Source organism: Bradyrhizobium campsiandrae (assembly GCF_014529705.1).
GTDB lineage: Bacteria > Pseudomonadota > Alphaproteobacteria > Rhizobiales > Xanthobacteraceae > Bradyrhizobium > Bradyrhizobium campsiandrae.
In genome coordinates this window covers 1-57,072 of the sequence record NZ_JAANIH010000007.1, presented here as the reverse complement: position 1 = coordinate 57,072, position 57,072 = coordinate 1, and the positions used below count along the sequence as shown (strand labels likewise).

General features: G+C 64.5%; 51 protein-coding genes (1 of these 51 only partly in view). 27 read left to right on the top strand and 24 right to left on the bottom strand.

What is annotated here, in order from left to right; all coding sequences use genetic code 11:
- From G8O24_RS07040 to G8O24_RS07020, 5 genes are all read right to left on the bottom strand, one after another.
- Positions 1–177, bottom strand: partial view of a bifunctional alpha/beta hydrolase/OsmC family protein gene (locus G8O24_RS07040; RefSeq protein WP_188097795.1) — the beginning only. 1,047 nt of this gene lie to the left of the window's left edge; only the first 177 of its 1,224 coding nucleotides appear in the window; its start codon is at positions 175–177; its stop codon lies off the left edge, out of view.
- Between the two features lie 25 nt (positions 178–202).
- On the bottom strand, positions 203–862 hold the full coding sequence (locus G8O24_RS07035) for a sulfite oxidase-like oxidoreductase (RefSeq protein WP_188097793.1): 660 nt from the start codon (positions 860–862) through the stop codon (positions 203–205).
- 18 nt (positions 863–880) lie between these two features.
- Positions 881–2,203 carry an MFS transporter gene (locus G8O24_RS07030; RefSeq protein ID WP_188097791.1) on the bottom strand — a complete coding sequence of 441 codons (1,323 nt, stop codon included), beginning with the start codon at positions 2,201–2,203 and terminating at the stop codon, positions 881–883.
- Positions 2,204–2,233: 30 nt separating this feature from the next.
- The gene (locus tag G8O24_RS07025) at positions 2,234–3,454 is read right to left on the bottom strand and encodes a cytochrome P450 (RefSeq protein ID WP_188097789.1); all 1,221 of its coding nucleotides are present in this window, start codon (positions 3,452–3,454) and stop codon (positions 2,234–2,236) included.
- Positions 3,455–3,529: 75 nt separating this feature from the next.
- Positions 3,530–3,739: a ferredoxin gene (locus tag G8O24_RS07020; RefSeq protein WP_148774408.1), complete on the bottom strand. Its 210-nt coding sequence runs from the start codon at positions 3,737–3,739 to the stop codon at positions 3,530–3,532.
- Between the two features lie 155 nt (positions 3,740–3,894).
- Between G8O24_RS07020 and G8O24_RS07015 the strand changes: the two genes are divergently transcribed.
- Complete coding sequence (locus G8O24_RS07015; RefSeq protein WP_188097787.1) at positions 3,895–4,542, top strand: TetR/AcrR family transcriptional regulator; 648 nt, start codon at positions 3,895–3,897, stop codon at positions 4,540–4,542.
- On the opposite strand, the gene G8O24_RS07010 is transcribed toward G8O24_RS07015, so the two are convergent.
- The 4 genes from G8O24_RS07010 to G8O24_RS06995 form a co-directional block, all read right to left on the bottom strand.
- Positions 4,539–5,189, bottom strand: a complete 651-nt coding sequence (locus G8O24_RS07010) for an aspartate/glutamate racemase family protein (RefSeq protein ID WP_188097786.1) — start codon at positions 5,187–5,189, stop codon at positions 4,539–4,541. The genes G8O24_RS07015 and G8O24_RS07010 overlap by 4 nt on opposite strands.
- A gap of 146 nt (positions 5,190–5,335) precedes the next feature.
- Positions 5,336–6,349, bottom strand: a complete 1,014-nt coding sequence (locus G8O24_RS07005; RefSeq protein WP_188097783.1) for an amino acid ABC transporter substrate-binding protein — start codon at positions 6,347–6,349, stop codon at positions 5,336–5,338.
- Positions 6,350–6,361: 12 nt separating this feature from the next.
- Positions 6,362–7,711: an aspartate aminotransferase family protein gene (locus tag G8O24_RS07000; protein ID WP_188097781.1), complete on the bottom strand. Its 1,350-nt coding sequence runs from the start codon at positions 7,709–7,711 to the stop codon at positions 6,362–6,364.
- Between the two features lie 3 nt (positions 7,712–7,714).
- Positions 7,715–8,587 (bottom strand): MurR/RpiR family transcriptional regulator, encoded by an 873-nt coding sequence (locus tag G8O24_RS06995; protein ID WP_188097779.1) that lies wholly within the window; start codon positions 8,585–8,587, stop codon positions 7,715–7,717.
- 87 nt (positions 8,588–8,674) lie between these two features.
- On the opposite strand from G8O24_RS06995, the gene G8O24_RS06990 reads away from it, so the two are divergent.
- On the top strand, positions 8,675–9,868 hold the full coding sequence (locus tag G8O24_RS06990; RefSeq protein WP_188097777.1) for an amino acid ABC transporter permease: 1,194 nt from the start codon (positions 8,675–8,677) through the stop codon (positions 9,866–9,868).
- The gene (locus G8O24_RS06985; RefSeq protein WP_188097775.1) at positions 9,865–10,974 is read left to right on the top strand and encodes an amino acid ABC transporter permease; all 1,110 of its coding nucleotides are present in this window, start codon (positions 9,865–9,867) and stop codon (positions 10,972–10,974) included. Before G8O24_RS06990 ends, G8O24_RS06985 begins: the two co-directional genes overlap by 4 nt.
- Positions 10,975–11,357: 383 nt before the next feature.
- On the opposite strand, the gene G8O24_RS06980 is transcribed toward G8O24_RS06985, so the two are convergent.
- Both G8O24_RS06980 and G8O24_RS06975 read right to left on the bottom strand, forming a co-directional pair.
- Complete coding sequence (locus G8O24_RS06980) at positions 11,358–12,776, bottom strand: amidase (RefSeq protein ID WP_188097773.1); 1,419 nt, start codon at positions 12,774–12,776, stop codon at positions 11,358–11,360.
- 117 nt (positions 12,777–12,893) lie between these two features.
- Positions 12,894–13,670 carry an SDR family oxidoreductase gene (locus G8O24_RS06975; RefSeq protein ID WP_188097770.1) on the bottom strand — a complete coding sequence of 259 codons (777 nt, stop codon included), beginning with the start codon at positions 13,668–13,670 and terminating at the stop codon, positions 12,894–12,896.
- A gap of 155 nt (positions 13,671–13,825) precedes the next feature.
- Between G8O24_RS06975 and G8O24_RS06970 the strand changes: the two genes are divergently transcribed.
- Complete coding sequence (locus G8O24_RS06970; protein WP_188097768.1) at positions 13,826–14,899, top strand: tartrate dehydrogenase; 1,074 nt, start codon at positions 13,826–13,828, stop codon at positions 14,897–14,899.
- A gap of 181 nt (positions 14,900–15,080) precedes the next feature.
- Here the strand turns inward: G8O24_RS06970 and G8O24_RS06965 are convergent, their stop codons facing one another.
- The 4 genes from G8O24_RS06965 to G8O24_RS06950 are packed head-to-tail and all read right to left on the bottom strand — an operon-like array spanning position 15,081 to position 19,290.
- The gene (locus G8O24_RS06965) at positions 15,081–16,154 is read right to left on the bottom strand and encodes a malate/lactate/ureidoglycolate dehydrogenase (protein WP_188097766.1); all 1,074 of its coding nucleotides are present in this window, start codon (positions 16,152–16,154) and stop codon (positions 15,081–15,083) included.
- An 11-nt stretch (positions 16,155–16,165) separates the two neighbouring features.
- A complete protein-coding gene (locus G8O24_RS06960) occupies positions 16,166–17,077 on the bottom strand; it encodes an NAD(P)-dependent oxidoreductase (protein WP_188097764.1) in 912 nt (303 codons plus the stop codon).
- 12 nt (positions 17,078–17,089) lie between these two features.
- Positions 17,090–18,340 carry a Zn-dependent hydrolase gene (locus tag G8O24_RS06955; RefSeq protein WP_188097762.1) on the bottom strand — a complete coding sequence of 417 codons (1,251 nt, stop codon included), beginning with the start codon at positions 18,338–18,340 and terminating at the stop codon, positions 17,090–17,092.
- 32 nt (positions 18,341–18,372) lie between these two features.
- Positions 18,373–19,290, bottom strand: a complete 918-nt coding sequence (locus tag G8O24_RS06950) for a LysR family transcriptional regulator (RefSeq protein ID WP_188097760.1) — start codon at positions 19,288–19,290, stop codon at positions 18,373–18,375.
- A 119-nt stretch (positions 19,291–19,409) separates the two neighbouring features.
- On the opposite strand from G8O24_RS06950, the gene G8O24_RS06945 reads away from it, so the two are divergent.
- The 6 genes from G8O24_RS06945 (at position 19,410) to G8O24_RS06920 (ending at position 25,088) form a co-directional block, all read left to right on the top strand.
- Positions 19,410–20,225: a putative hydro-lyase gene (locus G8O24_RS06945; RefSeq protein WP_188097759.1), complete on the top strand. Its 816-nt coding sequence runs from the start codon at positions 19,410–19,412 to the stop codon at positions 20,223–20,225.
- 90 nt (positions 20,226–20,315) lie between these two features.
- Entirely contained in the window at positions 20,316–21,560 is a 1,245-nt protein-coding gene (locus G8O24_RS06940; protein ID WP_188097757.1) for an ABC transporter substrate-binding protein, read from the top strand.
- 226 nt (positions 21,561–21,786) lie between these two features.
- Positions 21,787–22,665 (top strand): branched-chain amino acid ABC transporter permease, encoded by an 879-nt coding sequence (locus G8O24_RS06935; protein WP_188097755.1) that lies wholly within the window; start codon positions 21,787–21,789, stop codon positions 22,663–22,665.
- Positions 22,665–23,672 (top strand): branched-chain amino acid ABC transporter permease, encoded by a 1,008-nt coding sequence (locus G8O24_RS06930; protein WP_188097753.1) that lies wholly within the window; start codon positions 22,665–22,667, stop codon positions 23,670–23,672. Before G8O24_RS06935 ends, G8O24_RS06930 begins: the two co-directional genes overlap by 1 nt.
- On the top strand, positions 23,669–24,400 hold the full coding sequence (locus G8O24_RS06925; RefSeq protein WP_188097751.1) for an ABC transporter ATP-binding protein: 732 nt from the start codon (positions 23,669–23,671) through the stop codon (positions 24,398–24,400). The genes G8O24_RS06930 and G8O24_RS06925 overlap by 4 nt, the downstream gene beginning before the upstream one ends.
- A complete protein-coding gene (locus G8O24_RS06920; RefSeq protein WP_188097748.1) occupies positions 24,384–25,088 on the top strand; it encodes an ABC transporter ATP-binding protein in 705 nt (234 codons plus the stop codon). The genes G8O24_RS06925 and G8O24_RS06920 overlap by 17 nt, the downstream gene beginning before the upstream one ends.
- Before the next feature lie 164 nt (positions 25,089–25,252).
- Here the strand turns inward: G8O24_RS06920 and otnC are convergent, their stop codons facing one another.
- Positions 25,253–25,936: a 3-oxo-tetronate 4-phosphate decarboxylase gene (otnC, locus tag G8O24_RS06915; protein ID WP_188097746.1), complete on the bottom strand. Its 684-nt coding sequence runs from the start codon at positions 25,934–25,936 to the stop codon at positions 25,253–25,255.
- Between the two features lie 117 nt (positions 25,937–26,053).
- Here otnC and ltnD point away from each other — a divergent pair, with 117 nt between their 5' ends.
- The 7 genes from ltnD to G8O24_RS06880 all read left to right on the top strand — a co-directional run bounded on the left by ltnD (position 26,054) and on the right by G8O24_RS06880 (position 37,394).
- A complete protein-coding gene (gene ltnD, locus G8O24_RS06910) occupies positions 26,054–26,971 on the top strand; it encodes an L-threonate dehydrogenase (protein WP_188097744.1) in 918 nt (305 codons plus the stop codon).
- A 13-nt stretch (positions 26,972–26,984) separates the two neighbouring features.
- Positions 26,985–27,767: a 2-oxo-tetronate isomerase gene (otnI, locus tag G8O24_RS06905; protein WP_188097742.1), complete on the top strand. Its 783-nt coding sequence runs from the start codon at positions 26,985–26,987 to the stop codon at positions 27,765–27,767.
- The gene (gene otnK, locus G8O24_RS06900; RefSeq protein WP_188097740.1) at positions 27,764–29,041 is read left to right on the top strand and encodes a 3-oxo-tetronate kinase; all 1,278 of its coding nucleotides are present in this window, start codon (positions 27,764–27,766) and stop codon (positions 29,039–29,041) included. Before otnI ends, otnK begins: the two co-directional genes overlap by 4 nt.
- Before the next feature lie 162 nt (positions 29,042–29,203).
- The gene (locus G8O24_RS06895; RefSeq protein WP_188097738.1) at positions 29,204–30,895 is read left to right on the top strand and encodes a methyl-accepting chemotaxis protein; all 1,692 of its coding nucleotides are present in this window, start codon (positions 29,204–29,206) and stop codon (positions 30,893–30,895) included.
- Between the two features lie 237 nt (positions 30,896–31,132).
- Positions 31,133–32,827: a methyl-accepting chemotaxis protein gene (locus G8O24_RS06890; RefSeq protein WP_188097736.1), complete on the top strand. Its 1,695-nt coding sequence runs from the start codon at positions 31,133–31,135 to the stop codon at positions 32,825–32,827.
- A gap of 204 nt (positions 32,828–33,031) precedes the next feature.
- Positions 33,032–36,211, top strand: a complete 3,180-nt coding sequence (locus tag G8O24_RS06885) for an efflux RND transporter permease subunit (RefSeq protein ID WP_188097734.1) — start codon at positions 33,032–33,034, stop codon at positions 36,209–36,211.
- A complete protein-coding gene (locus G8O24_RS06880) occupies positions 36,198–37,394 on the top strand; it encodes an efflux RND transporter periplasmic adaptor subunit (protein WP_188097732.1) in 1,197 nt (398 codons plus the stop codon). The genes G8O24_RS06885 and G8O24_RS06880 overlap by 14 nt, the downstream gene beginning before the upstream one ends.
- A gap of 130 nt (positions 37,395–37,524) precedes the next feature.
- Here G8O24_RS06880 and G8O24_RS06875 read toward each other — a convergent pair whose 3' ends face one another.
- The gene (locus G8O24_RS06875) at positions 37,525–39,033 is read right to left on the bottom strand and encodes an acetyl-CoA acetyltransferase (RefSeq protein WP_188097730.1); all 1,509 of its coding nucleotides are present in this window, start codon (positions 39,031–39,033) and stop codon (positions 37,525–37,527) included.
- Between the two features lie 171 nt (positions 39,034–39,204).
- Entirely contained in the window at positions 39,205–40,338 is a 1,134-nt protein-coding gene (locus tag G8O24_RS06870) for a nitronate monooxygenase (RefSeq protein WP_188097728.1), read from the bottom strand.
- Between the two features lie 247 nt (positions 40,339–40,585).
- Between G8O24_RS06870 and yghU the strand changes: the two genes are divergently transcribed.
- Positions 40,586–41,461 carry a glutathione-dependent disulfide-bond oxidoreductase gene (gene yghU, locus G8O24_RS06865; protein ID WP_188097726.1) on the top strand — a complete coding sequence of 292 codons (876 nt, stop codon included), beginning with the start codon at positions 40,586–40,588 and terminating at the stop codon, positions 41,459–41,461.
- A 157-nt stretch (positions 41,462–41,618) separates the two neighbouring features.
- Here yghU and G8O24_RS06860 read toward each other — a convergent pair whose 3' ends face one another.
- From G8O24_RS06860 to G8O24_RS06850, 3 genes are all read right to left on the bottom strand, one after another.
- Positions 41,619–42,896 (bottom strand): acyl-CoA dehydrogenase family protein, encoded by a 1,278-nt coding sequence (locus G8O24_RS06860; RefSeq protein WP_188097724.1) that lies wholly within the window; start codon positions 42,894–42,896, stop codon positions 41,619–41,621.
- A gap of 288 nt (positions 42,897–43,184) precedes the next feature.
- Positions 43,185–43,565 carry a VOC family protein gene (locus tag G8O24_RS06855; protein ID WP_188097722.1) on the bottom strand — a complete coding sequence of 127 codons (381 nt, stop codon included), beginning with the start codon at positions 43,563–43,565 and terminating at the stop codon, positions 43,185–43,187.
- 35 nt (positions 43,566–43,600) lie between these two features.
- On the bottom strand, positions 43,601–44,380 hold the full coding sequence (locus G8O24_RS06850; protein WP_188097720.1) for an SDR family NAD(P)-dependent oxidoreductase: 780 nt from the start codon (positions 44,378–44,380) through the stop codon (positions 43,601–43,603).
- Between the two features lie 165 nt (positions 44,381–44,545).
- On the opposite strand from G8O24_RS06850, the gene G8O24_RS06845 reads away from it, so the two are divergent.
- Genes G8O24_RS06845 through G8O24_RS06835 form a run of 3 tightly spaced genes read left to right on the top strand, consistent with a single transcriptional unit; the run spans position 44,546 to position 46,697 of the window.
- A complete protein-coding gene (locus G8O24_RS06845; RefSeq protein ID WP_188097717.1) occupies positions 44,546–45,334 on the top strand; it encodes an enoyl-CoA hydratase/isomerase in 789 nt (262 codons plus the stop codon).
- Complete coding sequence (locus G8O24_RS06840; protein ID WP_188097715.1) at positions 45,331–46,317, top strand: phosphotransferase family protein; 987 nt, start codon at positions 45,331–45,333, stop codon at positions 46,315–46,317. The genes G8O24_RS06845 and G8O24_RS06840 overlap by 4 nt, the downstream gene beginning before the upstream one ends.
- 2 nt (positions 46,318–46,319) lie before the next feature.
- Positions 46,320–46,697 carry a DUF6285 domain-containing protein gene (locus G8O24_RS06835; RefSeq protein ID WP_188097713.1) on the top strand — a complete coding sequence of 126 codons (378 nt, stop codon included), beginning with the start codon at positions 46,320–46,322 and terminating at the stop codon, positions 46,695–46,697.
- Positions 46,698–46,810: 113 nt separating this feature from the next.
- On the opposite strand, the gene G8O24_RS06830 is transcribed toward G8O24_RS06835, so the two are convergent.
- Positions 46,811–47,590, bottom strand: a complete 780-nt coding sequence (locus G8O24_RS06830; RefSeq protein WP_188097711.1) for an enoyl-CoA hydratase-related protein — start codon at positions 47,588–47,590, stop codon at positions 46,811–46,813.
- Between the two features lie 203 nt (positions 47,591–47,793).
- Between G8O24_RS06830 and G8O24_RS06825 the strand changes: the two genes are divergently transcribed.
- Positions 47,794–49,068, top strand: a complete 1,275-nt coding sequence (locus tag G8O24_RS06825) for an acyl-CoA dehydrogenase family protein (protein WP_188097710.1) — start codon at positions 47,794–47,796, stop codon at positions 49,066–49,068.
- A gap of 165 nt (positions 49,069–49,233) precedes the next feature.
- Here G8O24_RS06825 and G8O24_RS06820 read toward each other — a convergent pair whose 3' ends face one another.
- Entirely contained in the window at positions 49,234–50,811 is a 1,578-nt protein-coding gene (locus tag G8O24_RS06820; protein ID WP_188097708.1) for a fatty acid--CoA ligase, read from the bottom strand.
- A 262-nt stretch (positions 50,812–51,073) separates the two neighbouring features.
- Entirely contained in the window at positions 51,074–51,946 is an 873-nt protein-coding gene (locus G8O24_RS06815) for an SDR family oxidoreductase (RefSeq protein ID WP_188097707.1), read from the bottom strand.
- Positions 51,947–52,050: 104 nt separating this feature from the next.
- Between G8O24_RS06815 and G8O24_RS06810 the strand changes: the two genes are divergently transcribed.
- The 5 genes from G8O24_RS06810 to G8O24_RS06790 all read left to right on the top strand — a co-directional run.
- Entirely contained in the window at positions 52,051–52,860 is an 810-nt protein-coding gene (locus G8O24_RS06810) for a crotonase/enoyl-CoA hydratase family protein (protein ID WP_188097706.1), read from the top strand.
- Between the two features lie 137 nt (positions 52,861–52,997).
- Complete coding sequence (locus G8O24_RS06805; protein ID WP_188097704.1) at positions 52,998–54,542, top strand: acyl-CoA synthetase; 1,545 nt, start codon at positions 52,998–53,000, stop codon at positions 54,540–54,542.
- Between the two features lie 95 nt (positions 54,543–54,637).
- Positions 54,638–55,723, top strand: coding sequence for a rhomboid family intramembrane serine protease (locus tag G8O24_RS06800; protein WP_188097703.1), 1,086 nt, complete (start codon positions 54,638–54,640; stop codon positions 55,721–55,723).
- 48 nt (positions 55,724–55,771) lie between these two features.
- On the top strand, positions 55,772–56,176 hold the full coding sequence (locus tag G8O24_RS06795; protein ID WP_188097702.1) for a YccF domain-containing protein: 405 nt from the start codon (positions 55,772–55,774) through the stop codon (positions 56,174–56,176).
- Between the two features lie 133 nt (positions 56,177–56,309).
- A partial coding sequence (locus G8O24_RS06790) for a phosphoenolpyruvate carboxylase (protein ID WP_188097700.1) occupies positions 56,310–57,072 on the top strand: 763 nt, incomplete at its 3' end.

Below are 57,072 nucleotides of genomic sequence, written 5' to 3'. Positions count from 1 at the left end.
CGCGATGCCCTTGGCGGCCAGCGCGACCGAGATGCGCTTGGCGGCCAGCGTGTCCTTGCCGCAGGTGAAACAGTGCGCCAACAGCGCGTAGGCCGCAGGCTCGCCGTCCGGCAACTCGATCGCGGCGGCGAGCTGATGACCGCCTTCGCCGCTGAATTGAAAGCGTTCCGTCGGCATGGGCTTTCCCCCGTTCTGGCTGATCCTAGTCGTCCGAGTAGCGCTGCTCTTTCCAGGGATCGCCGCGGTTATGATAGCCGCGAACTTCCCAGAAACCCGGCGCGTCCTCGCTCACGAATTCGACGGCCTGGAGCCATTTGGCGCTCTTCCAGAAATACAGGTGCGGTACGACCAGCCGCACCGGGCCGCCGTGCTCCTCGGTCAGTGGCTGACCCGACCAGCTATGGGCGAGCAGGGCGTCCTCGGCGGCAAAGTCTTCCAGCGCGAGGTTGGTGGTGTAGCCGTCATAGGAGTGCAGCACGACGAAACGCGCATCGTCGCGCGGCTGGCAGGCCGCGAGCAGCTCGCGCGTTGCGAGCCCTTCCCATTCATTGTCGTAACGCGACCAGGTCGTCACGCAATGGATATCGGAGATGAATTTGTCCTGCTTCTGCGCGGCGAACTCTGCAAACGTCCAGAACACCGGCTTCTCGATGGCGCCGTAGACGTCCAGCCGCCAACGCTCGCGCGACACTGGTGGCAATACGCCGAGATCGAGCACGGGCCAGTCCTTGGTGAGATGCTGGCCGGGCGGCAGACGCTGGTCGTCCGGACGCGCGATCTTGCCGGTGAGAAAACGGCCCTCGCGGGCCCATTTCTCCTTGGTCCGTGTCAGCTTGCTGTCGGATGGTGTTTCGTCGGCCATGATCTCCTCGCAACTGGACTACTCGTGGCGATGCATTGCGGAAGCGTGCTTGGTGTCGCGCATGGTGGAATAGATGATCAGCGACAGGCAGATGATTCCGGCGAGATAATAATAGAACCAGTTCTCGTGCCCGATGGACTTGAAATAGAGCGCGATGGCCGGCGCGGTGCCGCCGAAGATCGAGACGGTGATGGCGTAGGGCAGGCCGACGCCGAGTGCGCGGACATTGGTCGGGAACAGCTCGGCCTTCACCACCGCGTTGATCGACGTATAGCCGGCGACGAACAGCCAGGCGCAGCAGATTAGAACGAAGGCCATGAACGGCGACGTGGTTTCCTTCAGCGTCATCAGCAGCGGCACGGTTGCGAGCGTGCCGGCGACGCCGAAGAAAATCAATAGCGGCTTGCGGCCGATCTTGTCGGAAATCGCGCCGTAGATCGGCTGCAGGATGGTTGCGAAGATGAGCGTGCCGAAGATCACGAAGGTGGTCTGATCCTCGGTCAGGCCCACCGAGAGCTTGACGAAGGTCTGCATGTAGGTGGTGAAGGTGTAGAAAGCCGCTGTGCCGCCCGCCGTGAGGCCGACCACCAGCAGCAGTTCGCGCGGATAGCGTAGGAGATTGGTGATCGAGCCTGATGGCTTCACCACCTTCTTGGCTTCCTCGAATGCTTCTGTCTCGTGCAGATTGCGCCGCATCACCGCCGCAAAGATCGCGAGCGCCGCGCCGATCGCGAACGGAATCCGCCAGCCCCAGGCCTTGAGCTCGTCGGGCGTCAGGAAGACCTTCTGCAGGAGCAGCAGCACGATGATCGCGGTGAGCTGGCCGCCGATCAGCGTGACATACTGGAAGCTGGAATAGAAGCCGCGATGCCTGGGATCGGCGACCTCGCTCAGGTAAGTCGCGCTGGCGCCGTATTCGCCACCCAGGCTCAGGCCCTCGATCACGCGGGCGAGCGCGAGGATCACCGGCGCGGCAAAGCCGATCGTGGCATAGGTCGGCGTCAGCGCGATGATCAGCGAGCCGAAGCACATGAACACGACCGACAGCGTCAGCGAGATGCGGCGGCCGAAATGGTCCGCGAGATAACCGAAGAACCAGCCGCCGAGGGGGCGCATCAGAAAGGTCGCGGCGAACACCACGGCGGCGTTCAACTGCTGCACCACAGGGTCGTTGCCGGGGAAAAAGGCGGGCGCGAAATAGAGGGCGAAGGCCGTATAGGCGTAGAAATCGTACCACTCGACGAGGTTGCCGACGGAGCCGATGAAGATTGCCTTGATCCGCCGCTCGGCGTCGGCGATGTCGAAGTGCTCGGAGGCCGGTCGGGTTGCTTGCTCTGTCACGTCCGGCCTCTCCTTGGGTCTTGGAAAGGCCTACATCGCCTTTCCAAGCAGAAATGGCAACTGGCGGGGGCCTCTCACCGTACCCTGCGACCAGGTCACGGTGCCTGCCGGATCGAGCCGGAAGTCTGGAATTCGCTTCAGCCATTCCTCCAGCGCAACCTGCATTTCCATCCGCGCCAGGTTGGAACCGACGCAGCGGTGGATGCCGAGGCCGAAGGCGGCATGCCGGTTCTCGCGGCGATCGATCACGACCTTGTCAGCGTCCGGAAACATCTTCGGGTCCCGATTGGCGGCCGGGAAGGACAACAGCACCATGTTCCCCGCTTTGACCGGGCAGCCCGAGACCGTGGTCTCCTTGACCACTTCGCGCGCCATCGTCACCGGCGAATAGGCGCGGAGCAACTCCTCCACGGCGGTCGGCATCAATTCGGGTTCGGCGATCAGGCGTTCGCGGTCGGCCGGGGTCCGGGCGAGATGCCAGAGCGAGGAACCGATCGCGCTCCAGGTGGTGTCGATGCCGGCGATCAGAAGCAGACGCAGCGAGCCCAGGACATGCGACTCCTCCAGCGGCTGTCCTTCCTTGTCCTTGGCATTCATCAGATAGGAAATGAGGTCGCCGGTCGGCTTCGACCGGCGCGCCTCGATATGGCCCATGAAATAGGCGCTCATCTCCTGCACGGCTTGGAGCACCTTGCTCTCGTCCTTGATGCCGAGCTCCAGGATCATGTGGATCCAGTTGATGAAGAGATCGCTGTCGCTCTCGGGAATGCCGAGCATGTGCGCGATCGCTTGAACCGGGATGTATTTGCTGTAGCGCGCAGCGGCGTCGACCTTGCCGTCGGCGATGAAGCCATCGATCAGCTCGTTGCAGATCGCGCGCATCCGCGGCTCCAGCTTCTTCATCGCATCAGGCGTGAAGGGCGGCAGCAGCAACTGCTTGGCCGGCTTGTGCACCGGCGGATCGGAGGTGATTGGAGGGGCCGCGTTCCTGGCGATCTCGGGCCGGACGTCGCGCACGATGATGCGGCGCGACGAAAAATGCTCGGTGTCGTTGGCGATCTCGCGCACCGCTTCATAGGTCGTCGGCATGTAGCAGCCGAGAAATCGGTCGGTATGGACGACCGGGCTCGCGGCGCGCAGTTCATCCCAGATCGGAAACGGATCTTCCGTCCATTGCGGATCGGTGTGGTCGAAATCGTTGACCCAGTCGCTCACGGGCGGATGGGCGGCAGGCTGGCTGACGTCGGACATGGCAGGAAAATCCCTTGAATATCCTTGGGTCTCGTTTTCGCTGAAGGCACGTAGGGCATGCGAGGCAGAGACGCGCTACTCCTCGATCACGTCGATCGCGATTTCCGGGCAATTGGATTTGGCAAGCCAGGCCTTGTCTTCGAGGCCCGGCGGAACCGTGCCGTCGCCGGCCTCGTGAGCGTTGCCGTATTCGTCGAGCTCGAACAGTTCCGGTGCCAGGGCCTTGCAGCGCGCGTGGCCTTGGCATTTGTCGGGATCGACGTGAACTCTCAATCGCTCTGCCATGGCAGCTTCCTCGGTCGTATGCGCGGGCCGGAAAGGCGGCACGCGTCCCCACATGAATTTTATCCGCAGCATTCGCCGCGAGCTTTAAGTTATAGCCTATTACATTCGCGGCGGGCTTCCCCTGTCAAGCGCAAACTTATAGGCTCGGTGGTAACATGCGCTCACAACTCGCTCGCAAGCCCGAGAACACGTACCACCATGGCGATCTTCGCGACGCCCTGGTCAAGGCCGCGTTGCGCGAGGCGGAGCAGGGCGGGGCCGAGGCGATCAGCATCAAGGCGCTGGCCAAGCAGCTCGGCGTCTCTCAGCCGGCGCCCTACCGCCATTTCGCCGACCGCGAGGCGTTGCTGGCCGCGGTGACGGCGGAGGCATTTCGGCAGTTCACCGTCATGCTGCGGGAGGCGATGGCGAAACCGTCGAAGCAATCGAAATTGTCGCGGCTGGCGCAGGCGACGCTCGATTTCGGACTGCGGCGCAACGGCATCTATCGCCTGATGTTTGCGTCCCGCACCGTCTCCTGTGCGGCCAAGGGCAGCGAACTGCACGAGGCCACGCGCGAGACGTTCGATCTCGTGATCGAGGCGCTGGAAGCGCCTGCGGTCGGTTATTTGCGCGAGCGGCAGGCGCTCAAGATCTGGGCCGCGCTGCACGGCGTCGTGATGCTGGCCGAGCAGGGTCTTCTCACCGGCGAGGCGGCGCACGCGACGCGCGAGGAGTTGGTCGAGGACTTTGTGAGCGAAACGAAGGCCGCGCTCGCCGTTGCGATCAAGGACGCTCAGCGTCGCAAGAGGGCAGGCGCTTAAGCCTTGGCTTTCAGCAGCCTCATCAGCTTCTCGACCGCACTGTCCGGCGTGGTGACGACGGGCCGCCCGGTGGCTGCCGCGACCAGCGGCGCGGTCGAGGCGATGCTGAACTGGGCCAGGGCAACGACGTCGCAATCGCGCAGATCTTTCGACGCTTCGACGATCAGCCGGTCATGCGTGGTGCGGTCGCCGCGGTCGAGTGCCGCCAGCGCGCCCTCGGCAAGTTTCGGCACGATCTGAACGGAGGCCGGAAACTCCGGTGGCATCGAGACCAGCGTCGGAGGAAATGTCGAGAGCAGGCCGATACGCTTGCCCATCGTCACCGCCCGCTCGATCATGGCCTCGTTGGGCTTCAGCACCGGCATCGGCACATGTGCCCGCGCGACGGCCTCGATGCAGGGGCCGAAGGCCGAGCAGGTGAACAGGATCGCGGTCGCTCCAGTTGCGGCCGCATAATCGCCGAGCGCGAGGAAGCGATCGGTCATGGCATCGTTGAGCGCGCCGTCGCGCGCCAGATCCGCCGACAGGCTGTCGTCGAGCAGGTTCATCAGCCGCGCCTGCGGCCACGCCGTCGCGAACGCTGCCTCGATCGGGGCGATGGAATGCTTGAGGGCGTGGATCAGGGCGATGCGAGGAGATGTCGTCATTGAAATGTGGTTACTCGGGCCTGGTGCCCCGGACGCAGCGCAATGCGAAGTATTGCGCTGCAGAGCCGGGGCCCATTGTAGCTGCTGGGTCCCGGCTCTGCGCAGCGGCGTTGCACGCCGCAGCGCGTCCGGGACATGAGAGCTGTTTACTTGAACGGCACCGCGTACATCAAGCCGCCCTTGCTCCAGAGGCCGTTGAGGCCACGCTCGAGCTTGAGCGGGCTCGCCTTGCCGACATTGCGCTCGTAGATCTCGCCGTAATTGCCGGTGGCCTTGATTGCGGTGACCAGCCATTTGTTGTCGAGGCCGAGCCGCGAGCCGAGATCGCCGGAGGCGCCCAGAAGGCGCTGGATCGCGGGCGTCTGCGACTTCGTCATTTCGTCGACATTGGCCTGGGTCACGCCGAGCTCTTCGGCTTCGACCAGGCCGTAGTGCAACCAGGTGATGATGTCGCTCCAGACCTCATCGCCGTTGCGGGTGAAGGGCCCGAGCGGCTCCTTGCTGATGGTCTGCGGCAGCACGACGTAGTCGGCCGGGTTGGGCGCTGCGGTCGTGACGGCACCGGCGAGCGCCGAGGCGTCCTGTGTCATGGCGTCGCAGCGGCCGCCGAAGAAGGTCTGGTACATGGTGTCGACGCGATCGAACACCAGCGGCTTCCAGTCGATGCCATTGGCACGGCCGTAATCGCCGAGCGTCACTTCGTGGGTGGTGCCCTGCGCGACGCAGACGGTCGCGCCCTTGAGGTCCCCGATGTCCTTGACGCCGAGATCCTTCTTCACGACAAAGCCCTGGCCGTCGTAGAAATTGATCGGACCCTGGCGCAGGCCGAGCGTTACGCCGCGCAAGTAGGTTTGCGTCGAGTTGCGGTAAAGCACGTCGATCTCGCCGGATTGCAACGCGGTGAAGCGGTTCTGCGCGGTCAGCGAAACATAGCGCACCTTGCTGGGATCACCCAACACGCCGGCTGCAAGCGCACGACAGTAATCGACGTCGAGGCCCTTGTAGTTGCCCTGCGAGTCCGGCGCCGAGAAACCGGCAAAGCCGGCGCTGACGCCGCAGACCAGCGTGCCGCGGCTCTTCACCGTGTCGAGCGTCGCCGCTTGGGCGACCGTCGCCGATGCCGCGAGCACGCTCGCCGCGATAATCACTTTCCTCATCATGCACCTCTCCCCTCAGTGATTGACACTACGCAACACGTTGTCGACGGCTCCGCCGAGCTTGTCGACGATCTGATCGATCTCATCAGCGGACGCGATATAGGGCGGCGCCAGCAGCACATGGTCGCCGCGGACGCCGTCCACGGTGCCGCCGCCGGGGTAGCAGCCGAGGCCATTGGCGAACGCTTCCGCCTTGATCTTGTGGTGCAGCTTGAGCGCCGGATCGAACGGGGTGCGGGTGGCGCGATCGGCGACGAGCTCGATGGCCCAGAACAGGCCGCGTCCCCTGATATCACCGACATGGCGGTGATTGCCGAAGCGCTCGGTGAGCCGCTGCTCGAGCTGCCTGCCGCGCTGCTTCACTTGCTCGAGCAGATTGCCCTCGCGGATCACGTCCTGCACCGCGAGCGCCGCCGCGCAGGCGAGGGGATGCGCGAGATAAGTGTGGCCGTGCTGGAACGCGCCCGAGCCGGAACGGATGGTGTCGATGATCTTGCCGCTCGCGAGCATGGCCCCGATCGGCTGATAGCCGCCGCCGAGCCCCTTGGCGATGGCCTGGATGTCAGGCGCGATGCCTTCCTGTTCCCAGGCATGCGTCGTGCCGGTCCGGCCCATGCCGCACATGACCTCGTCGAGGATGAGAAGGGCGCCGTGCCGGTCGCAGATCTCGCGTACGGCCCTGAAGTAGCCGTCCGGCGCAGTCACCGCGCCGGCCGTTGCGCCAACCACGGGTTCGGCCAGGAACGCGGCGACAGTGTCGGGCCCGAGGCGCTGAAACTCGGCTTCGAGCTCGGCCGCCAGGCGCGCCACGAATTGCGCGTCGGATTCACCATCGTGCTTCTCGTGATAGGCGAAGGCCGGCGTCACATGGCTGAATGCGGTCGAGAGTAACGGCGCATAGGGGGCGCGGCGCCAGGCATTGCCGCCGGCAGCGAGGGCGCCGAGCGTGTTGCCGTGATAGCTCTGACGTCGCGCGATGAAATGCTGCCGCTGCGGCTCGCCGCGCTCGATGAAGTACTGCCGCGCAAGCTTGATGCTGGCCTCGATCGCCTCCGATCCGCCGCTGACGAAATAGGCGTAGGCAAGGCCGCCCGGCTCGTGCCCGACCAGCGTCTCCGCGAGCGCCTCGGCCGGTTCGGACGAGAAGAAGGCGGTGTGGGCATAGGCCAGCGTCGAGGCTTGTTTGGCGATCGCCGCGATGACGCGGGGATGCTGATGGCCGAGGCAGGACACCGCGGCGCCGCCGGACGCGTCGATCACGCGCCGCCCGTCCTCGGCGATGAGATAGACGCCTTCGCCGCCGATCGCCTTTGGCGGTGTCTCACGCAGCGAGCGATGCAGCACGCGGCTGGTGCGGGGGCTCATGGGCTAACCTTTCTCTGCAACGTAGGTGGAGGCGGCGGCGAGCCGCGCCTCGGTCTCTTCCAGGCGCTTCTTTGCGGCCGTGCCGCCGAGCGAGAACGTCACCGCGGCCAGCGATTGCGCGATCGCCAGCGCGCCGGTGAGGCTCGGAAAGAAGCCGGGCGAGGAGGCCGCTTCGAACAGCAGGACATGGTCTGCGCCCTCGGCCATGGGCGCGGCAATACTGTCCGCAACGGCGATCAGCGTGGCGCCGGCGCCATAGGCGGCCTGCGCCACGCGGACGCTGGCATTGGTATAGGGCATGAAGCCGATGACGATGACGGCTTCGCCGGGGCGGAAAGCCCCGAGATCGAGATCTTCCGGGCCGGACACGCCGACAAGCTGAACCTGTTCGGGACGGAATAGCCGCAGCTCATAGTTCAGGAGTTCCGCGACGCTGCGGCAGCTGCGATAACCCGCAATCCAGATCCGTTTGGCGTCGTGCAGGGCGCGTGCCGCGTCCGCGATCGCGTGGGCGGAAATGCGCGGCAGGCCGGCGGCCTCGGCTTCGAGCTTGTCGGTGATGAGTGCGACATCGGCATTCGGACCTTCGCGGCGGCTCCTGGCGCGGCCGGAGAAGGGGGATGCCGGCGATGGCCGCCGTGCCTCGGTCAGCGCGGCACGCAAGGCGTCCCAGCCGGAATAGCCGATCGCTTTCGCAAGGCGCGTGAATGCGGCGGGATCGGCGCCAGCTTCGGCGGCGAGATCGCGCATGGAGCGGGTGGTGGCGTCGTAATCATTGGCCGCAACGAAACGTCCGACCTCCTGCAAGCGCAGGGGAAGCGATGGCAACGCAATGCGGAGTTCGCTCAAGGGCGAGGATTTCGCTGACACGACCATGAAACATTTGTTGCACGAATCAGAATTCGGTGCAACAATTGATGCGCGCCGCCGGAAATCGCTGTCGTCGGGAAGGGTTTTTGCGCTGTGACCTCAGATCATCCCAGGCCGCCGCCGCGCCGCAGCTCGTTCGGCGCGCTCGGCCCGAATGAGTTGAAGGGCCTGTTCTGGCAGGTGCTGGTGGTCGGCATTGCGCTCGCCGTCATCGTCTTTCTCTGGTCCAACACCGTCACCAACCTCTCCGCCCGCCGCATCGCCACCGGCTTTGCCTTTCTCGGCCGCGAGGCCGGCATGCCGATTGCCGACAGCCTGCTCGCGTATCATCCGAGAAACAGCTACCTCTGGGCCTTCGTCGTCGGCATCGCCAACACCCTGCGCGTCGCGGTGATCGGCATCGTGCTTGCGACCATTCTGGGGACGTTGATCGGCATCTCCAGGCTGTCGGCGAACTGGCTGTTGTCGCGGCTCGCCGCGCTCTATGTCGAAGTCCTGCGTGACATCCCGCTGCTGCTGCAACTGCTGTTCTGGTACGTGCTGATGCAGGGGCTGCCGGCCGCGCGCGCGGCGTGGCGGCCGGTCGAGGGCGTGTTCCTCTCCAATCGCGGCCTGATCCTGCCGGCGATCCCGTTCGGGCCGCCGCAACTCTCGGTGCTCGGCACGGCCGTGCTGGGCTGCGCGGCGTCCTATGCCATTCGGCGATGGCTGGTCGCGCAGCAGATGCGGGACGGCAAGCCGCGAGCGGCGTGGCCCTTTGCGCTCGGGCTCGTTGTCGTGCTGCCGGTCGTCGTGTCACTGCTGCTCGGCGCGTCCTGGACGATCGAATGGCCGCAACTGCGCGGCTTCAACTTCGTCGGCGGGCTGACGCTCGCGCCGGAATATTTTGCGCTGCTGATTGCGCTCGTCTCCTATACTTCGGCCTTCATCGCCGAGATCGTGCGCAGCGGCATCCAGTCAGTGCCGCGCGGGCAGTGGGATGCCGCCAGCGCGCTCGGCCTGCGCCGCAGCTTCATGCTGCGGCAGATCATCCTACCGCAGGCGTTACGCGTGATCGTGCCGCCGATGACGAGCCAATACCTGAATCTGACCAAGAACTCCTCGCTCGCGGTGGCGATCGGCTACCAGGACTTGGTCTCTGTCGCCAACACCACGCTGAACCAGACCGGGCAGGCGATCGAGGTGATCTCGCTGATCATGGCGGTCTTCCTCACCATCAGCCTTTCCATCAGCCTCTTCATGAACTGGTACAATGCGCGCATCGCGCTGGCGGAGCGCCGAGCATGACTGTTATCGCCGACATGCCGGACCTGCCGCGCGCCGCCCGGCGCCCGCAGATCGGCAATCCGGCATTGCGCTGGCTTCGCACCAATCTGTTCTCGTCGATTCCCAATTGCATTCTGACGGCTGCGCTGCTTGCCGTGCTGGCAAAAGGTGTGATCAGCTTCGTGCAGTGGGGGATCGCCAATGCGGTCTGGCTGACGCCGGCGGGCGATTCCAGTGCCTGCAAGGCGGTGCGCGGCGTAGGCGCCTGCTGGGCCATCATTCCGGAGAAGTACCGCTTCATCCTGTTCGGGACCTATCCGTTCGACGAGCAATGGCGGCCTGCGCTGTCCGTCCTGCTCTTCATCACGCTGTTCTATCTCTCCACCCGCCGCGCATTTTGGCGGCGCGAACTCGCCTTCCTTTGGATCGGCGTACTCGCGCTGATCAGCGTGCTGATGTGGGGCGGCGTGTTCGGGCTGTCCTTCGTCTCGCAGGACCGCTGGGGTGGCCTGCCGGTGACGCTGATCCTGGCAACGTTCGGATTGGCATTCGGCTTCCCGCTCGGCATCCTCGTCGCGCTTGGCCGGCGCTCAAAACTGCCGGCGATCCGCCTGCTCTCCGTGCTCTATGTCGAGTTGATCCGCGGCGTGCCGCTGGTGAGCCTGCTGTTCATGGCGAGCGTGATGTTCCCGCTGTTCATGCCCAGCGGATTCAACATCGACAAACTGTTGCGGGCGCAGATCGCGATCATTCTGTTTGCGGGCGCCTATCTTGCCGAGGTGATCCGCGGCGGTCTGCAGGCCGTGCCGCGCGGGCAGTATGAGGCTGCCGATGCGCTGGGGCTGTCCTACTGGCGCAAGCACCGCCTCGTCGTCCTGCCGCAGGCGATCCGCCACGTCATCCCGCCGCTGGTGAACACCTTCATCGCGTTCTTCAAGGACACCAGCCTCGTGCTGATCATCGGCATCTTCGACCTGCTGACGACCGCCAAGACCGCGATCATCGATCCGGCCTGGCAGCAGTTTTCGGTCGAGGTCTATATCTTCGTTGCCGCGATCTACTTTGTGTTTTGCTTCGCGATGTCGCGTTACAGTCGTAGCCTGGAGGCGCATACGGCCTCGAGGTGACCTTCGATCACGAAATGCTTATGCCGCACTTCTAGCGCGTGTCCGGATTTTGACTGGGAATCCCACGTTGCGAAGCCCACCTGCATATTGCTGGTGGCACTCAATAAGAGGCACGTCACATCATGATCAAGTCTGTTCTCATCGCGTCGGCGATGCTGGTCGCACTTTGCTCCGCGGCATCTGCCCAGGATGCCATGAATTACCGGCACGCCGCTTCCGCGGGTGCGATGCAGCTATCGGAAACGCATCGGAACTCTTTCGCCTTTGCTCCGATGGAGGAGGCCGGCGCGCATCAATATCACGGCGGACCGAAAGCGAACGACTAGGACCTGACCCGCGCACGGCGGGGGGCGGGCAAGTCCCCGCCGGTGCGGCCTGCTGCCTTACGCCTTCACCCTGGGATCGATCGGTGTGTTGCCGCGCAGACCCAGAATATCCTCCAGCACCTTGGCGCCGGCGATCACCTGCGCGTCGGCGCGCGGCGCGCCGACGACCTGCACGCCGACCGGCAGGCCTGAGGCGGTGAAGCCGCAGGGCAGCGACAGCGACGGGCAGCAGGCCAGCGTGATGGCGTAGACGATGCCGAGCCATTCGACGTAGTTCTCGAACCTCTTGCCGGCGCATTCGGCGACATAGCGGTGCTCGATCGGGAACGGCGGGACGATCGTGGTCGGTGTCAGCAACAGATCATAGGTCTTGAAGAACGCGATCGCGCGCGCGGTCATGCCGACGCGCTGGGCTTCGGCGCGGGCGAGCTGATCGACCGTCAGTTTGAGGCCCTCTTCGATGTTCCAGATCACCTCGGGCTTGAGCAGGTCGCGCTTGGTGCGCAGCAGATTGGCCTTGGTGATCGCGAAGTCGAAGGCGCGCAGCACATGGAAACATTCATGCGCCTCGCGCCAGTCCGGATGCGCTTCTTCGACAATGACGCCGGCCTCCGCAAAACGCTCGGCGGCCTTGCGGGTGATCGCCTTGACCTCGGGATCAATGGGGGTGATGCCGAGATCCGGCGAATAGGCGATGCGCTTCGGCTTCCTGCCGGACTGGGCCGCTGACAGGAAAGAGACTGTCGGCGCCGGTAGCGACAGCGGATCGTCGGCGTAGTCGCCGCTCATGGCGTCGAGCAGCAGCGCGAGGTCCTCGACATTGCGGGCCATCGGCCCGACCACGCCGAGATTGCGATCGATGCCCGACTTGGGGGTATGGGCGACGCGGCCGATGCTTGGGCGCATGCCGACGACGCCGCAGAAGGCCGCGGGGCTGCGCAAGGAGCCGCCCATGTCGGAGCCCTGCGCGAGCCAGGCCATGCCGGTGGCCAGCGCGACAGCGGCGCCGCCGGAGGAGCCGGCCGCCGACTTGGATGTATCCCAGGGATTGAGCGTCGCGCCGAACACTTCGTTGAAGGTGTTGGCGCCGGCGCCGAATTCCGGCGTGTTGGACTTGGCGTAGACGACCGCGCCATTGGCCTCGAGGTTCTCGACCATGAGGTCGGACGTCGCTGGAATGTTATCCTTGAAGATCGGAGAGCCCTGGGTATTCAGCACGCCCGCGACATCGGTGAGGTCCTTGATCGGCACCGGCAGGCCGGCGAGCAGCCCGCGCGCGCCGGCCGGCTTCCGCATCAGCGCCTTCGCGTGCGTCCGCGCGCGATCGAAGCACAGCGTCGGCAGCGCATTGACCTTGCCGTCGACCTCCTTGACGCGCTTCTCCACCACATCCAGCAGCTCGAGCGGAGAGACGTCGCCGGAGCGCAAGATGTCGACGACGGTGCAGGCGGTTTCGCGGATCAGGTCTTGAGACAATTATTTTACTCCTGTGCGTCTTGATTCGTCATTGCGAGCGCAGCGAAGCAATCCGGACTGCTACCCGCGGCTGCATTCCTGGATTGTTTCGCTGCGCTCGCAAAGACGTTGAGAGAACTAACCCCACCCGGCGCTGATGCCGCCGTCCACCGTATAGATCACGCCGGACGTATAGCCGGCACGATCCGACGCCAGGAATGCCATGAGGTCGCCGATCTCGCGCGCATGCGCGGGACGGCCGAGCGGCAGGCCTTTCTGGAATTCCTTGTAGCGGTTCTCGTCGCCGAACTGGTGCTTGGCCCGCGTCTTCAGCAGCGTGACGTGACGGTCGGTGCCGACGGGGCCGGGATTGATGCCGACCACGCGGATGTTGTCGGCGAGACTTTTTCCCCCGAGCGCGCGGGTGAAGGCCATCAACGCGGCATTGCCGGCGCTGCCGCAGATGTAATTGGCGTCGAACTTCTCGCCGGCAGCCCCGATGTCGTTGACGATGACGCCGCCGCCTTTGGCCTTCATCTGCGCGTAGATCTGCCGCGTCAGGTTGATATAGCCGAACACCTTCAAGTCCCACGCGTGCCGCCAAGCCGCTTCGTCGATCTTGTCGATGGAGCCGCCGGGGATGTCACCGGCATTGTTGACGAGCACGTCGATGTCGGCGGCTTCCCTGGCGAGCCGGGCCAGGTCCTCGGGCTTGCGCAAATCCACGACGCTTGTCGCTGCGTCGATCTGGTGCGCCGAACGCAGGCGATCGGCCAGCGCCTTGAGCTGGTCGCCGCTGCGGGCGGCGAGCAGGAGATGCGCGCCTTCCTCGGCGAATGCTTCGGCAGCGGCTGCGCCGATGCCCTTGGACGCGCCCGTGATCAGGACACGCTTGCCACGCAGATGCAGATCCATGGGAGTTACTCGCAGGATGGGGACAGGATGAAATCAGTAGGCGCTCGGTCGCGCCATGGTCAACATTGCAGTGCAGCGTTGCACTGCCGCTGACTTTGGTCCATTGCAATGCGATCGAAAGGCGGCGACTGCCGGACCAACCAAGGACGTTCTCGATGAGCAAGAAACAATACCGGATCGCGGTCATCCCCGGCGATGGCATCGGCAAGGAGGTCATGCCGGAGGGCCAGCGTGTTTTGGAGGCAGCCGCCAAGAAGCACGGCGTGTCGCTGCATTTCGATCATTTCGACTTCTCGTCCTGGGACTATTACGAGAAGCACGGCCAGATGATGCCCGATGACTGGAAGGACAAGATCGGCAAGCACGATGCGATCTATTTCGGCGCGGTCGGCTGGCCGGCGAAAATTCCGGATCACGTCTCGCTGTGGGGCTCGCTGATCAAGTTCCGCCGCGAGTTCGACCAGTATGTCAATCTCCGCCCGGTTCGGCTGATGCCCGGCGTGCCGTCGCCGCTGGCGGGCCGCAAGCCCGGCGACATCGACTTCTGGGTGGTGCGCGAGAACACCGAAGGTGAATATTCCTCGGTCGGCGGCCGTATGTTCCCGGACACCGATCGCGAATTCGTGACGCAGCAGACGGTGATGACCCGCACCGGCGTCGACCGCATTCTGAAGTTCGCTTTCGAGCTCGCGCAGTCGCGGCCGAAGAAGCATCTGACCTCGGCGACGAAGTCGAACGGCATCTCCATCACCATGCCCTATTGGGACGAGCGCGTGGAGGCGATGGCCAAGACATTCCCGGGCGTGAGGTGGGACAAGTACCACATCGACATTCTCACCGCGAACTTCGTGCTGCATCCCGATTGGTTCGACGTCGTGGTCGGCTCGAATCTGTTCGGCGACATCCTCTCCGATCTCGGCCCGGCCTGCACCGGCACCATCGGCATCGCGCCGTCGGGCAACATCAACCCCGAAGGCAATTTCCCGTCGGTGTTCGAGCCGGTGCACGGCTCGGCGCCCGATATCGCGGGGCAGGGCATCGCCAACCCGATCGGCATGATCTGGTCGGGCGCGATGATGCTCGAACATCTCGGCGAGAAGGACGCCGGCCAGTCGATCGTCGAGGCGATCGAGCGCACGCTCGCCGAGCGTACGCTGCGGACGAAGGATCTTGGTGGCAACGCCGACACCACGGCTTGTGGCAAGGCCGTTGCGGATATGGTGGATTGAGGCGAGGGGACACTGCGTAGGGTGGGTTAGCCCTGCGGCCGCGCGAAGCGTGGTCCGCTGGGCGTAACCCACCTCTTCTGTTTCCGCGGATACGAACAGTGGTGGGTTACGCCGCGCAGATGCGCTTCGCGCATCCGCACGACTAACCCACCCTACTATTGAACATAAGGTTCGGTCGCAGCTACCCCGCGATCTTCTCGATCGCCGCCGGATCCAGCCCGAACTTCTTGCCGGCCTCCAGGATTTCCTGCCAGGTGGTCGGATCGACCGGAATGCCCTCGGCCAGGCGCTTCTTCTTGGTCTCACGCTCGGGCTCGCCGGCGATCTTGACCTTGTCGACGCCGGGCGCGGGCGGCGAGCTGGTGTGCCAGGCGACGAAACTTTCGACTTCGCGCGCGAGATTCTCGCCGGTGCCGAGCTTGTCCGGATCGATGACGATCGAAAGCATGCCGTTGAGGACGTTGTACTTGCCGTCGGACGGGCCCTTGACCACCTGCCCGCCGGAGAGTGCGCCGCCGAGAATTTCGCAGACGAGCGCCAGGCCCGAACCCTTGTGCTCGCCGAACGGCAGGATGGCGCCGTAGGGCGGGATCACGGTGTAGCGCGGGTTGACCGTTGGATTGCCTTCATTGTCGATGATGGTGCCGGGCTCGAGCTCGACGCCCTTGTTGTGGGCGACGCGGGTCTTGCCTTGCGCGATCCTGCTGGTGGCGAAGTCGAGCACGATCGGCTCCTTGCCCCGGCGCGGGATGCCGACGCAGAACGGATTGGTGCCGTGACGCGCATCGCTGCCGCCCCAGGGCGCCACGATCGGACGCGAGATCACGTTGACGAAGTGGATCGAGACCAGCCCGTGGCCGATGCACTGCTCGGCCCAGTGGCCGATGCGGCCGATGTGATGCGCGTTGGACAGGCCGACGAGACATACGCCGTTCTGCTTGGCGCGCTCCGCCGCCAGCTCCATCGCTTCATGGCCGATCACCTGGCCGTAGCCGGTGAGGCCGTCGAGGGTGAGCAGGGGGCCGGTGTCGAGCACGGTCTTGACGTGCGCGTTCACGGCGAGGCCGCCGTTGACGACGCTTTGGACATAGCGCGGGATCATGCCGACGCCGTGGGAGTCATGCCCCCTAAGATTGGCCTCGACGAGATTGGTTGAGACGAGCTCGGCTTCGCGGTCCGAGGAGCCGCCGGCCTTGACGATGGCGCGGACGGCGTTGGTGAGCGGTTCTGCCTTGATGGTGCGATAGTCGGCCATTGTTCTTGCTCTTATCCTTTCACGATCCGGCGGCAATGAACCCATGCCGCTTCAATCAGGTTCTCGCTGGCCTCCGGCGTGCGGAAGGCCGAGTGCGCCGACAGCGTCACGTTCGGGATCGTGGTCAGCGGATGGTCCGCCGGCAACGGCTCGATGTTGAAGACATCCAGGCCGGCATGACGAATGTGACCCGACTTCAACGCGTCGATCATCGCCTGCTCGTCGACGATGGCGCCGCGGGCGGTGTTGATGAAGACGACACCCGGCTTCATCTTCGCGATCATCTCGCGCGTGATCATGCCGCGCGTTTCGTCGTTGAGCAGCAGGTGCAACGATACGACGTCGCTCCGTGCCAGCAGCGTATCGAGATCGGTGAATTCGACGCCCGGATGGCTCTTCGGCGAGCGGTTCCAGGCGATCACCTTCATGCCGCTGCCGGATGCGATGCGCGCGACCTCGGCGGCGATGCCGCCGAAGCCGATCAAGCCGAGCGTCTTGCCGGTGAGCTGCATGCCGTCCTCGCGCAGCCAGTTTCCGGCGCGCATCTCGCGATCCATCATCGCGATGACGCGGGCCGAGGCCCACATCAGCGCGATCGCGGATTCCGCCACCGCGGTGTCGCCATAGCCCTTGATCAGATGCACGGAGATGCCGAGCTCGGCCAGTTCCTCCGGATTCATGTAGCTGCGTGCGCCGGTGCCGAGGAATACGACATGCTTCAGGCCCGTGCACTTCTTCGCGACCTCGGTCGGAAGCGCCGTGTGGTCCACGATCGCGATCTCGGCGCCATCGAGAATTTCAGGATATTGCTCAGGCTTGATGTCCGGATCCCGGTGGATCCGCACCTTGGGATCACCAGGCTTTTCCAGCCGCTCCATGATGACGGCGAGCGCCTCGTTGGCGTCGACGAAAACTCCACGCATGTCTGTCTCCGATCAGGATGCCACGCCGGCGATCGCCAGTACGGTGTGCATCAGCACGTTGGTGCCCGCAGCGCAGTCGCCCTGCGTGGCATCTTCCAGCTCGTTATGGCTGATGCCGTCCTTGCAGGGCACGAACACCATCGCCGCCGGCATGATCGTGTTGAGGTTGCAGGCGTCGTGACCGGCGCCGGAGGTGATGCGGCGAGACGAATAGCCGAGCGTCTTCGCGGCGTTCTCAACCGCCGCGATCAGCTTGGGATCGAAATGCGTCGGCGGCTTGCGCCAGACCAGATCGATCTTTACGTCGACCTTGCGGCGAGCGGCGATCTCGGCAATCGCGGTGCGCAGATCGCGATCGAGCGCATCCATGACCGCGCCGTCGGCGCTGCGGCAGTCCATGGTGAAGGCGATCTCGCCGGGAATGACGTTGCGCGAGGGATTTGCGATCACCGCCTCACCGATGGTGCCGACGGCGTTCGGCCCGTGCTTTTTGGCAATCGCCTCCATCGCGAGAACGATCTCGGAGAGCGTTGCGAGCGCATCCCGCCGCAGCGGCATCGGGGTCGATCCTGCATGGCTCTCGAAGCCGGAAATCTTGCCGTCGTACCACAGCACGCCCTGGCCGGAATCGACCACACCGATGGTCTTGCCTTCGGCTTCCAGAATCGGACCCTGCTCGATGTGCAGCTCGACGAAGCAGCCGAGCTTCTGGAAGCCGACCGGCTTGTCGCCGCGATAACCGATGCTGTCGAGCGCCTGGCCGACGGTCGTGCCGTCGATATCCTTGCGCGAGAGGATGTCGTCAGTGGTGAAATCGCCGACATAGGCGGCGGAGGCCATCATCGCCGGCGCGAAGCGCGAGCCCTCTTCATTGGTCCAGTTGACGATGCAGATCGGCGCTTCGGTCTCGATGCCGGCGTCGTTTAGCGTACGGATCACTTCGAGTGCGCCGAGCGTGCCCAGAATGCCGTCATACTTGCCGCCGGTCGGCTGGGTGTCGAGATGCGAGCCGATGCCGACGGGCAGCTTCGACATGTCGCGGCCCTTGCGCAGGCCGAACTGCGAGCCGAGCGCATCGACATGGACTTCGAGGCCGGCGTTCTCACAGGCTTTTCGGAACCAGTCGCGGACCTGCTTGTCTTCGCTGCTCAGCGTCAGCCGCCGCACACCGCCCTTGGCCGTCCCGCCGAATTGCGCGGTCTCGTGGATGGAGCCCCACAGGCGGGCGGAATCGATTTGCAGGTTGGTCGCGGCTCGGCTCATGCGTTCTGTCTCTCATCTTGTCCGGCGCTTTTTCAATGACGCGCCAGCGCGGGCGCGTCAACCGCGAGGCTGCTCTGCGCAATCTGACATGCAAGCTCGGCGACGCGCTCGACCGCGATCACGTCAGGCGAGGCGAGCCAGCTTGCCGTGAATGTCAGCGGTGCGATCTCCAGATCGGTGTCGAGCAATTGCAGCCGGCCGTCGGCGAGTTCGTTCTCGACGATGGCGTCAGGAATGACGGCGATGCCGAGCCCTTCCACCGCCATGTGAATCACGGTCGCAAGCGATGCGGAGGCATGCAAGCGAATCGGCGGCAGATCCGGCCGATCGAACACCTCGCGCACGACCTCATAGGGCCTGGTCTTGCGCGGGAAGGTGATGATCGGAAACCGCGCGAGATCGGCAGGCGTCACCGGCCCATGACCGAGCCCGAGCGATGGGCTCGCCAGAAAGCCGATCGGATAGTCGGCGAGCGTGCGGTTGTGCACGCCCGAGGCCGACAAGGGTCCGACCACGAAAGCAAGTTCGATCTCCTGTGCGAGCAGTCGCGCGGTGAGGTTCGGCGTGATGTCGACCTCGATCTCCAGCGACAGGTTCGGATAGATCTCGTTGACGCTCTTCACCAGCCGCGGCAGCCAGGTGTGCACGATGGTTTCGGCGACACCGAGCCGCATCACGCCGCGCATCGCCGAGCGATCGCCGATCTCGGCCATCATCGCGGCGCGCAGGCCGATCAGCTTCTCGGCATAGACCATCATCTGCCGTCCGCTCGGGGTCGGCGAGGCCACGCGATGATCGCGGTTCAGCAGTTTGACGCCCATCTCGCGCTCGAGCTGGGCGATGCGCTGGGAGATCGCCGGCTGGGTCGTATTGAGTCGTGCCGCGGCGCCGCGGAAGCTGCCGAGCTTCACAACCCAAAGGAAGGTTTCGATCGACCTGAAGTCCAGCATTGGAAGGATTTTCCTGCTCGATAAATTAAATTTATCGATATCGATTAGAAAGGAAGATTAGACTTTATAGCACGCTTGGTGTTGGCTGTCTTTGTCGAGTTTATAGGCAGGTCGATCGCATGACTGTTTTGGTGGCAGCGCAGCAAACTGAAACACCCGACACGCTCGCGAGCCGCCAGGCGCGGCTGGCTTATCGCGGGGGCCAAGTTGGCTCTACCGCCGGGGTGGCCCCCGGCTACGTCCAGGGCAATCTGGCGATTCTGCCGGCGGAATACGCCAGCGCCTTTCACCGCTTCTGCCAACTCAATCCGAAACCGTGTCCGATCATCGGCATGTCCGATGTCGGTAGCCCGCACATCCCGGCGCTCGGCGCCGATCTCGACATCCGCACCGACGTGCCGCGCTACCGCGTCTGGCGCGACGGCGAAGTCGTCGACGAGCCGACCGACGTGACGAGCCACTGGCGTGACGATCTGGTGACCTTCGTGCTCGGTTGCTCTTTCTCGTTCGAGGAGGCGCTGCTCGAGGAGGGCATGCCGATCCGCCACATCGAGCAGAACGTGCGCGTGCCGATGTACCGCACCAACATTGCCTGCGGCGCATCTGGGCCGTTCGCCGGACCGATGGTGGTCTCGATGCGCCCGTTCAAGCCGGCGGACGCGATTCGCGCCGTGCAAATCACCTCGCGGTATCCCGCCGTGCACGGTGCGCCCGTGCATCTCGGCCATCCTCATCTGATCGGCATCAAGGACATCGCCAAGCCGGACTATGGCGACCCCGTGCCTGTCGCGGATGACGAGATCCCGGTATTCTGGGCCTGCGGCGTGACGCCGCAATCTGTCATCAACGCTGCCAAGGTCCCGTTCGCAATTACCCATTCGCCGGGCTTGATGTTGGTCACCGATCTGAAGAACAGGAATATGGCCGTGATTTAGTGGGCAGCATTTGCTGCTTCTTCAGGCTTTACGCTCTTCGTCAATCGCTTCATTCGATACGCGCAAAATTTAGCAATAGGGGACTCTGCCATGACGATCTCTCGCCGCGATGTTCTGCTCGGCGCCACCGCCACCGCCGCGCTGGTGCCGCTCGCAGCGCGCGCCCAGACTTCCGAAGTCGTGATCGGCGTGATCTACCCGTTCTCCGGCGGCAGCGCACAGCAGGGCGTCGATGCGCAGAAGGCCTACGAGACCGCGCTCGAAGTCATCAACAAGGACACCGATTTCGATCTCCCGCTGGCCAAGGGCGAGGGCCTGCCGGGCCTCGGCGGCGCCAAGGTGCGTCTCGTCTTCGCCGACCACCAGGCCGATCCGCAGAAGGGGCGTGCCGAAGCCGAGCGCCTGATCACGCAGGAGAAGGTCTCCGCCATCATCGGCACCTATCAGAGCGCGGTGGCCGTCACCGTCAGCCAGATCTGCGAACGCTACCAGATCCCGTTCGTCTCGGCCGACAACTCCTCGCCGAGCCTGCATCGCCGTGGCCTCAAATATTACTTCCGCGCCGCCCCGCATGACGAAATGTACTCGGCCGCCATGTTCGACTTCTTCGACGCCCTGAAGAAGAAGGGCACCAAGATCGAGACGCTGGCGCTGTTCCACGAGGACACCATCTTCGGCACCGACTCCGGCAACGCCCAGGCCAAGATCGCCGGCGAGCGCGGTTACAAGATCGTCTCCGACATCAAGTACCGCGCCAACTCGCCCTCGCTCTCGGCCGAGGTGCAGCAGCTCAAGACCGCCAATGCCGACGTGCTGATGCCCTCGAGCTACACCACCGACGGTATTCTGCTGGTCAAGACCATGGCCGAGCTCGGCTACAAGCCGAACGCGATCGTGGCGCAGGACGCCGGTTTCTCCGAGAAGGCGCTCTATGATGCGGTCGGCGACAAGCTCGAAGGCGTGATCTCCCGCGGCACCTTCTCGCTCGACCTTGCGCAGAAGCGGCCGATGGTCGGCAAGATCAACGAGATGTTCAAGGCGCGCTCGGGCAAGGATTTCAACGACCTCACCTCGCGCCAGTTCATGGGCCTGATCATCCTCGCCGACGCCATCAGCCGGGCCAAGTCGACCGACGGCGAGAAGATCCGCGACGCGCTGGCCGCGACCGACATCCCGGGCGAGCAGACCATCATGCCTTGGAAGCGCGTGAAGTTCGACGAGATGGGCCAGAACAACGACGCCGACCCGGTACTGCTGCAATATGTCGGCGGCAAGTTCGTCACCATCTTCCCGCCGCAGGCCGCGATCGCCGAGGCGATCTGGCCGATGAAGTAAGCTACAGCCACCGCCGTCATCCCCGCGCAACCGCGAAGCGGTTGTCGCTGGAGGTACGAGCCTTGCGATGCCCAACATCGCAAGGTGAAGCCTCGAAGGATGGGTCGGCGGTGCGCTTGCGGCCATCCTTCGAGGCGCGCAAGAACGCGGTGACGGCGGTAATCGTGAAGGTTCGTGCGCTCGCAATGACGGAGCGAGAGACGATGTTTCGGACGGGGGACGGACTTTGACAGCCCAAGCCATTATCCAGAGTCTCGCGAGCGGCCTGCTCATGGGCCTGCTCTACGGACTGATCGCGGTCGGCCTCGCGCTGATCTTCGGCCTGATGGACGTCACGAACTTCGCCCACGGCGAGTTCCTGATGATCGCGATGTACCTGTCCTTCTTCCTGTTCGCGTTCTTCGCGATCGATCCCCTGCTGTCGGCACCGCTGGTCGCGGCGGCGATGTTCGTGTTCGGAGCGGTGGTCTACCTTTTGATTGTCCGCTTCGCCATGCGGGCCAAGACCAATGCCGGCATGGTGCAGATCTTCACCACCTTTGGCCTCGCCATCGTCATGCGCGGGCTGGCGCAGTTCTTCTTCACGCCGGACTATCGCAGCATTCCGCAGTCCTGGCTCGGCGGCAAGACCATCTCGTTTGCCGGCATCTTCCTGCCGGAGCCGCAGCTGGTCGGAGCGCTGGTCTCGATCGCGGCCTTTGCCGGTCTCTATTTCTTCATCCACCGCACTGATTTCGGCCGCGCGCTGGAAGCCACCCGTGAAGATCCCGGCGCCGTCGCGCTGGTCGGCATCGACAAGAACCGCGTGTTCGCGTTCGGTTGGGGGCTTGGCGCCGGGCTGGTCGGTCTCGCCGGCGCGATCATGGCGGTGTTCTTCTACATCTATCCTGATGTCGGCGCGTCCTTTGCACTGATCGCCTATGTCACCGTGGCGCTCGGCGGCTTCGGCAGCGTGTTCGGCGCCTTCGCCGGCGGCATCATCGTCGGCCTGGTCGAGGCGGTGACTGCCCTGATGCTGCCGCCCTCGCTGAAGTCGGTCGGCATCTATGCGGTGTACCTGCTCGTCGTCTTCATTCGGCCGCGTGGCCTGTTCGGGTCGATGTGATGGACAAGAATTTTGCCGCGCGGCGCCGCCGCGATCTCATTGTCGCCGGGGCGCTCGCAACCCTGGCCGCGCTTGCGCCGCTCTTCGTCAAGGACGTCTACGTCCAGAACATCCTGATCCTGACGTTGATGTATGCGGCGCTGTCGCAGAGCTGGAACATTCTTTCCGGCTATTGCGGGCAGATCTCGCTGGGGCATGCGCTCTATTTCGGGATCGGCGCCTACACCACCGAGCTTTTGTTCACGAAGTTCGGCGTGCTGCCCTGGTTCGGCATGCTCGCCGGCGGCGGCATCGCGGCGCTGATCGCGATGGGGCTCGGCTATCCGTTCTTCCGCCTGCGCGGCCATTACTTCGTGATCGCGACCATCGTCATCGCCGAGATCGGATTGCTGCTGTTCCAGAACTGGGAATGGGCGGGGGCTGCCATGGGAATCACCATTCCTGTCCGCGGCGACAGCTGGCTGAAATTCCAGTTTCTGCGCAGCAAGCTGCCGTATTTCTATTTCGCGCTGGGGCTGTGCTGCCTCGCCTGGTTCGTCACCTGGTGGCTGGAAGACTCCAAATGGGGGTTCTGGTGGCGCGCGGTGAAGGACAATCCGGAAGCGGCCGAGAGCCTCGGCGTCGTCGTGTTCAATTCCAAGATGGGCGCGGCCGCGGTCTCTGCGTTCCTCGTTGCCGTCGGCGGCGCCTTCTATGCGCAGTTCCTCGCTTATATCGACCCCGAAAGCGTCATGGGTTTCCAGTTCTCGCTGCTGATGGCGCTGCCGGCCGTGCTTGGCGGCATCGGCACCCTCTGGGGGCCGGTGTTGGGCGCGGCCATCCTGATCCCGATGACCGAACTCACGCGTTCCTATATCGGTGGCTCCGGACGCGGCGTCGACCTCATCGTCTACGGCGCGCTGATCGTGGCGATCTCATTGGCTCTGCCGCAGGGGTTGGTGAGCCTGTTCTCCCGCGCGAAAGCCAAGAACCAGGTCAAGAACCAGGTCAAGGGAGCCACGCGATGACCGCGCTGCTTGAAACCCGCGGCGTGTGGCAGCGCTTCGGCGGCCTCGTTGCCAACAGCGACGTTTCGATCTCGGTCGGCCGTGGCGAGATCGTCGGTCTGATCGGTCCGAACGGCGCCGGCAAATCGACGCTGTTCAATCTGATCGCCGGCGTCCTGCCGCCGACGCAAGGATCCATCTGGTTCGACGGCGAGGATGTCACCAATCTGCCGGCGGCCGAGCGCTGCCAGCGCGGGGTGGGGCGCACCTTCCAGGTCGTCAAGAGCTTCGAGACGATGACTGTGATCGACAACGTCATCGTCGGCGCCCTCGTGCGCAATACGGTGATGCGCGAGGCCCGCGGCAAGGCGCATGAGGTGCTCGAGTTCACCGGCCTTGCCGCGCGCGCCGACGTGCTCGCCAGCGACCTCGTGCCGGCCGAGAAGCGACGCCTCGAAGTGGCGCGTGCGCTTGCGACCGAACCAAAACTGCTGCTGCTCGACGAAGTCCTCACCGGCCTGACGCCGACCGAAGCGCAGACCGGCGTGGCGCTGGTGCGGAAGGTCCGTGATGCCGGCATCACCGTGCTGATGGTCGAGCACGTCATGGAGATCGTGATGCCGCTGGTCGATCGCGCCATCGTGCTCGACCTCGGCAAGGTGCTGGTCGAGGGCAAGCCTGCCGACGTCGTCCGCGATCCCAAGGTGATCAAGGCATATCTGGGAGATCGTCATGCTGTCGGTGCATGAAATCACCACCGCCTATCAGGGCCTCGTCGCGATCTCCGCGGTCAGCGTCGAAGTCACCAAGGGCGAGATCGTCTGCGTTGCCGGTGCCAACGGTGCCGGCAAGTCGACGCTGCTGAAGTCGATCGCCGGCGCCGAGCGGCCGCGCTCGGGCACCGTGACCTTCGATGGCAAGCGGCTCAACGGCATGGCGCAGCACCACATCACGGCGGCCGGCATCGCCTATGTGCCGGAGAACCGCCGCCTGTTCCCGCGCCTGTCGGTGCGCGACAATCTGCGCCTCGGCAGCTATCTCTATCGCGGCGAGGCGGATCGCGAAGGACCGCTCGATCTCGTCTTCGAGCTGTTCCCGCGTCTGTCCGAACGGCTCGATCAGCGCGCCGAGACGCTTTCCGGCGGCGAGCAGCAGATGCTCGCCATCGGCCGCGCGCTGATGACGCGCCCGCGGCTGTTGATGCTGGACGAGCCGTCCCAAGGCATCATGCCCAAGCTGGTGGACGAGATTTTTCAGGCCGTCTTGCGCATCCGCGATGCCGGCATGACCGTGCTGATCGTCGAGCAGCGCATGGCGGAGTGCCTGGAGATCGCCGACCGCGCTTACATCCTGCAAACCGGCCGCGTGCTGATGCAGGGCCCGGCCGCGGAGATCAAGGGCAATCCGGATGTGAGGAAGGCGTATCTGGGACTGTAGCCACCAGGGCTGCCTCCACAACCTCAACCGTCATCCTGAGGTGCGCGCCCTTGCGCGCCTCGAAGGATTGGCCGCAAGCGCCTGTAGCCAATCCTTCGAGGCTTCGCCTTGCGATGCGCTGCATCGCAGGGCTCGCACCTCAGGATGACGACTGAGTATGTGGTTTAGTGCCCGTGCCCATGCTCCGGCAGCGTCACCCCGAACACCTTCACCAGATCCTTCACCTGCTCCGGTGACAGATACCTGGGGTTCATCCCGCGCAGCAGCAGATACAGCTTTGCCGTCTCCTCCAGCTCCTCCGTCGCGAACACCGCCGCTTCCAGCGTGTCGCCCGCGACCACCGGACCGTGATTGGCAAGCAGCACGGATGAGTACTTTCCCGCCAGCCCCTTGATGGCATCCGCAACCGCGGGATCGCCGGGACGGTAATAGGGCACGAGCGCGGTGGCGCCGCATTTCATCAAATAATAGGCTGTCATCGGCGGCAGCGCGGCGCGCGGGTCGATCTCGGGCAGCATCGAGAGCGCGACCGAATGGGTGGAATGCAGATGCACGATCGCGCGGGCATTGCCGCGCGTGTCGTAGAGCGCGGTGTGCAGCGGAACTTCCTTGGTCGGCGCGTCGCCCGAAACCAGCCGGCCCTGCTCATCCAATCGGGACAATTTCGCGGGATCAAGGAAGCCGAGCGAGGCGTTGGTCGGCGTCACCAGCCAGCCGCCATCCAGCCGAACGCTGATGTTGCCTGACGATCCCGGCGTCAGCCCGCGCTCGAACAGGGAGTGTCCGAACCGGCAGATCTCCTCGCGCAGCCTCGTCTCGTTGCTCGTTTCAGTGTTCATGGCCGTCATGCCCGCTTGTCTCACGCTTTGGCAGCGCGGCCAAGCCGTGTTATTCGGATCAGTGAGCCGCCGCGAAGGCCGGCCGTCCGGGAAACGTTCGCAAGACTAAGTCGAAGGGTCAGTTGCATGTCCGCCTCCACGTCACAAAACCAGCGCATCGCCGTCATCGGGCTTGGCTCGATGGGATACGGCATGGCGACCTCGCTGAAGCGGGCCGGCCACGCCGTCACCGGCTGCGATGTCTCGGCCGATGCGGTCGCGCGGTTCGTGAAGGACGGCGGCGCCGGCGCGACGACGCCGGCCGAGGCGGCCAAGGGCGCGGATATCGTCGTCAGCGTCGTCGTCAATGCCGCCCAGACCGAGACGATCCTGTTCGGCAAGGACGGCGTCGCCGAGACCCTGCCGAAGGACAGCGTTTTCATCTCCTCCGCCACCATGGACCCGGACGTTGCGCGGCGCCTGGCGAAACAGTTGGAAACGACCGGCAGGCATTACCTCGATGCGCCGATCTCCGGCGGCGCGCAGCGCGCGGCGCAAGGCGAGCTGACGATCCTCGCGTCGGGCAGTCCGGCTGCCTTCGCCAAAGCGCGCCCCGCACTCGATGCCATGGCGGCAAAGCTCTACGAACTCGGCGATGCCGCGGGGCAGGGCGCCGCGTTCAAGATGATCAACCAGCTGCTCGCCGGCGTGCATATCGCGGCCGCCTCGGAAGCGATGGCGTTTGCCGCCAAGCAGGGCCTCGACATCCGCAAGGTCTATGAGGTGATCACGGCATCGGCCGGCAATTCCTGGATGTTCGAGAACCGCATGCCGCACGTGCTCGACGGCGATTATACGCCCCGTAGCGCGGTGGAAATCTTCGTCAAGGACCTCGGCATCATCCAGGACATGGCACGCAGTGCCCGATTCCCAGTGCCGGTCTCCGCTGCCGCGCTCCAGATGTTCCTGATGACGTCGGCCGCCGGCATGGGCCGCGATGACGATGCCTCTGTCGCGCGCATGTATGCGAAGGTCACCGGCGTCAAGCTGCCCGGCGACAAGTAGAAGAGGATTTCCAATGCCCCGTTTCGCCGCCAACCTCTCCATGATGTTCACCGAGGTGCCGTTCCTCGACCGCTTCGATGCTGCCGCGCAAGCCGGCTTCACCGCCGTCGAGTTCCTGTTTCCCTACGAGCATCCCGCCGAGACTGTCGGCGAACGGCTCAAGCGCAACCGCCTGACCCAGGCGCTGTTCAACCTGCCGCCGGGCGACTGGAACGCCGGCGAGAAGGGCTTTGCGGCGCTGCCGGCGCGGTTCAATGATCTCAAGGCGAGCCTGGAGACGGCGTTGCCTTACGCCAAGGCCACCGGCGTCAAGCGCCTTCACCTGATGGCCGGTATCGCCAACCGCGGCGAGCGCATCGCCATCGAGGCGTTCTACAAATCGGTGGCGTGGGCCGCTGAATTCTTCGCACCCCACGGCATCGACATCGTGCTCGAGCCGATCAACGCGCGCAACGTGCCCGGCTACTTCCTCAATGATTTCGGCTTTGCGCGCGATCTGATCCAGGAGTTGCGGCTGCCGAACCTCAAGCTCCAGTTCGATATCTATCACTGCCAGATCATCCATGGCGACGTCACCATGCGGCTGCGCGAAATGATGCCGATCATCGGCCACATCCAGATCGCCAGCATCCCCTCGCGCAACGAGCCCGACGGCGAGGAGCTGAACTATCCATTCCTGTTCGATGAGCTCGACCGGCTCGGCTATGCCGGCTTCGTCGGCTGCGAATACAATCCGCGCGGCAAGACCATTGATGGCCTCGGCTGGTTCAAGCCCTATGCGGGAGTGAAGCCGTGACACTTGCGTTGGGCTGCATCGCCGACGATTACACCGGCGCCTCCGATCTCGCCAACACGCTGACGCGCGCGGGCCTGCGCACCGTGCAGACCATCGGCGTGCCTGCCGACGATCTTGACCTGCCTGAGGTCGACGCCGTCGTGGTGTCGCTGAAGAGCCGCTCGATCGAGGCGGGGCTCGCCGTGGCGCGCTCCCGCGCGGCCGAGACATGGCTGCGCGGTCGCGGCGCCGGCCACGTGCTGTTCAAGATCTGCTCGACCTTCGATTCCACCGTTTCAGGCAATATCGGCCCGGTCATGGACGCGCTGCGGGCCGATGGCGGCGAGGCCATCGTGCTGGTGACGCCGGCCTTCCCGGAGACCGGCCGCACCGTCTATCAGGGCAATCTGTTCGTCGGCGCGGTGCCGCTGAACGAGAGCCCGCTGAAGGATCACCCGCTCAACCCGATGCACGATTCCAATCTGGTGCGGGTGCTGGCGCGCCAGAGCAGGACCCCAATCGGCCTCGTCGACCTTGCGACCCTCTCGCGCGGCGCGGAGGCCGTGCGGGCGCGGCTGGCCGAGCTTGCGGGCAAGGGCATCGGAGCTGCGATCATCGACGCCGTGTTCGACCGCGACCTCGAGACCATCGGACTCGTCGCTGCCGGGCACCGACTGTCGGTCGGCGCGTCCGGCATCGGCTTGGGACTGGCGCGGGCGCTGGTGTCGACTGGAAAGGTGCGCTCGGCTACGGCGACGGGCGGGGCGCATGCCGCCGTCGGCGGACCGGCGGCATGCCTTGCCGGAAGCTGCTCGCAGGCGACGCTTCAGCAGATCGCGAACGCCGAACGCGTCATGCCGGTGCTGCATCTCAATTCCGAGCAAATTGTCGCGGGCGCAAGCGAGGCCCAGCGCGCGCTCGCCTGGGCTCGGCCGCAGCTTGCCGAAGGTCCAGTTCTGATCGCGTCGAGCGCAACGCCGGATCAGGTCTCGGCGCTCCAGGCGCGACACGGCCGCGACGCGGCCGGACATGCGATCGAGCAGGCCATGGCCGACATCGCCGAAGGTCTGGTGCAGGCAGGCGTCCGGCGCCTGATCGTGGCGGGGGGCGAGACGTCAGGGGCCGTGGTCGATCGGTTGAAGATTCCCGGATTTCTCGTAGGAGTGGAAATTGCGGCGGGCGTGCCGGTGTTGCGCGCGGTCGGCGCGGCTGCGGGCGAGATGTTGCTCGCTCTGAAGTCCGGAAATTTCGGCGGGCCGGAGTTTTTCTCCGATGCGCTTGGGCTCATGCGTTGAGCGCAGGGCATTCTTAGGCGCCTGTTCATCACTTTAGGGTTCCTTGGTCACACGGAGTCGCAGCCGACGTCCGTGCAGATGCTCTGACGTCGGCGCTGCTCCCTTTTGGTTGATTCGTAAATTCCCCGACGCGAGCCCGCGCCAGCACAACGAGACCCGATTATGTTCGCCAAGAGTTCCATCCGCGCCAAGATCATCAGTGTCGTGGCGTTCCTGCTGGTTGCCATGGCCGGCATGGGCCTGCTCGCCGTCATGAAGATGCGAGCAATCAACGCCAACACGGTTGATATCACCACGAACTGGATGCCGAGCGTACGCGTGCTGGGCGATCTGCGCGCCGGCGTGATCACCTACCGTAACGTCATTCGCGAGCACATGCTTTCCGAGACGTTGGAAGAGAAGCTGGCTGTTGAGAAGACCCTGGCAACCGTAATCGAGGCAAATACCAAGTTTCGCAAGTCCTATGAGGGCATGATCACCTCGCCCGAAGAACGCGCTCTGTACAGCGAATGGTCCAAAAAATGGGAAGAATACAAAAAGGGCACTCAGGAAGTCATGGCCCTGTCACGGCGGGACGCGAACAAAACCCCGCACGACGCCCATGAGCTGAATACCAAGACCGTGAACAAGATTGGTCTTGAGGCCGACGCCATCTTGGCCAAGGACATCGAACTCAATACCAAAGGCGGCGATCAGGCCTCCGCCGATGCCTCCGAGATTTATTCTTACGCCTTCATGCTGGTGGCGATCATTCTCGGCGCCGCCATCCTCGTCGGCACCGGTGTCGGCTTCTATCTTGTGCAGGACGTTTCGAAGGGTATCAATTCGATCATCGAGCCGATGCAGGCGCTGGGCAAGGGTGACCTTTCCGCCGAGGTCCCGCATCGCGGCGAGAAGACCGAGATCGGCGCCATGGCCGACGTGCTCCAGATCTTCAAGGAGGCGCTGATTGCCAAGAAGGCGGCCGACGAGGCTGCTGCGGCCGACGCCGAAGCCAAGATCGAGCGCGGCCGCCGCGTCGACAACATTACCCGCGAATTCGAAACGATGATCGGCGAGATCGTCCAGACCGTGTCGTCGGCTTCCACGCAGCTAGAGGCCTCTGCCTCGACCCTGACCTCGACTGCCGACCGCTCCCAGAGGCTGGCGACCACGGTTGCCGGTGCTTCGGAGGAAGCCTCGACCAATGTGCAATCGGTGGCTTCGGCGACCGAGGAGATGGCCTCGTCGGTCGGCGAGATCAGCCGCCAGGTGCAGGAATCGGCGCGGATGGCGGGTGACGCCGTCGGCCAGGCCCGCGCCACCACCGAGCGCGTCAGCGAGCTGTCCAAGGCGGCTTCGCGCATCGGTGATGTCGTCGAGCTCATCAACACCATCGCCGGCCAGACCAACCTGCTGGCGCTGAACGCGACCATCGAGGCGGCCCGCGCCGGCGAAGCCGGCCGCGGCTTCGCGGTCGTCGCCTCCGAAGTGAAGGCGCTCGCCGAGCAGACCGCAAAGGCGACCGGCGAGATCGGCCAGCAGATTTCCGGGATACAGGCCGCCACCAACGACTCCGTCGGCGCCATCAAGGACATCTCCTCGACCATCGAGCGCCTGTCGGAGATCTCGTCGGCGATTGCGGCGGCAGTTGAAGAGCAGGGCGCTGCGACCCAGGAAATCGCCCGCAACGTGCAGCAGGCCGCGCACGGCACCCAGCAGGTCTCCTCCAATATCGTCGACGTGCAGCGCGGTGCGACCGAGACCGGCACGGCCTCTTCTCAGGTGCTGTCGGCGGCACAAATGCTGTCGAACGATTCGAACCGGCTCAAGACTGAAGTCAGCAAGTTCCTGACCAACGTGCGCGCTGCGTAACCCTCGCAGGAGCCGGCGATAAACCAACGGGCGGCGTCGCAAGCGCCGTCCGTTTTCTTTTGAGCGCTGGTAACATGATGTCGCTTGTAGGTGCCATCATGCGGAACCGCCCGTAAAGCTACGGGAGTCCGGTTTCATCGATAGTTAAATGCGCTTTGTGAGAATGGAATCAGACGACTCGAATAGCGGCCGTCCGAATTGGAATGAACGCATACTCAATTCATTTGGGGGCCCCGGATGCGCAAGAACCTGCCTGTCACCGCTGTCGAATATCCTGTCAGCGACGAGACGCTGATCGTCTCGCGCACCGATCTCAAGGGCAAGCTCAGCTACTTCAACGAGGACTTCCTCGCCGCCGCCGGTTTCTCGTCGGCGGAACTGATGGGCCAGCCGCACAACATCGTTCGCCATCCGGACATGCCGCCAGAGGCCTTCGACAATCTCTGGGACACGTTGAAGGCCGGCAAGCCGTGGCTCGGCGCGGTGAAGAACCGCCGCAAGAACGGCGACTACTACTGGGTGCTGGCGACGGCGTCGCCGATGCGCGAGAACGGCCAGGTCAAAGGTTATACCTCGATCCGGACCAAGCTGCCGGCCGACCAGCGCAAGCTCGCCGAAGAGGTTTACGCAGCGATCCGCGAAAAGAAGCCGCATGGCTACCGGATCGACGCCGGTATCATCCGCCGTCGCTCCTGGCTCGACGGCTTCGCCATCTTCACCCGGACGCTGAAGGCGCGCCTTGTCACGATGATGGCGCTCCAGGCGCTGTTCATGCTGGCGCTCGGTGTCGTCGGGGCGCTGTCCACCGGTGGTTCGACCAGCCTGGTTCTGTCACTGCTGACCGTCGTCGGCGCCGGCATCGTCAGCTTCGCCGGCCTTGCGACCATGCGGGCAATCCAGGGGCCGATGCAGCACCTTAACGATACCCTGGTCAACCTGGTCCAGGACAAGTTCGACAACCGCATCGTGATCGAGCGCGACGACGAGATCGGTGAGGCGCTGCGCAATCTGCAGACCGTGCAGACCATCATCCGCTTCAGCCGCGACGAGGTGCAGGCGGTGCAACGCCGTGCCGAGGCCCAGCGCAAATCCGACATGACGAAGCTCGCCAACGGCTTTGAGGCTGCGATCGGCGAGATCGTGGAAACCGTCTCGTCGGCGGCGACCGAACTTGAAGCTTCGGCCTCGACCCTGTCCTCGACCGCGAGCCGCGCGCAGGAATTGTCGGTCGCGGTTGCGGCAGGCTCCGAAGAAGCTTCCGCCAACGTTCATTCGGTGGCCTCGGCCGCCGAAGAGATGTCGTCCTCGGTGCGTGAGATCAGCCGACAGGTGCAGGATTCCTCCCGGATCGCGAGCGAAGCGGTCAGCCAGGCGCAGGCCACCACCGAGCGGGTCAGCGAGCTGTCGCGAGCTGCATCGCGGATTGGCGACGTCGTCGAGCTCATCAACGCGATCGCCGGCCAGACCAATCTGCTGGCACTGAACGCCACGATTGAGGCGGCACGTGCGGGCGAGGCCGGTCGTGGTTTCGCCGTGGTCGCTTCCGAGGTGAAGGCGCTCGCCGAGCAGACGGCCAAGGCGACCGGCGAGATCGGTCAGCAGGTCGGTGGCATCCAGTCGGCGACGCAAGAGTCGGTGAGCGCTATCAGCGAAATCAGCGGCACCATCGCCCGTCTGTCGGAGATCTCCTCGGCCATCGCGGCGGCCGTGGAGCAGCAGGGCGCAGCCACCCAGGAAATCGCCCGCAATGTTCAGCAGGCGGCCCAGGGCACGGAGCAGGTGTCCTCGAATGTCGGTGATGTCCAGCGCGGCGCCTCCGAGACCGGATCGGCGTCCTCGCAGGTGCTGTCAGCGGCGCAGATGTTGTCGCGTGACAGCAATCGCCTCAAGCTCGAGGTCGGCAAATTCCTGAACTCCGTCCGCGCGGCGTGAGCGGAAACGCCACGCAGCAGACTGCGCGGTAAGCGTCGAGGCGATCGCATAGCTGCGATGTCGATTTCGCAGTGCGGTAGCAGGGAAGTGAATGCAGGAAGGCCGCCGGAGGTTAGCGTTTCCGGCGGTGCTCAGGTAAAGGGGAACAGGGGTCGCCGTGGGGGCGGATCCCTTATTCTCGCTTGACCTGGATTCGCCTGGCGCATGATTGCTCTGGTCCGTATTGCCCTGAGCCGGCCCTACACATTTGTCGTGCTCGCGCTTTTGCTGCTGATCATCGGACCGCTCGCGGCCCTGCGGACGCCGACCGACATCTTTCCGGACATCCGTATCCCCGTGATCGGCGTGGTCTGGCAGTACACGGGCCTGCCGCCCGACCAGATGTCCGGCCGCATCACCACGCCGTTCCAGCGGGCGCTGACGACGACCGTCAACGACATCGAGCACATCACCGCCAACTCCTATAACGGCTTTGGCATCATCAAGATCTTCTTCCAGCCCAACGTTGACATCCGTACCGCCAACGCGCAGGTCACGGCGATCTCGCAGACGCTGCTGAAGCAGATGCCGCCGGGCGCGACACCGCCCCTGATCCTGAACTACTCCGCCTCGACCGTGCCGATCATCCAGGTGGCGCTGTCGGGAGACGGCCTGACCGAGCAGAACCTCGCCGATATCGGCATCAACAATCTGCGCACGCCGCTGGTCACCGTCCCGGGCGCCGCAATCCCGTACCCGTTCGGCGGCAAGCAGCGCCAGATCCAGATCGACCTCGATCCCACCGCGCTCCAGGCCCGCGGGCTATCAGGCCAGGACGTCGCCAACGCGCTCGCCGCGCAAAACCTGATCACGCCGGTCGGCACCCAGAAAATCGGCCAGTTCGAGTACAACATCCAGCTCAACAACTCGCCGCTGAAGATCGACGAGCTCGGCAACCTGCCGATCAAGACCGTCAACGGGGCGATGGTCTATGTGCGCGATGTCGCAACCGTGCGCGACGGCAATCCGCCGCAGACCAACATCGTCCATGTCGACGGCAACCGTTCGGTGCTGATGATGGTGCTGAAGGCCGGCGCGACCTCGACGCTCGACATCATCGCCGGCATCAAGCAGAAGGTGATCGACGTCAAGGACCAGATGCCGGACGCGCTGAAGATCGGCTTCATCGGCGACCAGTCGGTGTTCGTCCGAGGTGCGATTCAAGGCGTCGCCTTCGAAGGCGTGATCGCTGCGCTGCTCACCAGCGTCATGATCCTGCTGTTCCTCGGCAGCTGGCGCTCGACCATCATCATCGCGGTTTCGATCCCGCTGTCGGTGCTGGGTGCCATCATCATGCTATCGGCGGTCGGCGAGACACTGAACATCATGACGCTCGGCGGCCTCGCGCTGGCGGTCGGCATCCTCGTCGACGACGCCACGGTCACCATCGAGAACATCAATTACCATCTGGAGCAGGGCAAGCCGGTCGAGCAGTCGATCCTCGATGGCGCCAACCAGATCGTGACGCCGGCCTTCGTGTCGCTGCTCTGTATCTGCATCGTGTTCGTGCCGATGTTCTTCCTCACAGGGGTCGCGCGCTTCCTGTTCGTGCCGATGGCGGAAGCGGTGATGTTCGCGATGATGTGGTCGTTCATCCTGTCGCGCACCTTGGTGCCGACCATGGCGAACTATCTGCTGCACGCCCATGTCCATCACGAGGGCGAGCCGCCGCCATCGCGCAATCCGCTCGTCTGGTTCCAGCGCGGCTTCGAAAAGCGATTCGAACGGATTCGCGGCGGTTATCATGATCTGCTGGGGCTCGCGCTGGCGCACCGTGCGGTGTTCGTTGCCGGCTTCCTCTGCGTTGTCGGCGCCTCCTTTGCCCTGGTGCCGTTCCTGGGCCGCAACTTCTTCCCGGCGGTCGATGCCGGCAACATCCTGATGCATGTCCGCACACAGGTCGGCACCCGTGTCGAGGAGACGGCCAATCAACTCGCCGACGTGCAGAAGGCGGTGCGCAAGCTGATCCCGGGCGAGATCGAGACCATGACCGACAATATCGGCATGCCGATCTCCGGCATCAACATGACCTACAACAATACCGGCGTGATCGGCCCGCAGGACGGCGACATCCAGATCAAGCTGAGGGAGGGCCACAAGCCGACCGAGGAGCATGTCCGCGTGCTGCGTGAGCAGTTGCCGCGGCTCTTCCCGGGCGTCAGCTTCGCGTTCCTCCCCGCAGACATCGTCAGCCAGATCCTGAATTTCGGCGCGCCGGCGCCGATCGATCTGCAGATCCGGGGCGCCAATCTCGGCGCCAACTTCGTCTATGCCAACAATTTGCTGGCCAAGGTTCGCCGGATTCCGGGCGTCGCCGATGCGCGCATTCAGCAATCGCCGAGCAATCCGACCTTCAATATCGATGTCGACCGGACCCGCGCGCAATATGTCGGCCTGACCGAGCGCGATGTCACCAACAGTCTCGTGGTCAATCTCGCCGGCTCCTCGCAGGTCGCGCCGACCTACTATCTCAACCCCGATAACGGCGTGTCCTATTCGATCGTGATGCAGACGCCGCAATACCAGATCGACTCGCTCAGCGCGCTGCAGACGCTGCCGATCACCGCGGCCGGGAATTCGCAGTCGCCGATCCTCGGCGGCATCGCCGACATCAAGCGCTCGATCTCGAGCGCGGTGGTGTCGCAATATGACATCCAGTCGATGGTGCAGATCTTCGCGACGACCTCGGGCCGCGATCTCGGCGCGGTCTCCGCCGACATCCGTCAGCTGATCGCCGACACCGCCAGGGAGCTGCCGAAGGGCTCCTCCGTGGTGCTGCTCGGCCAGGTGCAGACCATGAACAGCGCCTTCACCGGCCTCTTGTTCGGTTTGCTCGGGGCCGTCGTCTTGATCTACTTCCTGATCGTCGTGAACTTCCAGTCCTGGTCCGATCCGTTCGTGATCATCACGGCGCTGCCGGCTGCGCTCGCCGGCATCGTCTGGATGCTGTTCATGACGGAGACGACGCTGTCGGTGCCGGCGCTGACGGGTGCGATCATGTGCATGGGCGTTGCTACCGCGAACAGCGTGCTCGTGATCTCCTTCGCCCGCGAGCGCTACGCGGAACTCGGTGACCCCATTGCGGCGGCGCTGGAAGCCGGCTTCGTCCGGTTCCGCCCGGTGCTGATGACCGCGCTCGCCATGATCATCGGCATGGCGCCGATGGCCCTGGGGCTGGGCGAGGGCGGCGAGCAGAATGCGCCACTTGGCCGCGCCGTGATCGGCGGCCTGATCTTTGCAACTTTCGCCACGCTGATGTTTGTTCCCGTCGTGTTCAGTATGGTACACAAGAAACAAGGCGCCGAAGCCGCCGCCCCATTGGAGACTGCGCATGTCACCCACTGAACCCCGCTCCCCGGTGTCGCACCGGAAACTGGGTATTTTCGGCGTGGTGGCGCTGATCGCGGCCGGCCTTGTCGTCGGCACCGGCATCCGGGCTCGCGAGGAGCAAGGTTCCAAGCTCAAGGAATGGACCGACGACCAGGCTGTTCCCAGCGTTGCGATCACCCTGCCCAACGCCAAGTCGCTCAACGCCACCATCGACCTGCCGGGTCGGCTCGAGGCCTATTACCGCGCACCGATCTTCGCGCGCGTCTCCGGCTATCTCAAAAGCTGGAGCGTCGACATCGGCGCGCGCGTCAAGGCCGGCCAGGTGATCGCCGAGATCGAGGCGCCCGACCTCGACCAGCAACTGCTTCAAGCCCGCGCCGATCTCGCCAGCCAGCAGGCTAGCGCCAGGCTGTCGGAGGCAACGCTGAACCGGCGCAAGACGCTGGTCGCTTCCAATTTCGTCTCGGCGCAGGAAATCGACGAGCGCACCGCCGATCTCTCCAACAAGAACGCCGCCGTCCATTCGGGGCAGGCCAATGTGGAACGGCTTGAGGCGCTTGCGGGCTACAAGAAAATCACCGCGCCGTTCGATGGCGTGGTCACCGCGCGCGACACCGACGTTGGCGCGCTGATCAACGCAGGCGGCAGCTCGGGCCCGGCGATGTTCGTGGTTTCCGATATCACCAGGCTGCGCGTCTACGTCAACGTGCCGCAGAACTACGTGCCGGCGATCAAGATCGGCGCCAAGGCCACCATCTCGCTGCCGGAATATCCGAACCGTACGTTCCAGGCGACGGTGGAGGCGTCCTCTCAGGCCGTTGACGTCGCCTCGGGCACCACGCGCATGCAGCTTGGCCTCGACAATTCGAGCGGCGAGCTGATGCCTGGCGGCTATGCCAGCGTGAAGCTGAGCCTGCAGCGCGAGTCCGCGCCGCTCAGCATTCCCGCCAGCGCCCTGATCTTCAACGGCAGCGGCCTGCGCGTCGCGACCGTGGGCGCCGACGACAAGGTGCAGTTCAAGACCGTCACCATCGCCCGCGATCTCGGCAAGGAAATCGAGCTCGCGTCCGGCATCGCGCCGGACGACCGCGTCATCACCGCTCCGCCGGACGGTCTGTCCGATGGCAATGCGGTGCGGGTGGTCGGCGCCGGCGGTAAGCCGGCAACCGCTTCGGAGAAGCAGGCGCCGAAGAGCTAAGGCGCGCGCATGCGCCGGCCGCAGGTCTCGTAGGGTGGGCAAAGGCGCAAAGCGCCGTGCCCACGTCTTTTCATCGAATACGCAAGACGTGGGCACGCTTCGCTTTGCCCACCCTACGGTATCGGCGACATCACGCCACCCGCCACTCCGGCACGCCATCGGCGGCCATCGCGATCTCGCCGGGTGAGCCGACCGGCGTGCGATCCATGTTGAGCAGATGCGCCAGCGTGGCGTTGTCGCTCGCCGGAATCCGCGCCAGCGTGCGCCTGTCGTCCTGCGTCCGCAGCATCGTGACGCCGTGCTCGATATCGCCGCCGCGGCCATAGAGCACCGTAAAGCTCTCAACCTTGCCCTTGCCCGAGGCCTCCGCGACAAATTCCGGCACGGTGCGCTTGTTGCGGTCGGCATCGCCTTGCACGCTGGTCTCTTGCGCGAGATCCCCGCGCGGGGGAGTTTTCGCCACGACGAGCGCATGATGCTTGGTGACGAAGCCGCCCTGACCGTAGAGCAGGCCAAGCCTGGCACCTTCTCGCACCCGCCGGACCATCGCACAGGCGGCATGGGTCATGTAGGTGTTGAGCGGCGCGCCGAAGAACGTGAGGCCGCCGGTTACGGTGGGCTGTACGTCGGCAGAAAGGCCGAGCGTCCGCCGCGCCATCTTCGGCACGCAGGGAAAGCAGCTGTAGAGCTCGATCGCGTCGAACCTCTTGCCGTCACCGCCGGCGAGTTCGATTGCGGCCTTCAGCACCGCATTCTGCGGATGGCTTTCGTAGAACTGGTCGCGCAGGAGATAATCAGGCGGCTCCTCGGCTGACGCGCCGCCGAGCGGATAGACCAACTTCTCGTCCGCGATGCGGAGCGCGCGCGCCTTGGCAAGGCTGGTGAGCAGCAGCGCGCCGCCCATGTTGACGCTGGGGTTGGCCACCATCAGCTTGTTGTAGGGCCAGGCGATCAACCGGTTGTCGGCCGTCGGCGTCGTGATCTCCTCCGGCGCAAAGCGCCGCTTCAGCCAGGCATTGGGATTTTGCGCGGCGGCTTCCGAATAGCGCGACCACAGCGTGCCTGATTCCGCCATCGCGTCGCGCGGCGTCTGGCCCCAATGCGCGGAGGAGGCGGCCTCGTAGAACGGATAGACGGTGACGGGACGGAACACGCCGAGCTTCACGGCGAGCGGCTTCTGGAACGCGGCGCCGCGCTTGGGCTCCGGCGCATCATGCGCGAACGGCGTCCACGGCAGCTTGATGCCGGCGCGATCGGCTTTGGTCGCTGTCGATTGCGCTTCGGCGCCGCAGACCGCGGCGACGCTGCATTCGCCGCGGGCGATGCGCTTTGCGGCCTCGTGGATGTAGCGGATCGGGGTCTCGCCGCCGACCGGGCCATAGTAACAATGCGCAGGCTGGATGCCGAGCCGCTGGGCCAGCAGCGTCTCGGGATCGCGATAGCGCCAGCTCAGGAAATTGACGACGTCCAGCGATTGCACCTCGCCGAGCAGCTTCGCGCCGGCATCTTGCTCGGCGCGTCGCAACGCCTGTTCGAGCAGGTCGAGCGGCTCGAGGCCGTCGGTGATCTCCTTGGGGCGGTCGACGATCTCGCCGATGCCGACGATGACGGGGATGCGGTCTTCGGGAATGCTGGTCATTTCGTCTTGCTTTATGTTTCAGATTTTTGGCACGCCGTCGCCGTTCGAGGGCCGCTGAAGGAGCGGCCACCTCAGGGTGGCGGCTACAAGGTGAGGTGCGAGCCGAGCGACGCCTGCGGCGCTGGGCGAGCCTCGAAGGATGGGCCGCGAACTCCGCTTCAGCCACACACGTCACTCCGCCACCAGCGCATTCATGTGCTCGACGGCCTCGGCAAACTCTTCCTTGAATTCCTGCACGACGGCACCGGCCGACTTCACGCTGTCGATCAGGCCGACGCCCTGGCCGACGAAATAGCTGACGAGGTCGCGCGCCTTGGCGTTGCCGCTCGCGGCCGCGCGGTCGATCGAATTGAAGGCGTCGCGGCTGATGATGCTCTGAAGCGGCATCGGCAGTGCGCCAGGACTTTCCGGCGCGCGGTCCCAGGCATCGGTCCAGACCGAGCGGAGCTGTCGCGCCGGCTTGCCGGTGCGGCCCTTCGAGCGGATCGCATCGCGCGAGGACGCCGCGATCATCTTCTCGCGAAAGATCTCGCTGGTCTCGGATTCGACCGTGGCAAGCCACACCGAGCCGGTCCAGGCGCCGGCCGCGCCCATCGCCATGCAGGCCGCCATCTGGCGCCCGGTCATGATGCCGCCCGCCGCCAGCACCGGCACATCGCGGACCTTCTTGATCGCCTTGATCACCTCCGGCACCAGCACCATGGTCGAGACCTCACCGCAATGGCCGCCCGCCTCGGTGCCCTGCACCACGAGAATGTCGACCCCCGCGGCGACCTGGCGCAACGCATGCTCCTTGGCGCCGACCAGCGCGGCAACGGGCACATTGTGCTTCTTGCCCATCTCGATCATCGCCTTCGGCGGTACGCCGAGCGCATTTGCGATCAGTCGGATCGGGTGATTGAAGGAGACTTTGAGCAGCTCCAGCGCGGTCTCGGCGTCGAAGGGTTGCGGCTGGTTGTCGTCCACCTCTGTCGCCGTCAGCTCGATATCGTACGTCTTCAACAGGTTGCGCGTGTAGGCGCGGTGCTCGGGCGGCACGCGCGCTTCCAGGCTCTTCCAGGTGACGTGCTTCTCGCCCGCGGTCGAGATGTTTTCCGGGATCAGCACGTCGATGCCGTAGGGCTTGCCGTCGACATGCGCATCGATCCATTTCAGCTCGCGTTCGAGCGTATCGGGCGTGTGCACGGTGGCGCCCAGCACGCCGAAGCCGCCGGCGCGGCTGACAGCCGCAACGACGTCGCGGCAGTGGCTGAAGGCGAGCAGCGGAAACTCGATACCCAGCATGTCGCAGATCGGCGATTTCATGGTTCTCTCCCGGCAGCACCCCAGCGCATCGTCATGTGGGATGCCATGCCGGATTCCCGCGCGCATCTTGCGTGCAGGCGTCACGTGGCGCGATGGTCATGCCGCCCGCGATGATGCGCCGTCGAACGAGGTGGACAGGATGCATGACCCGGTTCCGAGGTCCGCGCCGGATGCAGAGCGGGCAGGGCTTGCCAACGGCCCGGCACGGGCTAATTAATGCAGGCGCATCTTTTGCCGGAGCCACCGCATGACCGACGCCCCCGCCTACGTGCCGCCCAAAGTCTGGACCTGGAACAAGGAGAATGGCGGGCAGTTCGCCAACATCAACCGGCCGATCGCCGGCCCTACCCACGACAAGGTGCTGCCGGTCGGCAAGCACCCGCTCCAGCTCTACTCCCTGGCGACGCCGAACGGGGTGAAGGTGACGGTGATGCTGGAGGAGCTGCTGGCGCTCGGCCACAAGGGCGCCGAATACGACGCCTGGCTGATCAAGATAGGCAATGGCGACCAGTTCGGCAGCGGTTTCGTCGATATCAATCCGAACTCGAAGATCCCGGCGCTGATGGACCGCTCGGGCCCGGAGCCGATCCGGGTGTTCGAGTCCGGCTCGATCCTGTTCTACCTCGCCGAGAAGTTCGGCGCGTTCCTGCCCAAGGACATCAAGACCCGCACCGAAGCGATGTCCTGGCTGTTCTGGCAGATGGGCAGCGCGCCCTATCTCGGCGGCGGCTTCGGCCATTTCTATGCCTATGCGCCGTTCAAGATCGAATACGCCATCGACCGTTTCGCGATGGAGGTGAAGCGCCAGCTCGACGTGCTCGACCGGCGTCTTGCGGACAATGAATATCTGGTGGGCAAGGAATACACCATCGCCGATATCGCGGTGTGGCCGTGGTACGGCGCGCTCGCCAAGGGGCTGGTCTACGGCGCCGGCGAATTCCTGTCGGTGCAGGACTACAAGAACGTGCAGCGCTGGACCGACCTGATCGCGCAACGCCCCGCCGTGAAACGCGGCCGCATGGTCAACCGCGTCTCCGGCGATCCCGCCAGCCAGCTCCACGAGCGCCACGACGCGAGCGATTTCGAGACCAAGACCCAGGACAAGCTCGCGCCGGCGACATAGCGCTCTTTTCTCTCCTCGCCCCGCTTGCGGGGAGAGGTCCAATTCGATCGCAGATCGAAGTCGGGTGAGGGGGAGCCTCCGCGAGTCCCACTATCACCGTCCTCGCGGAGGCTCCCCTCATCCCGACCTTCTCCCCGCACGCGGGGAGAAGGAGAGTTCACGCCATGCTCAGCTCGTGGCGGCCGACCACCATCCAGTGCACCTCGTCCGGACCGTCGGCAAAGCGCAGGTGACGGACGTCCTGGTACATCTCGGCGAGCGGGGTCCAGTGCGAGATGCCGGTGGCGCCGTGCATCTGGATCGCCTGGTCGATGATCTTGCAGGCGCGCTCCGGCACCATGGCCTTGACCATGGAGACCCAGACCCGGGCCTCCTTGTTGCCGAGCACGTCCATCGCCTTGGCGGCCTTCAGCACCATCAGGCGCATCGCCTCGATCTCGCAGCGCGCCTGCGCGATGATCTGCATGTTGCCGCCGAGATGGGCGATCTTCTTGCCGAAGGCTTCGCGCGTCAGGCCGCGCTGCACCATCAGATCGAGCGCCTTCTCGGCCTTGCCGATGGTGCGCATGCAATGATGGATGCGGCCGGGCCCGAGGCGAAGCTGCGAGATCTCGAAGCCGCGGCCTTCGCCGAGCAGCATGTTCTCCTTCGGCACGCGCACATTGTTGAAGCGCATGTGCATGTGGCCGCGCGGGGCGTGATCCTGGCCGAACACGTACATGGGGCCGAGCACCTCGACGCCGGGCGTGTCGCGCGGCACCAGGATCTGCGATTGCTGCTTGCTCGGCGCCGCATCCGGATTGGTCTTCACCATCACGATGAGAATCTTGCAGCGCGGGTCGCCGAGACCGGAGATGTAATATTTCTCGCCGTTGATAACCCACTCGTCGCCGACGAGCTTGGCCGTGGTCGAGATGTTCTTGGCGTCCGAGGAGGCGACGTTCGGCTCGGTCATGACATAGGCCGAGCGGATCTCACCGTTGAGCAGCGGCTTCAGCCACTTCTCCTTCTGCTCCTTGGTGCCGACGCGCTCCAGCACCTCCATGTTGCCGGTGTCGGGCGCCGAGCAGTTCATGGTTTCGGAGGCGAGCGGGCTCTTGCCGAGCTCGGCGGCGATATAGGCATAGTCGAGGTTCTTCAGGCCCTGGCCGGTCTCGTCATCGGGCAGGAAGAAATTCCAGAGGCCTTCTTTCTTGGCCTTGTTCTTGGCGACCTCGAGCACCTCGAGCTGCTTCGGCGTAAAGCTCCAGCGATCTTCCTTGCCCTCGCCGGCCTTTGCGAACTCGATCGACATCGGCTCGACCGTGTCGCGGATGAACTTCTTGACGTGGTCGTAGAGCGGACGGACCTGGTCCGACATCCTGAGGTCATTGAGCTCATCGCCGGGATTGAGCGTGTAGTTGGTGGTGCGGGGAATGTAGCTGTGTTTTGTCATTGTTCCTCCCGGGGTCGCTGAGTTCGCGTTGGCCGGAAGAATAGTCGCAGCGCCGCGAAAGTGCGAGCGCGTATTTTCGCGCGGGCCATGCCATGAGATGGAATTTTCGCGAGACGTTTGAAATGTTGTTTGAATGAGGCGGCGCGCAAGCGGGCTGGAGCACCGTCCGATCCCCAGGACTCCGTCATTGCGAGCGCAGCGAAGCAATCCAGAATCTTACCGTGGCGGCAGTCTGGATTGCTTCGTCGCAAGAGCTCCTCGCAATGACGAGGAGAGTCCGGTGGGCCTCTAGCTCGGCATCCGATGCATCGCGCAGATCTTGTTGCCGTCGAGATCGCGCAAATAGGCGAGATAGAGTTTGTTTCCGCCGCCCTCGCGGATGCCGGGCGGATTTTCGATCGGCGTTCCGCCAGCGGCGACGCCGGCGGCGTGCCATTTGTCGACCTGCTCGGGCGAGTTGGCGGCAAAGCCGATGGTGCCGCCGTTCGCGCAGGTCGCCGGCTCGCCGTTGATCGGCTTGGTCACCGAGAACACGCCGGTCCTGGTGAAATAGAAGATGCGGTGGCCATCGACCTTGGCCGGGCGCACCTCGAGCGTGCTGAGCAGGCTGTCGTAGAACGCCTTGGCCTTGTCGAGGTCGTTGGTGCCGATCATGATGTGTGAAAACATTTGCCCGCTTTCCCCAGAGTTTGTCGTTTTGAGAATCAAAACGCCGTATAGCCGCCGTCGATCACGAATGTATCCGCCGTGTGATACGACGAGGCCTTGCTCATCAGATACACGGCGATGCCGCCAAAATCGGATGCCTCGCCGAATCGCCGCATCGGAATGCGCGGCATCACGTTGGCGACGAACTTTTCGTTCGCCATCAGTCCTGCCGTCATGTCGCTCTTGATCCAGCCGGGCAGGATCGCATTCGCGGTCACGCCGTGGCGCGCCAGCTCGACGCCGAGCGCGCGCACCAGCGCGTTGATGGCGGCTTTCGTCGCGGCATAATGCTCGTTGCGCGCGGTGCCGAAGATCGAGGCGAGGCTCGAGGTCGCGACCAGCCGGCCGAAGGGATCGCCGGCATTGGCGCGGTCGGTCATGTGCTTCGCGGCGGCTTGGAAGGCGTGGAACACGCCGTCGAGATTGGTCGCAAACATCGTGCGCCACTCCTCTTCGGTGCGGTCGATGAAGGACCTGCGGCCGCCGCCGCCGATGCCGGCATTGGCGAAGCAGCCGTCGACCCGGCCGAATGTATCGAGGGTCGCCTTCATCGCGGCATTGACCGAGGCCGGATCGGTGACGTCGCAGACGCGGGTCTCGACCCTGCCTGATAGCCCCGCCATGCTCGCGGCAGCAGCCTTGTTCTTGTCAGCATTGCGGCCCCAGATCGAGACGCTGCACCCCTGGCCGGCGAGCGCCTGCGCGATGCCGAGCCCGATGCCGCCATTGCCACCGGTGATCACGGCCACGCGGCCCGAGAGGTCGAAGAGGTTCATGGCGCGTTTCCTGTTTTGCCGCGCGGCGCATCAGCCGCTGCGCGCAAGATTGCTTGCTATGCTCTGATCACCATGGACAAGACCGTGCCAAAAATCAAATATGCGCCCCGGCAGAAGTAATTCCGGTCTGCGAAACTGAAGCGGGCCGCAACGGACGAGGAAACCATGCAGTTCAAACACGTCACGCTCGAATTCGATGGTTCGGTCGCGATCCTCAAGCTCGACCATCAGGAGGTGATGAACGCGGTCTCCGTGGACATGCTCGGCGGCCTTGCCGAGGCACTCGATGCGATCGAGGAGAAGAAGGACGAGGTGCGCTGCGTCGTGCTGACCGGTGCGGGGCGGGCGTTCTGTACGGGTGCGAATCTGCAAGGGCGCAACGACCAGTCGAAGAAAACCAAGGCCGGCCTGACGCTGGAGACCGGCTTTCATCCGTTCCTGCGCCGTATCCGCAATCTGCACTGTCCCATCATCACCGCGGTCAATGGCCCGGCGGCGGGCGCCGGCATGAGCTTCGCGCTGCTCGGCGACATGATTTTATGCGCGCGTTCGTCCTACTTCCTGCAGGCGTTTCGTCGCATCGGCCTGGTGCCGGATTGCGGCTCGACCTGGCTGCTGCCGCGCCTCATCGGCCGCGCGCGCTCGATCGAGTTGTCGCTGATGGGCGAGCGGCTGCCGGCGGAGAAGGCGCTGGAATGGGGCCTCATCAATCGTGTGTATGATGATGGCGTGCTGATGGACGAGGCGATGAAGCTCGCGCACGAGCTTGCCAGCGGCCCGACGGTCGCGCTGTCGCTGATCCGCAAGCTCTATTGGGACAGCCCGGAAAATTCCTTCGAGGAGCAGCTCAATCTCGAATTCCAGTGCCAGCTCCGCGCTGGCGACACACAGGATTTTCGGGAGGGCGTGGGCGCGTTCCTGGAGAAGCGCCCGGCGCAGTTCAAGGGCAAATGATCGAGGCGGAGCTTTCCCGCAGCGTCCAGCGCTGGTTGCCGGGTGCAACCGGCGTGACCGGCGCGGCAAAGCTCTCCGGCGGCGCCAGCCAGGAGACATGGCGCTTCGACGTCACCCATCCCGACGGCGTGATCGGCGCGATCCTGCGCCGCTCGCCAAAGGGCTATGGGGCGGCCCCGACGCGCGCGGCAGGTCTGGCGGCCGAAGCGCAATTGATGCAGCTTGCCTTCGAGGCCGGCGTGCCGTCGCCGCGCGTGATGCATGTGCTGACGCCGGAGGACGATCTCGGCACCGGCTTCATCATGCAGCGGATCGAGGGCGAGACCATCGCCCGCAAGATTCTTCGCGATCAGGAGTACGCGGCGGCGCGGCCGCTTCTTGCGCGGCAGATTGGCAGCGTGCTCGCAGGCCTGCACAAGCTGCCGCAGGACAAATTGCCCGAGCTGCGGAGCAGGTCGGCGACCCAGGAAATCTCTGAGTTCGAACGCGACTATCGCAGCCTGAACTGGCCGAAGCCCGTGTTCGAGCTGGCGCTGCGCTGGCTGCGCGATCACGATCCCGGGCCGTCAACTGAGACGACGCTGGTGCATGGCGATTTCCGCAACGGCAATCTCATCATCGGCGCCGATGGCATCCGTGCCGTGCTTGACTGGGAACTCGCTCACCTTGGCGATCCCATGGAGGATCTCGGCTGGGTTTGCGTGAACTCATGGCGTTTCGGCGAGATCGACAAGCCGGTCGGCGGCTTTGGCTCGCGCGAGGAGCTGTTCGCCGGTTACGAGGCTGCGGGGCGCAAATGCGATCCAGCACGCGTCAAATTCTGGGAAGTCATGGGCACGCTGCGCTGGGGCATCATGTGCGGGGGCATGATGCAGCGGTTTCGCGAGGGGCCCGATCATTCCATGGAGCGCGCCATGATCGGCCGCCGCGCATCCGAGACCGAGATCGATCTGTTACGGCTGCTCGCGCCGCGCGGAGGGTAGGCATGCAGGACGAACCGACACCGATCGAACTGACCAGGGCGGTCGCCGATTTCCTCCGCAGCGACATCACGCCGCTGATCTCGGGCCACCAGGCCTTCAAGTTGCGCGTGGCCGTCAACATCCTCGACCTCGTCACGCGGCAGTTGGCGCAGGAGGCGGGAAGCGATGCTGCGGAGCTGGAGCGGTTGCGGGCGCTGCTCGGCGCAGACGGGACAGTGACAGAGCTCAATCGCACGCTCGCCGAGCGGATCGCGAAGGGCGACGTGGATCTCGCAACGCCGGGCCTCGCCGAGCATCTGTGGGCCACCACGATGGCCAAGCTTGCGGTCGATCAGCCGAATTACGCGTCCTACAAGCGGGAGCTGGGGCGGGACGGGTAGCCCTCTCCCCGTCCGTCGTTGCGAGGAGTCCTTGCGACGAAGCAATCCAGACTTTCTCCGCGGAGGGATGCTGGATTGCTTCGCTTCGCTCGCAATGACGGCGGTGAGACCGCCTACTTCCCCACCCATTTCGGCGGCCGCTTCTCCGAGAACGCTTTCGGGCCCTCGATGTAATCCTGCGAGGCCACCATCGCCTTCACCGCCGGATAGTCGCGCTGCTCCGCGATGGCCTGCTCCAGCGACACGGCAAGGCCCTTCTGAATCGCCTGCTTTGATGCGCGGATCGACATCGGCGAGTTCTTTGTGATCATCTCCGCCCAGCGCAACGCGGCCGCGAGCGCTTCGCCCTGCGGCACCACCTCGTTGACGAAGCCAAGCTCCTGGCCCTCCTTGGCGCTGACATGGCGCGCGGTGAGGATCATGCCCATGGCGCGCTTGAGCCCGATCTGGCGCGGCAGCCGGTGAAGGCCACCGGCGAGCGCGGCCAAGCCGACGCGTGGCTCAGGAAGCGCGAATGTCGCGTTCTCGGCGGCAATGATGAGATCGCAGGCCAGCGCAATTTCAAAACCGCCGCCCATGGCAACGCCATTGACCGCGGCGATGATCGGCTTGTCGCAGTCGAAGCGCGCAGTGAGGCCGGCAAAGCCACCCTTGTCCCAACCGCGCTTGCCGCCCGCCGCCTGCCACTTCAGATCGTTGCCGGCACAGAACGCCTTGTCGCCGCTGCCTGTGACGATCGCGACCCATTGCTCGGGATCGGCGGAGAAATCGTCGAACACCTTTTGCAGCTCGAAATGCGCGTCGGTGTGCAGCGCGTTGTAGACCTCAGGTCGCGACAGCGTGACGATCGTGATCGGACCCCTGTGTTCTATTTTAGAGAATTTCAGCTCCATCGCGCGCTCCCGCATTTTCTCGTGAAGGAATATTGCGGTCATACTACCGCGCGTCATTGTCGGAGCGCCACCGAATTGCGCGGGTGCGCCTTGCGCCTCGGCTTACTTGACTTGTGCGCGCCCTTCTCACCTTAATCGCACGAAGAAAAAACGCGTCCAGCGCCTTAACGCAAAACGATAAAATCAATCCTGGGAGAGAGCCTGTGGATTTCTCACTGCCTGCCGATCTCGTCGCCTATCTCGGGGAGCTCGATCGTTTCATTGAACGCGAGATCAAGCCGCTGGAAGAGGCCGACGACAACATCCGCTTCTTTGACCATCGCCGCGAATGGGCACGCACCGATTTCGAGAATGGCGGTCTACCGCGGCATGAATGGGAAGCGCTGCTGCGCAAGGCGAAGGATCTCGCGGATGCCGCCGGTCACCTGCGTTTTCCGGTGCCGAAGCAATATGGCGGCAGGGATGGCTCCAATCTCTGGATGGCCGTGATCCGCGAGCACTTTGCCGCCAAGGGGCTTGGCCTCCACAACGATCTGCAAAACGAGCATTCCATCGTCGGCAATTTCCCCGTCGTCACCATGCTGGACCGCTACGGCCGCGACGACCAGAAGGCGATGATCGACGGTTCGATCCGGGGCAAGTACCGCATCACCTTTGGCCTCACCGAGCCGCATCACGGCTCGGACGCGACGCACATGGAGACGCGCGCGGTGCCCGCGACACGCGACAACGTCAAGGGCTGGATCATCAACGGCGAGAAGATGTGGACGACAGGCATGCATGTCGCCACGCATTGCGCGCTGTTCGCACGCACATCGGGCAATGACGGCGATGCCCGCGGCATCAGCTGCTTCCTGGTGCCGGCGAAGACGCCCGGTGTGAAGGTCGAGGAGTACATGTGGACGTTCAACATGCCGACCGACCACCCGCGCGTCAGCTTCACGGACGTGTTCGTGCCTGAGGATGCTCAGTTCGGCGAGGTTGGCCGAGGCCTGTCGCTGGCGCAGTGCTTTGTGCACCAGAACCGCATCCGCCAGGCGGCGAGCTCGCTGGGCGCGGCCGTCTATTGCATCAACGAGAGCGTCAAATATGCGCGTGAGCGAAAGCCGTTCGGCCGGGCACTCGCCGAGAACCAGGCGATCCAGTTCCCGCTGGTCGAGCTTGCCACGCAAGCCGAGATGCTGCGCCTGTTGATCCGCAAGACCGCCTGGGAGATGGACCAGCTGACCGAGGAGCAGATCGAGCGCACGCTCTCCGACCGGGTCTCCATGTGCAACTACTGGGCAAACCGCCTCTGCTGCGAATCCGCCGACCGCGCCATGCAGGTTCATGGCGGCATGGGCTATTCACGTCACAAGCCGTTCGAGCACATCTACCGTCACCATCGCCGCTATCGCATCACCGAAGGCAGCGAAGAGATTCAGATGCGGAAAGTGGCGGGGTTCCTGTTCGGCTATATGGGGCCGGGGAAGCATTGAAGCTTGCACCGTGCCGTAGGGTGGGTCAGCCGGGCAGATGCGCGAAGCGGATCTGCTCGGCGTAACCCACCAACTTCCATCGGTGCGGGTCGTAAAGAGGTGGGTTACGCCGTGCGAACTGCGCTTTGCGCAGTCGCAGGGCTAACCCACCCTACGGCACCACGCTCAATTCACCCGTCGATCCTTGTCCGCCCAATACGGCTCGCGCAGTTGCCTTCGCAGGATCTTGCCAGACGGATTGCGCGGCAGCGCCGGCAGGAATTCGACGCTCTTCGGCGTCTTGTAGCCGGCGATGCGCGTCCGGGTGAAGTTGATGATGTCGGTGGCGGTCGCCTGTTTGCCCGGCTTCATCACCACCACCGCCTTCACCGCCTCGCCCCATTTTTCGTCAGGCACGCCGATCACGGCAGCTTCCGCGACGTCGGGGTGATCGCACAGCGCGTTCTCGACCTCGGCGGGATAGATGTTCTCGCCGCCGGAGATGATCATGTCCTTGATGCGATCGTGGATGTAGAGGTAGCCGTCCTCGTCCATATAGCCGGCATCACCCGTGCGCAGCCAGCCGTCGCCGCGCAGCGTCGCGGCGGTCGCCTCGGGCAAATTCCAGTAGCCCGCCATGTTGGAGCCCGATCGCGTCGCGATCTCGCCGACCTGGCGCGGCGGCAACGGTTTGCCGTTACTGTCGAGGATCGCGATCTCAACGCCGGGCAGGGCTTTGCCGGCCGAGCGCATCCGCTCGAGGCCCTCGACGTGATCCTCCGGCGGCAGAGCGACGATCGTGCCGGTCGTCTCCGTCATGCCGTACATCTGTACGAAGCCGCATTTGAAGACCTCGATGCACTCCTTCAGCAGCGCCGCCGGAATCGGCGAGGCGCCGTAGAGCATGTATTTCAGCCTGGAGAAATCGACGGTCCTTGCGCGTGGCTGCCGGACCACGAACTGCATCGCTGCCGGCACCATGAACAGTTTGGTGATGCCCGACTGCTCGAAGAAATCCAGCACCTTGGTCGGATCGAACTCGCGCGCGATGACGCCGCGGGCGCCATGATAGAGCCCCATCACGCCCCAGCCGGAACCGCCGATGTGGAAGATCGGCATCGCCACCAGCGAGACGTCATCGGTGGACCACCGATTCCATTCCGGCTTGTCCTCGGCATTGCCGGTTTGCACCAAATTGAGGAAGTTCGCGTGGCTCAGCATCGCGCCCTTCGGCTTGCCTGTCGTGCCCGACGTGTAGAGCTGGATCGCGATGTCGCCGGTAGCGATCGGCACTTTGGGATCCTCGCCGTTCTGCGCATCGCGCCAGGCCGTAAAATCCTGCCACTCCGGTGCGCCGCCCTCGGTGGTGATGATGGTGCGGACGTTGGGAAGCTGGTCCTTGATCTGGCGGACCTGGGTGATGAATTCAGGTCCAACAAACAGAACCGGCGCCTTGCAATCCGAAACGATGAAAGCAACTTCGGGTCCGGCGAGACGCCAGTTCACCGGCGCCATCACCACGCCGGCCTTCATTGCGCCCATCAGCAGTTCGAAATAGAGGTCGCTGTTCTTGCCGAGATAGGCGATACGGTCGCCCTTCTTCAGACCCATGGCGAGAAGTGCGTTGGCGACCCTGTTGGTCTTGACATCGAATTCGGCAAAGCTGGTGAGGCGGCCCTCGAACTCGTAGGCGACGGCATCGCCGCGGCTTCTCGCGCGCTCGCGCACCATCTGGGCGAGGTCAGCCAATGGCTGTGTGGACATGTTTCTCCCTTGGCGTTTTGTTTTTTATGCCGGGAGTGTGGCGCCAACCGCGGGGGAAAACAAGGTGGGAGCAATAGAAGCGAGCTGCTTCAACACGGTCGTCCCGGCGAAGGCCGGGACCCATAACCACTAAGCGCAATTTGGCGACGAAAGGTCATGACCAATCTTCGCAAAACTAGATTCGGTGAGTATGGGTCCCGGCCTTCGCCGGGACGACGGTGGAGCGTGGAGCGACCTTGCGCATCTCACTACGGAGGAAGCATCACCCCCGTTTCGCCCGGTCCTTCTCGTTCTGCGCCATGATGCTCTCGCGCGCGGTCTTCCAGTCGTCGTCGCTCCAGTCGCGGAGCTGATAGAAATTGCCGCCCATGGCGAGCGCCTGGGCGCCGTCCATGGCGATGGTCTCGCCATTGATCCAGTCGCAGCCGCCGGAGATCAGGAACACCGCGAGGTTCTGCAACTCTTCCATGGTGCCGACACGGCCCATCGGGTTCATCGCCTCGGTGCGCGCACCGGCTTCGTCGCCGGGTTTGATGCGTTTGCTCATGCCCTCGGTCGGGATCTCACCCGGCGCGATGGTGTTGAGGCGGATACCGTAGCGGCCCCATTCGGTCGCCAGCGACATCGTCATGGCGTGGATCGCCGATTTGCTCATCGCCGACGGCACCACGTAAGGCGAGCCGTTCCGCACCCAGGTCACGGTGATCGAGACGACATTGCCGGGCTGCTTCAAGGCGATCCAGCGCTTGCCGACCGCATGCGTCACGTAGAACGTGCCGTGCATGACGATGTTGGCAACCGCATCGAACCCGCGCGGCGAGAGCTCCTCGGTGCGCGAGATGAAATTGCCGGCGGCGTTGTTGACGAGATCGGTCAGCGGCGCGTCGCGGAAGATGGTCTCGACCATCTCCTCGACCGCGAGAGCGTTGCGGATGTCGACACCATGGCTGGTGACGCGGCCGCCATACTCACCCATCAGCTCGATTGCGGTCTCGTCGCAGACGATCTTGCGCCGTCCGCAGATGTGCACCTCGGCGCCGAGCTGGAGGAAGCGCGCCGCCATCGATTTGCCGAGCCCGGTGCCGCCGCCGGTCACGAGAATGCGCCGCCCAGCCAGAAGATTTTCCTTGAACATGGCTGTTTCTCCCGTACGTATCGTCAGTTAATTGGTCGATTGACTAAATCCGGCCGCCGGCTTTCTGTAAAGCGGCACCGAACAAGAACAGGGAGAATTCATCCATGGAAGAGCGCGTCTCGATCTCGATCTCGGAAGGCGTCGCCGACGTGCGGCTGGTCCGCGCGGACAAGATGAATGCGCTGGATCAGGCGATGTTCGAAGCTCTTGTTGCCGCAACCGAGCGGCTTTCGAAGGAAAAAGCCGTGCGCGCCGTCGTGCTGTCGGGCGAAGGTCGCGCCTTCTGCGCCGGTCTCGACATGGGGCGTTTTGCCGCCATGAAGGAGAAGGGCGGCAACGGAATTCCGGGTGGCGAAAATCGCGACCTCACCAAGCGCACGCATGGCCAGGCGAATTTTCCGCAAGCCGCGGTATGGGGCTGGCGCCAGCTTCCGGTGCCGGTGATCGCGGCCGTGCACGGCGTTGCCTTCGGCGGCGGCTTCCAGCTCTCGCTCGGCGCCGACATGCGCTTTCTGAGCCTTGATGCGCGCATGTCGATCATGGAAATCAAATGGGGGTTGGTGCCCGACATGGCGGGCACGCCGATCCTGGCCTCGCTCGTGCGCGACGATATCCTGCGCGATCTCACCTATACGGGACGCATCTTCTCCGCGCAGGAGGCCATGACATATGGGTTGGCCACGCGCATCTGCGATGATCCGCGCGCGGCAGCGCTCGAAGTCGCGCGCGAGATCGCCGGCAAGAGCCCCGATGCGATCCGCGCCGCCAAGCGGCTGCTGAACAATCTCGCGGTCGATCCCGGTCCGGCGCTGCTGGCTGAGTCGGTCGAGCAGCAGAAGCTGATCGGCAGTGCGAACCAGACCGAGGCGGTGCGCTCGAACCTGGAGAAGCGCGCGGCGAAGTTTGCGGACTGAGTTCGTCGTTCCGGGATGCGCCGTAGGCGCAGGCCCGGAATCGATCGAACCCCCGACATCCGCTGTGACATGGATTCCGGGTTCGATGCTTCGCATCGCCCCGGAATGACAGCAACTAACAACAAAGAAAAACAGCAATGAGCGAAACGTCCCAATATCTCGGCATCGTCTCGGACGACCGCCGTCGTTCGCATGCGGAGGTCGCCGCCCGCGCCGATCAGATCGCCTCCGGCCTCGCCAAAATGGGCGTCAAGCAGGGCGACTGCGTCTGCATGCTGATGCGCAACGACATCGCCTTTCTGGAGGCTGCCTACGCCGCGATGCGACTGGGCGCGTATGGCGTGCCGATCAATTGGCACTTCAAACCGGAGGAGATCAACTACATCCTTGGTGATACCGGCACATCCGTGCTGATCGGCCACGCCGACATGCTCCCTGCCTTGCGCGATGCGATCCCGAAAGGCGTCACCGTGCTCAGCGTGCCGACGCCGCCGGAGATCCTGTCCAACTACAAGATCGATCCCGACCACCTGAAGACGCCCGACTTCGCGATCGATTTCGAAACCTGGCTGGCGCAGTTCCAGCCCTATGACGGTCCGCTCGTGCCGCAGCCGATGAACATGATCTACACCTCGGGGACCACAGGCCATCCCAAGGGCGTGCGGCGCAATGCGCCGACGCCGGAGCAGCAGGCCGCCGGCGAGCGCATGCGCGCGATGATCTATGGGCTCAAGCCTGGTGCCCGCGCCATCCTGCCGGGGCCGCTCTATCATTCCGCGCCGAATTCGTTCGGCATCCGCGCCGGCAAGCTCGGCGGCGTACTGGTGCTGATGCCGCGCTTCGAGGCGGAAGAGTTTCTGCAGCTGATCGAGCGGTACAAGATCGACACCATCTTCATGGTGCCGACCATGTTCATCCGCCTGATGAAGTTGCCGGAGGAGGTCCGCAACAAGTACGACGTCTCCTCGCTGCGCCACGTCATCCATGCCGCGGCGCCGTGCCCGGCGGACGTCAAGCGTGCCATGATCGAGTGGTGGGGCCCGGTGATCTACGAATTCTACGGCTCGACCGAATCCAGCGCCGTCACTTTCGCCACCTCCGAGGACGCACTGAAGAAGCCAGGCACGGTCGGCAAGATTTCCCCCGGCGCTGAACTCCGCTTCATCGGCGACGATGGCCGCGTGCTCGGCGTCGGCGAGATCGGCGAGATCTATTCCCGCATGCCTGAGATGGCCGATTTCACCTACCACAACAAGCCGGAGAAGCGGGCCGAGATCGACCGCGACGGCTTCATCACCTCGGGCGACGTCGGCTATATCGACGACGACGGCTACGTCTTCATCTGCGACCGCAAGCGCGACATGGTGATCTCGGGCGGCGTCAACATCTATCCTGCCGAGATCGAATCCGTGCTGCACGCCGTCCCCGGCGTGCACGATTGCGCCGTGTTCGGTATCCCCGATGCCGAGTTCGGCGAGGCGCTGATGGCCGTGGTCGAGCCGCAGGCAGGCATCGTGCTCGATGCCGCCTTCATCCGTGCCCGGCTGAAGAGCTCGCTGGCCGATTACAAGGTGCCCAAGCACATCGAGATCCGCACCGGATTGCCGCGTGAAGATTCGGGAAAGATCTTCAAGCGCCGCCTGCGCGATCCCTATTGGCAGCAAGCGGGGCGCAAGATCTGAGGGTGCTGGGGGCGCCGATGTCACACGCTGGAGTGGCAATCATCGACCGGCTCGGCTAGGTTGCCGCTCCCGTTCCCCGCCGCCAGTGATCGCCGATGCCCTCCACCCGCGCCAGCTTCTTCGAAGTCCCCCATGCCGCTGTCTACGCGCTGATGACGGTGACAGTCCTGGTGTCGGGATTTTGCTTCATCCAGGCCGGCGGCCCGGCGGCGCCGGCGGAGATGCTCTATCGCTACGGCGGCATGTATTCGGCCGCCATCGCGCGGCATGAATACTGGCGCCTGCTCGCCTATGGTTTTCTGCATGCCGATTTCGTCCACCTCACCATGAACATGTTGTGCCTGGTGTTGTGGGGCGGACATTTGGAGCGGCGAGTCGGACCGGCCTACTTCCTCATCATCTATCTCTGCGCGATGGTGTTCGGCGCGATCATCGGCAATGGCATCCATTCCACGCCCTATTTGACGGTCGGCGCGTCCGGCGCGACGTCGGGTATCCTGGGCGCTCTGCTTTGCCTGTGGATCCTCGGCAAGCTCGAATTCGGGTTCGACTTCTTCGCCATCAATATCGGGTTGAACATCGCCTTTGCGCTCGGCAATTCGCGGATCGATTGGGGCGTCCATCTCGGCGGTTTCGCGGCCGGGTTGATCGCATGCGCGGTGCTCGATCTCATCGAGAAGACCAATCCGTACGTGCTTCGCTGCAAGTTTCCGGAAGCCGTGAAGGTCAATCTGACCCTGCTGGCCTGCGTTGCCGCGTGGTGGGCCTGGAGCAGTCAAGCTCAGCTCGTCGCCGCAGCAATATCCGGCTGGGGTCTGGCCATCGTCGCCCTGGTCGCAGCTTGCGCCGTCGTGAAGACGGTCGATCTCGCGCTCTCCATGAAGAAGGGGCTGGTGATCGTGGTGACCATGATGGCCGCAACGAACGCCGCCGCGGTGATGCTTTCAGGCTGGGCTCTGGGATCTTGTTGCACGCCGCGCTGGCCGACTGGATCCGCTCCACTCGATAATTTTCTCGTCATATTCTGTCCCAATCCCGTGCTCATCTCGGGGCTATCGGCGATCGGCGTTGCCGCCCTGACCCTGTGCCTCTGCGCGAAGGAGATTTCGCGCGGGATCGAGGACGTCGGATTTGTCGGCACATCGCTGCGGGCTGAACGTAACAGGCGTCATGGACTATGACCGCGGAGGTCGTGCTATAAGGGGTCTCGTCGACCCTCGGATCATCCCATGTCCCCCGTTTCCATTCTGCTCAACATCATCTGGATTCTCATCGGCGGCGCCTGGATGGCCTTCGGCTGGCTGGTGGCGTCGGTCATCATGGCCATCACCATCATCGGCCTGCCGTGGGCGCGGGCGGCGTTCAACATCGCCATCTACACATTGCTGCCGTTCGGCTCGCGAGCGGTGAGCCGCGACGAGGTGACCGGCATGAGCGATGTCGGCACCGGCCCGCTCGGGGTAATCGGCAACATCATCTGGCTCGTGCTGGCTGGCTGGTGGCTGGCGCTCGGCCACCTCCTGACGGCCGTGCTCTTTGCCATCACCATCATCGGCATACCCTTCGCCTGGGCCCATCTGAAGCTCGCGGGCATCGCGCTCTGGCCGATCGGCAAGGTGATCGTGCCGGCGTAGCTTCACGGGCGCGATTCCGGCGTGGCGGACGGCACTGTGCGCCGCCTCCAACTTCATCTTGCACTGCGGCGGAAAAATATCGCACACTCGGACCGCCGGGGAGCCATTGGGAGCTCTAATCAGGGAGCGAGCCATGTCCCTCCAGACCGTACCATCTGAGGCCACCGATCTTCGCCCGAACCGGCCCGAGGACGTCCAGGCGCTGGAGGCCGATGCGCGGCTGCGCGACGACATCCGCCTGCTCGGGCGCATCCTCGGCGACACGGTGCGGGACCAGGAGGGGGCCGATGTGTTCGACCTGGTCGAGCGTATCAGGCAGACCTCGATCCGGTTCCACCGCGACGAAGACAGGCTCGCCCGCCGCGAGCTCGAGCAGATCCTCGACAGCATGTCGATCTCCGAGACGGTGCGGATCGTCCGCGCCTTCAGCTATTTCTCCCACCTCGCCAACATCGCCGAGGACCAGAACAACATCCGTCAGATGCGCGCCGGAAAGGGCGGCGGCTCCGGCGTCCTGGCGGAGACGCTGGCCAAGGCCAGGGACGCGGGAATCGGCGCCGATGCGCTGCGTGGTTTCTTTAAGAGCGCGCTCGTCAGCCCGGTACTGACGGCGCACCCGACCGAAGTCCGCCGCAAGAGCACCATGGATCGCGAGATGGAGGTCGCCAGCCTGCTCGACCGCCGCGAACGGGTTGCCTTGACCGCCGACGAGGCGGCGGCCAGCGACGAGCAGCTGCGGCGCGAGGTGTTGACGCTGTGGCAGACCAATCTCTTGCGCCGGACCAAGCTCACCGTGCTCGACGAGGTCGCCAACGGCCTGTCGTTCTACGACTACACCTTCCTCCGCGAGGTGCCGCGGCTGGTCAACGCGCTGGAAGACCGGCTGGAGGAGGCCG

Bases quoted from the DNA above. Each gene is read 5' to 3' on its own strand.
- G8O24_RS07035 (WP_188097793.1), bottom strand. From the start codon at position 862: ATGGCCGACGAAACACCATCCGACAGCAAGCTGACACGGACCAAGGAG.
- G8O24_RS07025 (WP_188097789.1), bottom strand. From the start codon at position 3,454: ATGTCCGACGTCAGCCAGCCTGCCGCCCATCCGCCCGTGAGCGACTGG.
- G8O24_RS07020 (WP_148774408.1), bottom strand. From the start codon at position 3,739: ATGGCAGAGCGATTGAGAGTTCACGTCGATCCCGACAAATGCCAAGGC.
- G8O24_RS07015 (WP_188097787.1), top strand. From the start codon at position 3,895: ATGCGCTCACAACTCGCTCGCAAGCCCGAGAACACGTACCACCATGGC.
- G8O24_RS07010 (WP_188097786.1), bottom strand. From the start codon at position 5,189: ATGACGACATCTCCTCGCATCGCCCTGATCCACGCCCTCAAGCATTCC.
- G8O24_RS07005 (WP_188097783.1), bottom strand. From the start codon at position 6,349: ATGATGAGGAAAGTGATTATCGCGGCGAGCGTGCTCGCGGCATCGGCG.
- G8O24_RS07000 (WP_188097781.1), bottom strand. From the start codon at position 7,711: ATGAGCCCCCGCACCAGCCGCGTGCTGCATCGCTCGCTGCGTGAGACA.
- G8O24_RS06995 (WP_188097779.1), bottom strand. From the start codon at position 8,587: ATGGTCGTGTCAGCGAAATCCTCGCCCTTGAGCGAACTCCGCATTGCG.
- G8O24_RS06985 (WP_188097775.1), top strand. From the start codon at position 9,865: ATGACTGTTATCGCCGACATGCCGGACCTGCCGCGCGCCGCCCGGCGC.
- G8O24_RS06975 (WP_188097770.1), bottom strand. From the start codon at position 13,670: ATGGATCTGCATCTGCGTGGCAAGCGTGTCCTGATCACGGGCGCGTCC.
- G8O24_RS06970 (WP_188097768.1), top strand. From the start codon at position 13,826: ATGAGCAAGAAACAATACCGGATCGCGGTCATCCCCGGCGATGGCATC.
- G8O24_RS06965 (WP_188097766.1), bottom strand. From the start codon at position 16,154: ATGGCCGACTATCGCACCATCAAGGCAGAACCGCTCACCAACGCCGTC.
- G8O24_RS06960 (WP_188097764.1), bottom strand. From the start codon at position 17,077: ATGCGTGGAGTTTTCGTCGACGCCAACGAGGCGCTCGCCGTCATCATG.
- G8O24_RS06955 (WP_188097762.1), bottom strand. From the start codon at position 18,340: ATGAGCCGAGCCGCGACCAACCTGCAAATCGATTCCGCCCGCCTGTGG.
- G8O24_RS06950 (WP_188097760.1), bottom strand. From the start codon at position 19,290: ATGCTGGACTTCAGGTCGATCGAAACCTTCCTTTGGGTTGTGAAGCTC.
- G8O24_RS06945 (WP_188097759.1), top strand. From the start codon at position 19,410: ATGACTGTTTTGGTGGCAGCGCAGCAAACTGAAACACCCGACACGCTC.
- G8O24_RS06940 (WP_188097757.1), top strand. From the start codon at position 20,316: ATGACGATCTCTCGCCGCGATGTTCTGCTCGGCGCCACCGCCACCGCC.
- G8O24_RS06930 (WP_188097753.1), top strand. From the start codon at position 22,665: ATGGACAAGAATTTTGCCGCGCGGCGCCGCCGCGATCTCATTGTCGCC.
- G8O24_RS06925 (WP_188097751.1), top strand. From the start codon at position 23,669: ATGACCGCGCTGCTTGAAACCCGCGGCGTGTGGCAGCGCTTCGGCGGC.
- G8O24_RS06920 (WP_188097748.1), top strand. From the start codon at position 24,384: ATGCTGTCGGTGCATGAAATCACCACCGCCTATCAGGGCCTCGTCGCG.
- otnC (WP_188097746.1), bottom strand. From the start codon at position 25,936: ATGACGGCCATGAACACTGAAACGAGCAACGAGACGAGGCTGCGCGAG.
- ltnD (WP_188097744.1), top strand. From the start codon at position 26,054: ATGTCCGCCTCCACGTCACAAAACCAGCGCATCGCCGTCATCGGGCTT.
- otnI (WP_188097742.1), top strand. From the start codon at position 26,985: ATGCCCCGTTTCGCCGCCAACCTCTCCATGATGTTCACCGAGGTGCCG.
- G8O24_RS06895 (WP_188097738.1), top strand. From the start codon at position 29,204: ATGTTCGCCAAGAGTTCCATCCGCGCCAAGATCATCAGTGTCGTGGCG.
- G8O24_RS06890 (WP_188097736.1), top strand. From the start codon at position 31,133: ATGCGCAAGAACCTGCCTGTCACCGCTGTCGAATATCCTGTCAGCGAC.
- G8O24_RS06885 (WP_188097734.1), top strand. From the start codon at position 33,032: ATGATTGCTCTGGTCCGTATTGCCCTGAGCCGGCCCTACACATTTGTC.
- G8O24_RS06880 (WP_188097732.1), top strand. From the start codon at position 36,198: ATGTCACCCACTGAACCCCGCTCCCCGGTGTCGCACCGGAAACTGGGT.
- G8O24_RS06875 (WP_188097730.1), bottom strand. From the start codon at position 39,033: ATGACCAGCATTCCCGAAGACCGCATCCCCGTCATCGTCGGCATCGGC.
- G8O24_RS06870 (WP_188097728.1), bottom strand. From the start codon at position 40,338: ATGAAATCGCCGATCTGCGACATGCTGGGTATCGAGTTTCCGCTGCTC.
- yghU (WP_188097726.1), top strand. From the start codon at position 40,586: ATGACCGACGCCCCCGCCTACGTGCCGCCCAAAGTCTGGACCTGGAAC.
- G8O24_RS06860 (WP_188097724.1), bottom strand. From the start codon at position 42,896: ATGACAAAACACAGCTACATTCCCCGCACCACCAACTACACGCTCAAT.
- G8O24_RS06855 (WP_188097722.1), bottom strand. From the start codon at position 43,565: ATGTTTTCACACATCATGATCGGCACCAACGACCTCGACAAGGCCAAG.
- G8O24_RS06850 (WP_188097720.1), bottom strand. From the start codon at position 44,380: ATGAACCTCTTCGACCTCTCGGGCCGCGTGGCCGTGATCACCGGTGGC.
- G8O24_RS06845 (WP_188097717.1), top strand. From the start codon at position 44,546: ATGCAGTTCAAACACGTCACGCTCGAATTCGATGGTTCGGTCGCGATC.
- G8O24_RS06840 (WP_188097715.1), top strand. From the start codon at position 45,331: ATGATCGAGGCGGAGCTTTCCCGCAGCGTCCAGCGCTGGTTGCCGGGT.
- G8O24_RS06835 (WP_188097713.1), top strand. From the start codon at position 46,320: ATGCAGGACGAACCGACACCGATCGAACTGACCAGGGCGGTCGCCGAT.
- G8O24_RS06830 (WP_188097711.1), bottom strand. From the start codon at position 47,590: ATGGAGCTGAAATTCTCTAAAATAGAACACAGGGGTCCGATCACGATC.
- G8O24_RS06820 (WP_188097708.1), bottom strand. From the start codon at position 50,811: ATGTCCACACAGCCATTGGCTGACCTCGCCCAGATGGTGCGCGAGCGC.
- G8O24_RS06815 (WP_188097707.1), bottom strand. From the start codon at position 51,946: ATGTTCAAGGAAAATCTTCTGGCTGGGCGGCGCATTCTCGTGACCGGC.
- G8O24_RS06810 (WP_188097706.1), top strand. From the start codon at position 52,051: ATGGAAGAGCGCGTCTCGATCTCGATCTCGGAAGGCGTCGCCGACGTG.
- G8O24_RS06805 (WP_188097704.1), top strand. From the start codon at position 52,998: ATGAGCGAAACGTCCCAATATCTCGGCATCGTCTCGGACGACCGCCGT.
- G8O24_RS06800 (WP_188097703.1), top strand. From the start codon at position 54,638: ATGCCCTCCACCCGCGCCAGCTTCTTCGAAGTCCCCCATGCCGCTGTC.
- G8O24_RS06795 (WP_188097702.1), top strand. From the start codon at position 55,772: ATGTCCCCCGTTTCCATTCTGCTCAACATCATCTGGATTCTCATCGGC.